Below are 57,671 nucleotides of genomic sequence, written 5' to 3' on the forward strand. Positions count from 1 at the left end.
GACGCCGACACGCGAGTACTCGGCAACTGACGCAGCGTGGCGGCGGTGAGACCCGCCTCGCTGGTGGTAGGACAATCGCCGATCGTGGCTTACTGTTGCCGGTATGGCCGATAGCGGACCTTTCGGACCTGGCCAGAATCCTCGCTTCCAGGAGGACCTGGTAGGCCTCGACCCGTACGACCCCGAAGCCCGGGCCTTCGCCGAGCATCTGGACCGCATCGAACGCTGCGGCCCGAACTTCACCGTGGAGGCCTGCCTCGACGGTGTCTCCGATTTCGCCGACTCCAGCAACCGTCTCGGCGGGCTACGCTGGTGGGTTTCGGCACTCGTCGTGGTCCTCATCGTGCTCGGCGTGATGGTCACCGCATGGGACATCATCGGCCGGGCCATCGCGTGGCTCGCGGGGTAACGTGGAACCGGTGAAAGGCATGAAACCCGTTGTCGGAGCCACGCCGCGCGTGGTCAAGTCCGAGCAGGAATGGCGGGAGCAGCTCAGCCCCGACGAGTACGCCGTCCTTCGCCAGGCGGGCACCGAGCGCCCCTTCACCGGTGAGTACACCGATGAGAAGACCACCGGGGTCTACCAGTGCCGAGCCTGTGGCGCCGAACTGTTCCGCAGCGAAACGAAATTCGACAGCCACTGCGGCTGGCCGTCGTTCTACGACCCGGCCGACACCGACGCCGTCCTCCTGCGCGAGGACACCACCATGGGGATGCGCCGGATCGAGGTGCTGTGCAAGTCGTGCCACAGCCACCTCGGGCACGTCTTCGAAGGCGAGGGCTACGCCACGCCGACGGATCAGCGGTACTGCATCAACTCGATCTCGCTGAAGCTCGTTCCCGAGTCGTAACCGACCGAAGCGAACCACCGCCCTCTTCGACGCGTTCACGAGGAACAAGAACAGCGTCGGGGAGGGCGGTGTCGTATGAACGAACCCTGGGGGATCTCCGGACCGGTTTTCGCGTGGCTGTACGGACTCTGTGCCGTGCTGCCGGTCGCGCTCGCCGCGGCGAACGAATGGTGGCTGCGCCGTGACACCGGCGCCAGGACGGTGCCCGGTCTCTACCACCTGGCCGCGCTGCCGGACGGCGTGGAGCGGGTCACCGACACCGCCGTCGCCGGTCTGATCGCAAGGCACTCCCTGCGGCCGGACGGACGCGGCGTCCTGCACCCGATCGAGCCGGCCCCCACCGATCCCGTCGAGCACGCGGTCGTTTCGCTCGTGCCCGGCAACGGGATCGGCCTGCGCGAACTACGTTCGAAGATGGCCCGGCACGAGGTCGTCCGGGCACTGCGCGCCGATCTCGAACAGCGTGGCCTGCTGGTCGCCGAGAAACACCGCCGGATGGGCTGGCAGTACGCGATCGGCTTGTCCGTGGCCGTCCTCGCCTTGGGGATCGTGCGGCTGGCGAACGCCGTACCGCTGAACCGGCCGGCCGGCGCCCTCGTGGTCCTGATCCTCGGGGTAGCCGGTTTGATCGGCCTGGCCGCGTGGCGGCAATGGCCGGACAAATCCGGCCGGGCGACCGCCGCGGGCACGCTGGCGCTCCGGTACGGCGACTGGGACCGCGGCCTGGGCCGCACCACGGCCGGACGAGTGGCCCTTCACGGGCTTCAGGCCTTCCCGGACCGGGTCGTCGCGGTGGCGCTGATCAGGACCGGCGGCACGAAGGCCAGGTTGTTCGCCGGTACGGCGAGCACCTGCGGCGGAGGCGGTGTGTACATCGCCGGTTCGTCGTGCGGCGGCGGAGGCTCCACGTGCGGGGGCGGAGGTTCTTCCTGCGGCGGCGGTGGCGGCGGAGGTGGTTGCGGCGGCTGAACCCGCGAATCACGGAACCACGCCCGGACGGAAAAGCGTCCGACTACGGTAAGTGCACCTGCTCGTGAAAGGCCCGTGCGATGGAAGACACCTGGGGCATCCCCGGACCCACGTTCCTGGCGATCTATGGCGCCCTGATCGTGTTCCCCGCGGTCGCCGGTTTCGCGTGGACGATCATGGCCAAACTGGGCGGCAAGGCGCCGCGCGCCGAACTGAGCGGCCCGCAGCCGACGGTGTACGAGTTCGCCTATCTCGCCGGCGGCCCGGACCGGGTGGTCGACACGGCCATCGCGACGCTGGTCGACCGCGGGACCTTGCGGGTCAGCAGTACGAAGCAGCTCCAGCTCACCGGTCCCGAACCCGCCGACCCGATCGAAAAGGCCGTCGCCAAGGGCGCCAAACCGGGCTACAACGCCACGACCCGCGGCATCCGTGACCGGCTGCGGCTGTCGGGGCCGATGCAGGCGCTCGCCAAGGACCTGGAGGCACGGGGGCTGGTCGTCGTCGACCAGACACCGCGGATCCGCCGGGTCGTGTACTTCCTGTACCTCGCCGTGCTCGTGCTCGGTGTCGTCCGCCTGATCGCCGGCATCGCCGGTGACCGGCCCGTCGGTTACCTCGTCCCGATGCTGATCGCGGCCGTGTTCGCGACGCTGATCTCCCGTGCGCTCAAGAACAAGCGGCCGGGTCCGCGCCCGACCAGCGAGGGCGCCCGCGTCCTCCACAAGGCCAGGTCCGCCCACGGACGGGAGCGCAAACGCGGCATCCCGAACGGTCCGGGATACGTCGGCGGTGCCGTCTTGGGCGGCGCCGCGGCGGCGGTCGCGTTCGGCGGCCTCGCCTCGTACCCCGACGAGGAGCTCAGCGCGGCCCTGATCCCGCCGCCGGTCTCCAGCGGTTTCGGCGGCGGCTCGTCCGGCGGCGGCTCTTCGTGCAGCAGCGGCGGAAGCTCGTGCAGCAGCGGAAGCAGCGGCGGCGGTGGTTGCGGTGGAGGCGGCTGTGGCGGCTGACGGGCCCGGCACGCTCGGGATCGGCATCGGCTGGCGGCACGAGCTCGACCTTTCGATCGCGCGGTTGCCGGGGGTCGACTGGGTCGAGGTCGTCGCCGAGAACCTGCACGCCGGGCATCTTCCGGAAACCCTGCTCGCGTTGCGCGACAAGGGAATGCCGGTCCTGCCGCACGCCGTCTCGCTGTCGCTGGGCGGAGCCGAGCCGCTGGACACCGCGCGCGTCGAGCATCTCGCGGAGATCACCCGCGAGCTCGGCGCACCGCTGGCCAGCGACCACGTCTGCTTCGTGCGCGCGGGCGGCCTCGACTCGGGTCATCTGATGCCGCTCCCCCGCACCCGGGAGGCGCTCGACGTCCTGGTGGACAACGTCAAGCTGGCGCAGTCCATCGTGGAGGTCCCGTTCGCGCTGGAGAACATCGCGGCGGTGCTGGAATGGCCGGACGCGGAGTTCACCGAGTCGGAGTTCCTGCGGGAGCTCACCGAGCGGACCGGCTGTCTGCTGATCGTCGACGTGGCCAACCTGTACGCCAACGCCCGCAACCTCGGCACCGATCCCGAGCGGTTCCTCGACGAGATCCCGTGGGAGCGCCTGGCGTACACCCATATGGCGGGCGGGGTCGAACGGGACGGCGTCTACCACGACACGCACGCCCATCCGGTGGTGCCGGAAGTGCTGGATCTGCTGCGCGAACTGCGGCGGCGCACCGAACCGCCCGGCGTCCTGCTGGAACGCGACGACGACTACCCGTCCGACGCCGAACTCGCGGCGGAGCTGGCCGCGCTGCGGGAAGCGGTCTCGCCGTGACGTCGCCCCGGGAGCGGCTCGCCGGGCAGCAGGCGGAGCTGCTCAAGGCGCTTCTCGCCGGAGGCGACGCCCCGGCGGGCTTCGACGCGGACAGGCTCCGCATCGAGGCCAACGTCTTGCGGAACAAGCAAAGCAGGCTGGCCGCCTACCTCCGCCCGGATCTCGCCGAGGCCCTTGGTGACCGGTTCGCGGTGCTGTTCCGCGAGTACGCGACGGCTCACCCGAAGACCGACGCGATCCGCGCGCGGGCCTACGCGGACGCTTTCGGCACGTGGCTCGTGGAGCGCGGCGAGGTCCCGAAACCCCGGGGCCGGTTCGCGAGCTGGCTCCGCCGCATTTAGTCCTCTGGATGCGGTTTCACCAGACCGGGCGGTCGCTCCCCGGTACGTGCGTCGCTTCCGTCCATTGTGGATTCGAGCCCGGCAGGGTGCCCGCCATCTTGACCCGGGTGACCCGGCCGAGCTGGCCGTCGACGTCTTCGAGCCACTCGCCGCCGTCGAACCCGGCAGGCCCGGCTTCCTTGCGTCCCAGAGAGTTCAGCCACTCCCCGGTCCCGGCGAGCGAGGTGCGGACATGCCGGCTGCCGCCTTCGGTGGCCGCCTGGCGGACGGCGGTCATGATCGCCGCCGCGGTGAGCCAGCCGGTCGCGTGGTCGAGCGCCTGCACCGGAAGCGGTCCGGGGCCGTCGAGCCCGGCGGTCTTGCCGCCCTCGTCGGCGATGCCCGACGCCATCTGCACCAGGCTGTCGAACCCGCGCCTGCGTGCCCACGGCCCTTCCCAGCCGTACGCGGACAGGTCCGCGACGACGATGCCCGGCCGCAGCTCGGCGATCGCTTCCGGCGAGAAACCCTTGGCGGTCAACGAACCCGGCCGGAAACCCTGCAGCACGACGTCGGCGCGGGCGATCAGCTTGCGCAGCCGCGAGCGGCCGGCTTCGGTCTCCAGGTCGACGTACGCCGAGAGCTTCCCCATGCCGGTGTCGACGGCCAGCGGCGGCACGGTCGGCAGCTGCGCCGAACCGATGTGCATGACGGTCGCCCCATGTGCGGCGAGCACTCGTCCCGCGACCGGCCCGGCGATGACGTGGGTCAGGTCCAGGATCCGCACCCCGCCCAGCGGCCGGTCGGATTCGAACAGCCGCACCGGCTCCGACGTCCCGAGCGGCCGGATGTCGGCCACCGGCAACGCGCTCGACGCCCGCCCTTGCTTGTGCGCCAGCCACTCGTCACGGGTGCGCAGCACGGCCGCGGCACCGCCCGCGCCGACCACGGCCGACTCGACCTCGTACTTCGACTTGGCCGCCACGACCTTCTCGAACGCCGCCCGGGTCGCGGGTACGCCGAGACCCCAGCACACGGCGGACACGTGACGCGGGTAGTTGCAGTGCAGCCGCACCCAGCCGTCGTTCGCGCGGTAGTCGCCGGACAGCGGCGCGCTGAACGGCACCGGCTCCCCGTCGACGCGGAGGTACTGCTCGCTGTGGAACGCCGCCGCGGCGTGCCGGGTGTCGACCGAGACCTTGCCCGGCTCGATCCCCCTCAGCCGCAACAGTTCCCCGGCCGCGAGCGTCGCCGCGGCGATGCTCGTCGTGGCCGCCTCCTCGACCCGGAAGGTCCCGGGCAGCACCGACTCGGGGCCGGTGATCTCGACGGCGTCTTCGGCGAGGGTGTCGCCGGTGAGCGTGGTCCAGACGCGGGTGTCCACGGAGGCCTTCACTAGGGCAGGAGCGCGATCAGCTCGGCGGGGGCCACCTTCGTCCCGGTGTAGAACGGGATCTCCTCGCGCACGTGGAGGCGTGCCTCGGTGCCGCGCAGATGACGCATCAGGTCGACGATGCGGTGCAGTTCGTCGGCCTCGAAGGCGAGGATCCACTCGTAGTCGCCCAGCGCGAACGACGCGACCGTGTTGGCGCGGACGTCCGGGTAGTCGCGGGCCTCCTTGCCGTGGTCGGCGAGCATCTTGCGGCGCTCGTCGTCCGGCAGCAGGTACCACTCGTACGAGCGCACGAACGGGTACACGCAGATGAACTTGCGGGCCTCTTCACCGGCGAGGAACGCCGGGATGTGGCTCTTGTTGAACTCCGCCGGGCGGTGCAACGCGACCTGGCTCCACACCGGCGCCGACGCGCGGCCGAGCGGGGTGTGCCGGAAGCCGCTGTACGCCGCCTGGACCTGCTCGATCTCCTCGGCGTGCCACCAGATCATGTAGTCGGCGTCGGCGCGCAGCCCGGAGAGGTCGTAGACACCGCGGACGACGACGCCCTTGGCCTCCAGCGCGTCGAGGTACTCGGTGGTCTCCGCGGTCGCCTTCGCCCGGCCTTCGCCGAGCTTGCCCTGCTCGGCCCGGAAGACCGACCAGGCGGTGTAGCGGATGGTGTCATTGAGCTCGTTGTAGTTCAGCCGCGCCATACCGCCATCTTGGCACTGCCGGTGCTCAGGAGCCTTCGTGGGGCGGTGTGATCCCGGCGATGCGGCGGGCGGCGGCGTCGGCGGTGGCGATGCAGGCCGGAAGCCCGACGCCGTGCAGTGTCGCGCCCGCCACGGCGAGCCCCGGGACGGCGGCGACGGCGCGTTCGATCCGCTCGACGCGGACGAGGTGCCCGGTGCCGTACTGCGGGAGTCCGCCACCCCATCGGGTCACCAGGGTGTCGATCGGCTCGGCGGTGACCCCGGTCAGCCGGGCGAGGTCTTCGCGGACCACGCGGACGAGTTCGTCGTCGTCGGCGTGCAGCGCGCCCGGTTCGCCGAAGCGCCCGACCGAGCCGCGCACCAGCACCGGGCCTTCGCCGTACTGAGCCCACTTGCGGGAGGAGAAGGTGAACGCCTTGGCGGCGAACGGCTTCCCGGCAGCGTCCCGCTCCCCGGCGCCGATCAGTACTCCGGACGACTCCGGCAGCGCGGTCCCCGGCGGGAGCGCGAGCGCGACCACCGCCATCGACGCGAGTTCGACCTTCGCGAACACCGACGAGGCCACTCCCGCGACACCGTCGAGCAGCCGCCGCGCCGAGGGCGCCGGGACGGCGAGAAGGACGGCGTCGGCGTCGAGGTCGTCGACCTTCCAGCCGGTGGCGGTGCGCTCGAGCGCCGTCACCGTGGTCCCGGTCCGGATCTCGGCGCGGGACAGCTCCGCGAGCCGGGCGATCAGCGTCCCGAGTCCGCCCAGCAGGGTGCCGAAGACCGGCGCCGCACTCGGCGAGGCGGGCAGGAGGGAGGCGGCGCCTTCGGTGAGCGAAGTCGCTCCGCGATCGATCGCGGAGGCGAGACCGGGCATGGTCGCGCGCAGGCCGAGCCCGTCCGCTCCCCCGGCGTACACCCCGCCGAGCAGCGGATCGACGAGCCGGTCGACCAGTTCGTCGCCGAACCGTTCGCGCAGCAGCGGGCCGAGCGGCACATCCTCCGCCGGCAGTTCCAGCGGAGGCAGCGACGCCTCGGCCTCGACCAGGGCGCGGCCCTTCTCCGACAGCACCCCCGCGACCGCGTCGGCCGACGCGGGAACACCCATGACCGTGCCCGGCGGCAGGCCGAGCACGGAACCGCCGGCGTGGATCTTCGCGCGGGCCTTGGTGGGATGGACGAGGCTTTCGCCCAGCCCGACCTCACGCACCAGCGCGAGCGCTTCGGGACGGCGGGCGAGGAAGGCCTCCGCGCCGACGTCGTAGCGCTCACCGGCGAGTTCGACCGTGCGGAGCTTCCCGCCGAGCGACCCGGTCGCCTCGAAGACGACGATCCGGGCGTCCTCGCCGAGCAGGGTCCGCAGCCGGTACGCCGCGGTCAGTCCCGAGATACCGCCACCGACGACGGCGATCGTGCTCATTACAGCTCGTGCACCAGTCCGACCACGCGCGTCAGTACGTCCGGGTCGACGCCGGGCAGCACGCCGTGGCCGAGGTTGAAGATGTGGCCGTCGGCCGCGCGGCCCTCGGCGAGGATGCGCCGCACCTCGGCCTCGATGACCGGCCAGGACCCGTGCAGCAGCGCCGGGTCGAGGTTGCCCTGGACCACGCCGCCGCCGAGCCGCCGGACGGCTTCGTCGAGCGGGATGCGCCAGTCGACGCCGACCACGTCGGCGCCCGCGTCGCGCATGGCCACCAGCAGCGCGCCGGTGCCGACGCCGAAGTGGATCCGGGGCACGCCGTAGCCCGCGACCGCGGACAGCACCTTCGCGGAATGCGGGAGGACGAACTCGCGGTAGTCGCGCTCGGAGAGCGCGCCCGCCCACGAGTCGAACAGCTGGATCGCGTCGGCCCCGGCGTCGAGCTGCGCGGAGAGGAAGGTGATCGCCATGTCCGCCAGGCGCCCCGCCAGCTCGTGCCACAGCCCGGGCTCGGAGTGCATGAGCGCCTTGGTGTGCTCGTGGTTCCGGCTCGGCCCGCCCTCGATGAGGTACGAGGCCAGCGTGAACGGCGCGCCGGCGAAACCGATCAGCGGCGTCTCGCCCAGCGACCCGACCAGCAGCCGGACACCCTCGGCGACCCGCTCCACCTGCTCCGGCTCCAGCACCGGCAGCGCGCGCACGCCCGCGGCGTCGCGGATCGGCTCGGCGACGACCGGCCCGGTGCCCGCGACGATGTCGATGTCGAGGCCCGCCGCCTTGAGCGGGACGACGATGTCACTGAAGAGGATGGCCGCGTCGACGCCGTGACGGCGGATCGGCTGGAGCGTGATCTCGGCGAGCATCTCGGGGTCGAAGCACGCCTCGAACATCGAGGTGCCTTCGCGCAGCGCCCGGTATTCGGGCAGTGACCGGCCCGCCTGGCGCATGAACCACACGGGGGTGTGAGCCGGGCGTTCGCCGCGCGCGGCGGCCAGGAACGGCGCACCGGGCAGGGCGCGACGGGCCGCCGGGACGGTCTGCGCGGGAGAAGCAACTGAAGGAGACATCACGGTTCATGGTGCCATGTGCGCTCGGAGGCCTTACTCTCGGCGCGCCTGCGCCCCGAACCGGACGATCGCGTCTTACAGTCGGTTGGTGACCGCGATGACGTCAGTACCCGATCTCTTCCGTGAAGCCGTCGCGGCGTTGCAATCGGTCCGGCCCCGTCCCGAAGTCCAGCTGGAGACGATGCGCCCGCCGCAGCGTCTGGCGCCGTGGTCCTACGCGGTGAGCTGCGAGGTGGAAGGGCCGGCGGACGTGCTGGCGTCGGGGCGGCTGGTGCTGCTGCACGACCCCGACGGCCAGGAGGGCTGGGACGGCGTCCTGCGGCTGGTCATGTACGTCCGCGCGGAACTCGACCGGGAACTGGCCACCGATCCCTTCCTGCCCGCCGTGGGCTGGTCGTGGCTGACCGACGCGCTGGAGACCTCCGGCGCGGAGTGGACGGCGCTGGGCGGCACGGTCACCGAGACGTCTTCGGCCCGGTTCGGCGACATCTCCGGGCCCACGCGCACCGACGATCTGGAGCTCCGGGCGTCCTGGACGCCGACCGACGCCGCGTTGCGGCCGCACGGGCAGGCGTTCTGCCAGGTGATGGCGAGCGTCGTGGGGCTGCCGCCAGTCGGCGTGACGCTGTTCGAACAGCGCCAGTCCTCCTGAGCCTCTTCTCCGCAAGTCCGTGAAGGCCTCCTTGAGGGACCCAGGGTCCCTCAAGGAGGCCTTCACGGACTCGGTCACGGGTCCCGACACGCCGGATTCCCATCAATCGAGACATAGCATTCGGGTTATATTGCGAGCGTCGGCCATCTAGCGCCGCTAGAAAAACTAGCGCGGTAGCAAAGGTCCCTTGCTCCCCTCGCGGAGCCGTGAAGGCCTCCTTCACTACCCTCAAAGTAGGCAAGGAGGCCTTCACGGACAGCCGCCATGCCCGCGAAGGGGGCCGAAGCGCCTTCGCTACCCCATTCGCGAACCCCTCATAGCGTCCGTACGCCGCCGAAGGTCGCTTCGCGGCCATCTGGACTAGACCAGCCCTCACCTGCGCGGAGCCGACCGTTCAGAGGTTTGGACCACCCCGTTCGTGCTAACCCGGCTGTCACCGTCCGCAACAAGATCAAACGGGCCCCCGAACCTGCCGGGACGCTTCCGGAGCGTTACCATCGCGGTCACCGAGCGGAGCGATCATGACTCTCCGCGAAGTTGATCAAGCCCGACGCCGGAGGCACTTTCCGGCCCCCGCCACCCCGCCCCGCGGAGGTCCCGGGCAGAGGCACCGGCAGGTGCACGGCTCATCTGCACAGTCGGTTGGGCCCCGGTAACCCCAGTGCATCGTGTTCTTTCGGCGATGTGTTAGCCACCGGCTGTGTACTAGCCCGATCGTGTTACTACGAACTCCCTGAGTGACCACTGGTTTGAGATAGATACCCATTCGATCCCCCCGCGAAGGCCTCAGGGCGGCTACAGTGCCATCGACGACACCACTTTCGGTCTAAAGCTGGCGCGGCTAAACGGCCGAAAGTCCCGGTGCCGGTCGGGGGGCACGACCGACTCCAGGGAGGTAGTGACGTGGCTACCGTCGGCATTTCTCAGGCCGTCCGATCCACGCCAGCCGGTTCATTGCCGGCGAGCATGGTTCCGCACCCGCGGGAAGAGCTTTTTTCCGTGTTGGTGGTCGATGACCACCCGCTGTTGAGGGAGGCAATCTCAGCAAGACTCGCACAGATGGGTGCGGGCACCGTCCACGAGGCCGCCACGGTGGCCGAGGCGAGGGCGCGAGCACAGGCCACCGGGCCTTGTGACCTGGCGATCCTCGATCTCGGACTGCCCGATGGCAGCGGCATCGAGCTGGTTACGGAACTCCGTAGCCACGGCTGGCCTCGAGTAGTGGTGCTCGCTTCATCAGACGACCCGTACGCGGTCAGGTCGGCGTTCCAGGCCGGCGCCCAGGCATACCTGCTCAAGTCGGCTTCGCCGGTCGTGGTGACCGACGGCGTCCGCAGGGTGCTCGAGGGCGGCGTCTACGCGGACCCGAGCGTCGCACCGGTCTTGGCCACCGGCACCCGGGTCGCCGGCACCGACAACACCCCGCGCGAGCTTTCGGCGCGCGAGGTCGAGGTGCTGCAGCTCGTGGCCGACGGCCAGAGCAACAAGGAGATCGGCGAGGAACTCAGCCTCTCCGCTCTCACGGTGAAGTCTCACCTCTCCCGCATCGGGCGCAAGCTCGGCACGGGTGACCGGGCTCAGATGGTGGCGCTGGCCATGCGTGCCGGCGTGATCCGCTGACAAAGGCGAACAGCCCTGCGGGGCGGGCGGACCAGGCGCGGCCCGCTCGTCCCGTAGGGTCTTCACCTATGGAAGGCGACCGACCCGGAGAACCGCAGACGGACCCGAAGACCGGCACCGACGACACCGGTGGACCGGTCCTGCTGCGTGAGCCCGCCGAGGGCACTCCACCGGTGATCGCCGACGCGACCGCCCTCGCCGAAGCCTGCGTGAAGATCGCGGGCGGCAGCGGGGCCATCGCCGTGGACACCGAACGCGCGTCCGGCTATCGATACTGGCCCAAGGCCTATCTCGTGCAGCTGCGCCGCGAAGGTGCCGGCTCCTTCCTCATCGACCCCATTCCGCTCGAAGGGCAGCTCGAACCCCTCGCGGAAGTGCTCAACAACGCCGAATGGGTGCTGCACGCGGCCTCTCAGGACCTGCCGTGCCTAGCCGAACTCGACCTGCGCCCGAAGAGCCTGTTCGACACCGAACTCGCCGGACGGCTCGCCGGGTACGAGCGCGTCGCTCTCGGTACCCTCGTCGAACTCCTCCTCGGCTACCAGCTGGAGAAGGGCCACAGCGCCGCCGACTGGTCGAAGCGCCCGCTTCCCGTCGACTGGCTGAACTACGCCGCCCTCGACGTCGAGCTGCTCATCGAGCTGCGCGAGAAACTCGAAGCCGATTTGGCCGCGCAGGGCAAGCTCGAATGGGCCCAGCAGGAGTTCGAGGCCGTCCGCACCGCGCCGCCGCCCGCACCGCGGGCCGAGCCGTGGCGCCGGACGTCCGGGGTGCACAAGATCCGCAGCGCCCGCGGCCTCGCCGCCGTCCGCGAACTGTGGCAGGCGCGCGACGAGCTCGCCCGCAAACGCGACCGCGCGCCGAGCCGGATCCTGCCCGACAGCGCGATCATCAACGCCGTCACCGCCGACCCGAAGACCGTCGAGCAGCTTCAGGCGCTGCCGGTGTTCAGCGGCCGGGTGCAGCGCAAGTACACCGCGAGCTGGCTGCGGCATCTGCAGGCCGCCCGCGCGCTCCCCGCCGACGAACTGCCCAGCCCCGCGCAGCAGACCGACGGGCCGCCGCCGGTGAACCGGTGGTCGGACAAGGATCCCGACGCCGCCGCCCGGCTTTCCGCCGCACGCGCGGCGTTGTCCGCCATCGCGGAGGACCGGCGGCTGCCGGTGGAGAACCTGCTGCTGCCGGAACTGGTGCGCCGCACCTGCTGGCGTCCGCCGTCGGACCTGAGCGAGGATTCCGTCGCCCAGGTCCTGCGCGAGGGCGGCGCCAGGCCGTGGCAGGTCGAGCTGACGGTCTCGGTGCTGAGCAAGGCGCTCCACTCCACCGCCGCCTGACCCGCTTTCAGCCCTCCAGCAGCGCTCGCGCGGAGCCGCGCAGAACGGCGTCCGGCTCCCCGAGCCCGACGAGCCTCAGCACGCTGTCGGCCCCTTCGACGGCGTGCGCCTCGACGTCCAGGTCCGGCTGGTCGCGCCGGACGATCGCGATGCTCTCGACGAGCCCGAATACGAGGTCGGTCCGGATCCCCTGGAGGGCGGCCGTGACGCCCGCCGCCGCGACGAGCGAGCCGTAGACGCGTTTGAGCTCCGCCCGTTCGGCCCGGAACCGCGCCAGCCGCGGCGAGGAGATCTCCGGCAGCAGGTACAGGGCGCCGAGGTTGTGCCGCGCGCTGCCGAGCAGATGGATGTCCGCGTAGGCCAGCGCCCACAGCCTCGTGCCGACCGGCGCGAATTTGGCCGACAGCCCGCCCGCGACGTCCAGCGACGGCCGGACGGTGTCCTCCAGCAGCGCGGCGAGAATGTCCTCTTTGGACGGAAAGTGGTAGTAGAGCGACGCCTGGCGCAGCCCGGCGCGTTCGGCGATGGCCCGCGTGGTCGTCGCCGCGTAGCCGGCGCCGGTGAACAGCTCCCCCGCCGCGTCCAAGACGGCGAGCCGCGCCTCGCGCTTGCTGGCGGCGGCGCCGCTGGCTCTCGGTCTGCCCACCCCGGTCGTTTTCGTCATCTATCCGATCCTGCCATTTCTCCGCGAAGATCTTTGTTACGTCCGGCGGTCGGCCCAGGTTACCGAATCCGGTATCTGTTAACACCGCGCTTACCCGGCGGAGATCGGAAGGATCCCGCACGCGCTTAATTTCGGTCAGCCGATCGAAATCCGGCCCTTGAGACAGGAGCCTCCGCAATGCCTTCCGAAGACCTTTCCGCCTTCGGGTACCGCCAAGAACTTCGCCGGACACTGGGCGGTTTCTCCGCCTTCGCCGCCGGCTTCTCCTTCGTTTCCATCCTGACCACGGTGTTCCAGCTGTTCGCCTTCGGTTATTCCTTCGGCGACACGCTCTTCTTCTGGACATGGCCGCTGGTGATCGCCGGGCAATTGCTCGTCGCGCTCAACTTCGCCGAACTCGCGGCCCGATTCCCGCTGGCCGGATCGGTTTACCAGTGGGCGAAACACCTCTCCCCCGGATTCGCGGGGTGGCTCGCCGGCTGGATGATGCTGGTGGGCTGCGTCGTGGCGCTCGCGGGGGCCGCGATCGCGCTGCAGGTCGTCCTCCCGTCGGTCTGGAGCGGGTTCCAGCTCGTCGGCGGGGATCCGGCGATCACCTCCCCGACCGGCGCGAGCAACGCGGTGCTGCTCGGCACCCTGCTGATCGTCCTCACCACCGCGATCAACGCGGGCGGCGTGCGGCTGATGGCGCGGATCAACGACGTCGGGGTCGCGGCCGAACTCGTCGGCGTCCTCGTGCTGATCGCCGGTCTCGCGCTGTTCGCCGTCCGCGGCCCGCAGGTCGTGCTCCAGCCCGCGGGCGAAAGCCCCGGCGCCGGCGGCGTCCTCGCATCGGCGTTGATGGCCGCGTACGTGCTGTACGGCTTCGATACCGCCGCCTCCGTCGCCGAGGAGACGAAGGACGCGCGCCGCACCGCACCGCGTGCCGTGCTCCGCGCCCTCCTGATCTCGGGGATCGGCGGGCTCGCCGTCGTCCTCACCGCGCTGATGGCGGCACCGAGCCTGACCGACGGGCAGCTCGCCGGGAAGGGCCTGCCGTATGTGATCACGGCGGTCTTCGGCGACACCCTCGGCCGGGTCTTCCTCGCCGACGTCGCGATCGCGGTCGTCGTGTGCACCCTGACCATCCAGACCGGCACGGTCCGGCTGATCTACTCGATGGCCCGCGACGGCGCGCTTCCCGGCGCCAAACGCCTTTCCGCGGTGAATCCCCGCACCGGCACGCCGATCGCGCCCGCCGTGCTTTCCGGGGCGCTCGCCATCGGGCTGCTGCTGCTGAATCTGGGGAATCCGACGATCTTCAGCACCATCACCGGCACTTCGGTGGTCGTGGTCTATCTGGCCTATCTGCTGGTGACCGGACCGCTGCTGATCCGGCGCCGTCAAGGCCGGTTCACCGCCGAACCCGGCCATTTCTCCCTGGGGCGATGGGCTATTCCGGTCAACATCGCGGCAGTAGGGTACGGCGCGATGATGATCGTCAACATCGCCTGGCCACGAGCCGAGATCTACGACCTGGCGGGCACCGGTTCCGTCTGGGTCCTGTTGTTCCCGATCGAGTTCGTCGGCGCCGCGCTGCTCACCGGCTACCTCTGCTGGCGCCGCCGCTCCGCGCTCACCACGGTTCCCGTCCCCGCGACCTGAAGGAAGGTTCCATGAGCACGACATCGACCACGTACGGCGCTCGCGACCACGCGCGCGCCCAGGCGGGCACGGTGACCGAAGCGATGCCGGCCATCCCGGCGTCCACCTGGCCGGACCCGCCGCCCGGGATCGACCCGGCGAAGCTGGTCTGGGCCGAGACCGTCGCCGGCGGCGGATACACCCACAAGGTCCTCGCGAGGGGCACCGAACTCCGGCTCACCGACGTCGAAGGCGACGCCTGCGCGCATGTGCTGCTGTACAACGCCGACCAGCCCTGGGAACGGCTGAACGTCGCGGACACGGTGAAGGTCCAGTGGAACGCCTATCTCGGCGAGGCGATCGCGCTGCTTTCGGATCAGGCGCGGGTGCTCGCGACCGTCGTCACCGACGAGAGCGGCAAGCACGACGCCCTCTGCGGAACGTCCACTGTGGACGGCATGAAGCTGTTCACCCTGGCGGCCGCCAAACACGGCCTCACCCCGCGCGATCTCCCGCCGAGCCTGTCCTTCTTCCAGGGTGTCCACGTGGAGACCGACGGCGGGCTGACCTTCACCGGTTCGGCGGGCCCCGGCAAATCCGTGGTCCTGCGCACCGAACTCCCGGTGATCATGCTGATCGCCAACGTGCCGCACCCGCTGGACCCGCGCCCGGACTCCCCGATCACCCCGCTGCGCGTCCTCGCCCAGCGCTCCGCGCCGTCCACACCGGACAGTCCTGAATGGACCGCGTCACCCGAAGCGCAGCGCGCCTTCGAGAACACCGCCGACTACCTCACCGCTAGGGGCCTGGCATGACGACGATCATCTCCGACACCGAGGTCGCCGCGCGGGCGCCGTACTCCACCGTGCTGCGGAAGGGCGAGACGCTCGCGATCATCGATCTCGGCGGCAACCAGGCCGTCGACTTCCTCTGCTACGACGCCGCCGACACGGCGAAGAGATACAGCGCGGCCGCCACGATCGCCGCGCAGCGCAACATCTTCCTCACCACCGGCAGCGTGCTGCGCACCGGTGAGGGCGCGCCGCTGCTGACCGTCGTCGAGGACACCTGCGGGCGGCACGACACGATCGGCGGTGCCTGCAGCAAGGAATCGAACAGCCTCCGCTACGGCCAGCACACGCGGTACCAGCACGCCTGCGTCGAGAACTTCCTGGCCGAGGGCGCGAAATGGGGTCTCGGCAAACGGGACCTGGTCAGCAACGTCAACTGGTACATGAACGTGCCGGTGGAACAGGACGGCACGCTCGGCATCGTCGACGGCATCTCCGCGCCCGGCCTCGAAGTCAAGGTGCGCGCCGAGACCGACGTGCTCGTACTGGTGTCGAACTGCCCGCAGATCAACAATCCGTGCAACGGCTTCGACCCGACGCCGGTCCGGATGATCGTCACCGGCGGTGGCGCGTGAAACTGCTCGTCGCCAACCGGGGGGAAATCGCCGTCCGGATCATCCGGACGGCAAGGGAGATGGGCATTCCGACGGTCACCGTCTATTCCGACGCCGACCGGACGGCCGCGCACGTACGGCTTTCCGACGAAGCCGTCCGGCTCGGCCCGGCGCCGGCGAGGGAGAGTTATCTCCTCGGCGACGCCATCATCGAAGCCGCGCTGAAGACCGGCGCGGACACGATCCACCCCGGCTACGGCTTCCTGTCCGAGGACGCCGCCTTCGCCAGGGCGGTGGAGGCGGCCGGGCTCCGGTTCGCCGGTCCCACGGCGGACCACCTCGAAGTCTTCGGCAGCAAGCACACCGCACGGGAGAAGGCCGTCGAAGCCGGGGTCCCGCTGCTGCCGGGCACCGGGCTGCTGGCCACCCTGGCCGACGCCGAAGCGGCGGCGGACGAGATCGGCTACCCCGTGATGCTCAAGGCCACCGGCGGTGGCGGCGGGATCGGCATGCGGGCCTGCGCGTCGGCCGGGGAACTCCGCGACGCCTGGGAGGCGGTGCAGAGCATCGCGTCCAAGAGCTTCTCGACCTCGGGGGTGTTCCTCGAACGGCTCGTGACCCGCGCGCGGCACGTCGAGGTCCAGGTGTTCGGCGACGGTACGGGTGAGGTGCTGGCGCTGGGGACGCGGGACTGCACCCTGCAGCGGCGCAATCAGAAGGTGCTCGAAGAGTGCCCCGCGCCGGGACTTACCGAAGCGGTGCGGGAGAAACTGACCTCGGCGGCCGTCGGCCTCTGCGCTTCGGTGCGCTACCGCTCTGCCGGGACGGTCGAGTTCATCTACGACCCGGCGCGCGAGGAGGCCGCGTTCCTCGAAGTCAACACGAGGCTCCAGGTGGAACATCCGGTCACCGAGGCGGTGTACGGCATCGACCTGGTCTCGTGGATGCTCCGGCTCGCCGACGGCGACACCGGGATGTTCGCCACCACGCCGTCGCCGCGCGGGCACGCGATCGAAGCCCGCGTCTACGCGGAGGATCCGGCCGCCGGGCACCGGCCGAGTGCGGGCCTGCTGACCCGCGCCGATTTCCCGGCCGGGGTCCGGGTCGACACCTGGGTCGAGGCCGGGTCGAAGGTGACGACGCATTACGACCCGTTGCTCGCCAAGGTGATCACCGTCGGCGCGGACCGGGCCGGGGCGCTGGCCGCGTTGGGCGAGGCGCTCGGCGAGAGCCGGGTGGACGGCGTCCGGACGAACCTCGGCCAGTTGCGCGCGGTCGCCGCGGATCGACGACTCGGCGAGGTCACGCACGACACCGCGACACTCGACACGATCACCGACCCCGAACCGCGGATCGAGGTGCTGCGGGGCGGCACGATGACCACCGTCCAGGACTGGCCGGGACGGCTGGGGTTCTGGCACGTGGGTGTCCCGCCGAACGGGCCGATGGACGAGCTGTCCCTGCGGCTGGGCAACCGCGCTCTCGGCAACCCCGAAGGCGCGGCGGGCCTGGAGTGCACTGTGGACGGTGTCTCACTGCGGTTCACCGAGGTCACAATCGTTTGCGTTACCGGTTCTCCGTCGCCGGTGACCGTCAATGGGGAACCTGTTCCACAATGGGCGCCGGTCGAGATCCCCGCGGGCGGCGTGCTCGACGTGGGCACCGGGACCGCCGGGCTCCGCGCGTACGTCCTGGTACGCGGCGGGATCGACGTGCCGGACTTCCTCGGCAGCGCGGCGACGTTCACGCTCGGCGGTTTCGGCGGGCACGGCGGGCGCGCGCTGGCGACCGGCGACGTCCTCTACCCCGGGCCGCTGCCGGAGAACGCCGTCACCGGTCCCGTCCCCGAGGCCGAACGGCCGGTTTTCGCCACGCACTGGGAGATCGGCGCGGCCGAGGGACCGCACGCGGCGCCGGAGTTCTTCACCCCGGACGACATCGAGACGTTCTACGCCACCGATTGGGAAGTGCATTTCAACTCCGCGCGGACGGGTGTCCGGCTCGTCGGGCCCCGGCCGCGCTGGGCACGGGAGGACGGCGGCGAGGCGGGCCTGCACCCGTCGAACATCCACGACACGCCGTACGCGATCGGCGCCGTCGACTACACCGGCGATCTGCCGATCCTGCTGGGCCCGGACGGGCCGAGCCTCGGCGGGTTCGTCTGCCCGGCGACCGTGGTGACCGGGCAGCGGTGGAAACTCGGCCAGCTGCGGCCGGGCGACACCGTGCGGTTCGTGCCGATCACCACCGAGCACGCGGGCTCTTTGCGTGTCTCGCCGGGCACGGCGGTCAAGGCGAGCCGGAAGCCGATCGACGACGGCGGCGTCCTCGGCCGTCTGTCCACATCGGACGAGAATCCCGAGGTCACCTACCGGCGCAGCGGCGACGACAACCTGCTGATCGAGTACGGGCCGATGAAACTCGACCTGGCGCTGCGGATGCGGGTCCACGCCCTGGCCGACCGGCTGGCCACGGAAGGCCTCGACGGGGTCGTGGACCTGACTCCGGGCATCCGCTCGCTACAGGTGCACGTCGACCCGGACGTGCTGCCGGTGCCGAAACTGCTCGGCCTCGTGCAGGAGGTGGAGCACGACCTGCCCCGTACCGCGGATCTCGTGGTGCCGAGCCGGACCGTGAGGCTGCCGTTGTCCTGGGACGATCCGGCGACGCGCGAGGCGATCGAGCGGTACATGGCGGGCGTGCGCGACGACGCACCGTGGTGCCCGTGGAACATCGAGTTCATCCGCCGGGTGAACGGTCTGTCCAGTGTGGACGACGTCTACCGCACGGTGTTCGACGCGGAGTACCTCGTGCTGGGCCTCGGTGACGTCTATCTCGGCGCGCCGGTGGCCACTCCCCTGGACCCGCGGCACCGGCTGGTGACCACGAAGTACAACCCGGCCCGCACGTGGACCGCGGAGAACTCGGTCGGGATCGGCGGCTCGTACCTGTGCATCTACGGGATGGAAGGCCCCGGTGGATACCAGTTCGTCGGCCGGACGGTGCAGGTGTGGAGCGGCTGGCGGCAGCGCGGATCGTTCGAGCCGGGTTCACCGTGGCTGCTGCGGTTCTTCGACCGGATCTCCTGGTATCCGGTGACCGCTGAGGAACTCCTCGACCTGCGGGCCCAGAGCTCGGCCGGGGAGCTGGAACTCGACATCACCGACGGCGAGTTCGCGCTGGCCGACCATGAACGGTTCCTGGCCGACAACGCGGCCGACATCGCCGCGTTCCGGGCGAAGCAGAGCGCGGCGTTCGAGGCGGAGCGGCAGGCGTGGGCGGCGGCGGGCGAGTTCGACCCGCGGCCGGAACCCGTCGGCGCCAAGGTCCCGACCACGAAGATCGAGGCCCCGCCCGGTGGGCACGTCGTCGAGGCGCCGTTCGCGGCGACCGTGTGGCGGGTGGACGTCGAGCCCGGCAAGAAGGTCGACGCGGCCGAGACGCTGGTGATCCTCGAAGCGATGAAGACCGAGGCGCGGATCCCCGCGCCCGCCGGCGGCGAGGTCATCGAGGTCCTCGTCTCGCCCGGTGATCAGGTCGCCCCCGGCACCCCGCTGGTGGTTCTGGGAAGGAGCGCGGGATGAGCGTGCGGGAGCGGGTGCGCGCCGCGTACCACCGGATCGCCCGGGTCGACCGGCCCGAGATCTGGATCGGCCTGCGTCCCGAGGAGGACGTGCTCGCCGACGCGGAGAAGCTCGAAGCCCGTCGCGCGGCGGGGGAATCCCTGCCGCTGTACGGGAAACTCGCCGCGGTCAAGGGCAACATCGACGTCGCCGGGCTGCCGACGACGGCCGCGTGCCCCGAGTACGCCTACTCGCCCGCCGAGGACGCGCCGGTGGTGGCGCGGCTGCGCGCGGCCGGGGCGCTGATCCTGGGCACCACCAATCTGGACCAGTTCGCGACCGGGCTGGTCGGGACGCGCAGCCCGCACGGGGCGGTGCGGAACGCGATCGATCCGGCGTACGTCTCGGGCGGGTCGAGTTCGGGGTCGGCGGTCGCGGTGGCGCTCGGGATCGCGGATCTGGCGCTGGGCACGGACACCGCGGGATCCGGCCGGGTCCCGGCGGCGTTCAACGGGATCGTCGGGCTGAAGCCGACGCGGGGGCTGCTGCCGACGACGGGTGTCGTGCCCGCGTGCGCGAGCATCGATTGCGTGACCGTGTTCGCGCGGACGGTCGACGAGGCGACGGCGGCGTTCGCCTGCTTGAGCGAGCCCCGGGATCTTCCGGTGCTGAACCGTCCTTTCCGGATCGGCGTACCTTCCGAGCTGGGCCCGTTGCAGGACGGCTGGGCCGAAGCGTTCGCCGCGGCGGCTCGCTCGTATCGGGAGGCGGGCGCCGAGCTGGTGCCTGTCGACATATCGCCGTTCCTGGCCGCGGCGCGCCTGCTGTACGAAGGCGCCTTCGTGGCCGAGCGGTACTCGGCGGTCGGCGAGTTCATCGACGCGCATCCGGACGCCGTCGATCCGGCCGTGCGGCAAATCATCGGCGCGGCGAAGGACATCCCGGCGCATCGGTTGTTCAGCGACCTGGCGAGGCTCGACGGTCTTTCGGCCGAGGCGTCGGCGGTGTTGTCCACTGTGGACTGTCTTCTGCTGCCCACGACGACGGAACACCCGACGATCGCCGACGTCGAGGCCGACCCGCTGGGCGTGAACGCGCGGCTGGGCCGGTTCACGAACTCGACGAACCTGCTGAACCTGTCGTCGCTCGCCGTGCCCGCCGGGACCGTCGGCGGGCTGCCGTTCGGGGTGATGCTGGTCGGGCCCGCGTACGCCGACCGGATCCTCGCCGACGTCGCCCGCTCGGTGCCGCGGCGCACGCGGATCGCGGTCGTCGGCGCGCATCTGCGCGGGCAGCCGCTGAACCACGAGCTGACCTCGCGGGGCGGCCGGTTCGTTTCCGCGGGACCGACGGCGGCCGAGTACCGGTTCTACGCGCTGGACACCGTGCCGCCGAAACCCGGTCTCGTGCGGGTCGCCTCGGGCGGCGAGCCGATCGAGGCGGAGGTGTGGGATCTGCCGCTGAGCGGCTTCGGCGAGTTCGTGGCGGGCGTTCCCGCGCCGCTGGCCATCGGGAAGGTGCGGCTGGCCGACGGGAGTGAGGTGCCGGGGTTCGTGTGCGAGCCCGGCGCGGTGGAGGGTGCCCAGGACATCACGGGGTACGGCGGGTGGCTCGGGTACTTGAGCCGTTGAGTCGCGTCTCGTGAGTGGCGTTTCGGGTTAGAACCCGAAACGCCACTCACGACCACCTGTACCGAACGGCGGCCTGTCGTGCTTGATCGGACGGCACGTGTGATCAGACGGACGACACACGTGATCAGATGGACGACACCCCCCGTGGCGAAGCATCCGCCGCGAGCCGTCCGTCCACACACGCGTGTCGTCCATCTGATCACGTGTGTCGTCCAGCCAGTCACGCGAGAACACCGGTAGGGATCCACGACCCCCGGACCAGGCGTTTTCCGATTTGGTTGGCTTCACGGGGCGTTCTGGGAAGAAGCTCACAAACCGTGGCGGCCCGTCGTGGGCTGGGTAGCTTCGGGGTGGTGCCGACCACATCCACCTCCAGCCGCAGGACCGTGATCAGCGTGTTCGCCGCGCTGGGCCTCGTCGTGGCCGCGATGGTGACGCTCGGCGCCACCGGCCTGGCCGTCAAACCGGTGAACGGGCAGGCGCTCGCGGTCCTCGAAGAGGTCCCCGGTCCCGAGAGCGGCCCGACCTGCGCCGTCGACAAGCGTTATGTCGACGAGGACACCTTCGGCATGCGCCCGGACGTGATCGAAGCGTGGAACGCCATGCGCGCCAAGGCCAAAGCCCAGAACGTCACGCTCTGCGTGAACGACGGCAAACGCAGCCGGAGCCAGCAGCAGCGCGAGTTCGACAAGGCCGTCGAGCGGTTCGGCTCCGTGGAGCAGGCCAAGAAATGGGCGCTTCAGCCCGAGACGTCCATGCACGTCAAGGGAATCGCCGTCGACATCCAGCCGCTGAACTCGGCCTCGTGGGTGGACAAGAACGGCGGCCCGCTCGGCTGGTGCCGTCGCTACGACAACGAAAAGTGGCACTTCGAGTACGACCCGGCCTACAAGACCGCCGGCTGCCCCGCCCTGCTCCCCAGCGCCACCGGCAACTGACCCGGAACTACGCCAGCTTTTCGACAACGTACCTCGCGGCCTCGGCGAGTAGCGCTTCGTCGTACGGAGCGTCCTTCGCCGCCTTGCTGGACATGACCGCCAGGACGATCGGGGCCTTACCCGGCGGCCATAGGACGGCGATGTCGTTCAGCGTGCCGTACTCGCCTGTGCCGGTCTTGCCGGCGACGGTCCAGCCGGGCGGCAGGCCCGCCCGGATCCGGCCGGCGCCGGTGACGGTGCGCTGGAGCAGGTCGCGCAGGAAGTCGCGTTTGTCGGCGGTCAGCGTGTCCCCCAGCACGATCTCCCGGTAGTCGGCCGCGAACGCCCGCGGTGTGGTGGTGTCGCGAAGGTCGCCCGGCGTGGCCTCGGTGATGGCCGGTTCGATCCGGTCCATCCGCGTGACCGTGTCGCCGAGACCGCGCGTGAACGCCGTCAGCGCGGCGGGGCCGCCGAGATCCCGCAGCAGGAGGTTGCCCGCCGTGCCGTCGCTGAACCGGACGGCGGCGTCGCACAGCTGGCGGATCGTCATGCCCGTGGCCACGTGCCGCTCGGTGACCGGGGCGTGCTTCATCAGGTCGGCCCGCGAGTAGCTGACCCGGGTTTCCAGATGCGACAACGGATTGCGCTGCAGCACCGCGGCCGCCGCGACCCCCTTGAACGTCGAGCAGAACGCGAACCGCTCGTCCGCGCGGTGCTCGACGGTGCCGCCGCCTCCGGTGTCGAGCGCGTACACGCCGAGCCGGGCGTCGAACTTCTTCTCCAGCTCCAGCAACCGGTCGTGGAACTGGCGGGTGGTGGACGGCGGGGGCGGCGAGGGATCCGGCGACGGCACGGGCGGGTTCGCCCGCGTGCAGGCGGCCAGTGACGCGAGGACCGCCATCCCCAGTAGCGCACGACGGGTGACGGCCGGCCCCGGCGAGTTCATCGTGATCCCTCCCCCTGATCACTTCGAACATAGCAATTTCCCCACCTCCCCCGGATCGGCCAAGCGGCCGAGGCGGGTGACCCCGGGAGTGTGCCTTCCCCCACTCGACCGGGCCACCATCCTGGTTACCGACCGGTAACCGGGGCTAGGGTGCGGTCAGGACAACCTCTACTTCAGGAGCATTCGTGGCCGCAGGAGCAACACCGCTCGCGCCGAACGCGCGGTCGGTACGCAATGTCGCCTTCGTCGAAGGGGTGCGGACGCCCTTCGGCAAGGCAGGCGAAAAGGGTATGTACGCCGGCACCCGTGCCGACGATCTCGTCGTCAACGCCATCCGTGAACTGCTGCGGCGGCACCCCGAGCTGCCGCCCGAGCGCGTCGACGAGGTGGCGATCGCCGCCACCACCCAGATCGGCGACCAGGGCCTGACCATCGGCCGCACCGCCGCGCTGCTGGCGGGCCTGCCGAAGTCGGTGCCCGGTTTCGCGCTCGACCGGATGTGCGCCGGCGCGATGACCGCGGTCACCACCACCGCGAGCGGGATCGGCTTCGGTGCCTACGACATCGCCATCGCCGGCGGCGTCGAGCACATGGGCCGCCACCCGATGGGCGAGGGCGTGGACCCGAACCCGCGCATCATCGCCGACAAGCTCGTCGACCCGACGGCGCTCGTGATGGGCCAGACCGCGGAGAACCTGCACGACCGGTTCCCGGCGATCACCAAGCAGCGCACCGACGCGTACGCCGCGCGCAGCCAGGAGAAGTACGCCGAGGCCGTGAAGACCGGCAAGATCGGCCCCGAGCTGGTCCCGGTCGCCACGCGCTCGAAGGAACTCGGCTGGGGTCTCGCGACCGAGGACGAGCCGCCGCGCCCCGGCACCACCGTCGAGCAGCTCGCCGGGCTGAAGACGCCGTTCCGCCCGCACGGCCGGATCACCGCGGGCAACGCGGCCGGGCTCAACGACGGCGCCACCGCGGCGCTGCTCGCCGACGAGGACACCGCCCGCGAACTCGGCCTGCCGATCGGCATGCGCCTGGTGGGCTACTCCTTCGCCGGTGTCGAGCCGGAGGTCATGGGCATCGGCCCGGTGCCCGCCACCGAGAAGCTGTTCGCGCGCACCGGCCTGTCGATCGACGACATCGGCCTGTTCGAGATCAACGAGGCGTTCGCGATCCAGGTGCTCGCGTTCCTCGACCACTTCGGCATCGCCGACGACGACCCCCGCGTCAACCAGTGGGGTGGCGCGATCGCCTGCGGTCACCCGCTCGCGTCCTCCGGGGTGCGGCTGATGACGCAGCTTTCGCGTCAGTTCGCCGAGCGCCCCGACGTGCGCTACGGCTTGACCACCATGTGCATCGGCATCGGCATGGGCGGCACGGTCATCTGGGAGAACCCGGCTTTCGAGGGGGCCAAGTAACATGACTTTCACCGCTGAGCAGGCGAAAGCCGCCTTCCCCGACGAGGTCGTCACGAACGCGGTGACCCGGCTGGTGAAGGTGCCCGGGCTCGACAAGCCCGTCGCGCTGATCACCCTGGACAACGGCCACGACCACACCCGGCCGAACACCTTCGGCCCGCAGGGCCTGGTGAGCCTCAACGCCGCGATCGACGCCGCCTTCGCCGCGGAACCCGCCGCGATCGCGGTCACCGGCAAGCCGTTCATCTTCGCCGTCGGCGCCGACCTTTCCGGCGTCGAAGCGGTCGCGGATCCGGCGCTGGCGCGGGAGATCGCGCAGACCGGGCACGACGTGTTCCGGCGCCTCACGGAGACCGAGATCCCGACCTTCGGGTTCATCAACGGCGCGGTGATGGGCGGCGGGCTCGAACTCGCCCTCTCCTGCCACTACCGCACGCTTTCGGAGAACACCGCCGCGATCGCGTTCCCCGAGGTCTTCCTCGGCCTGTTCCCGGGCTGGGGCGGCACGCAGCTGCTGCCGAACCTCATCGGCCCGGACGCCGCGGTCACCGTGATCATCGAGAACGCGCTGGCCCAGAACAAGATGCTGAAGGTCGCGCAGGCGGCGGAGCTCGGCATCGTCGACGAGGTCTTCGGCTCGGCCGACTACCTCGAGCAGTCCCTGCTGTGGCTGGCGAAGGTCGTCAACGGCGAGATCACCCCCGCCCGCCGCGAGATCGACCGCGGCGCGGGCTGGGACGCCGCGATCGCGCGCGCCAAGGCCATTGTGGACGGTCGCACGAAGGGCGCGTCCCCCGGCGCGACCAAGGCCGTCGAGTTGCTGGAGCTGGCCCGCGAGAACGATCTGGACCGCGGCTACGCGGCCGAGACCGACGGGCTCGCCGAACTGCTCATGGACGACACCCTGCGCGCCGGGCTGTACTCGTTCAACCTGGTCAACAAGCGGGCCAAGCGGCCGGCGGGCGCGCCGGACAAGTCGCTGGCGCGCAAGGTGAACAAGGTCGGCATCGTCGGCGCGGGGCTGATGGCCAGTCAGATGGCGCTGCTGTTCGTGCGCCGTCTCAAGGTGCCGGTGGTGCTCACCGACGTCGACCAGGAACGCGTCGACAAGGGTGTGTCCTATGTGCACGGTGAGATCGACAAGCTGCTGGCCAAGAAGCGGGTCTCGCCGGACGGCGCGAACCGGCTGAAGGCGCTCGTCACCGGCTCGCTCGACAAGTCGGCGTTCGCCGACGCCGACTTCGTGATCGAGGCGGTGTTCGAGGAGCTGGGCGTCAAGCAGAAGGTCTTCGCCGACCTGGAGCAGTACGTCTCCCCCGAGGCGATCCTGGCGACGAACACCTCGTCGCTGTCGATCACCGCGATGGCGTCGCAGCTGAAGCATCCGGAACGCGTGGTCGGGTTCCACTTCTTCAACCCGGTCGCGGTGATGCCGCTGCTGGAGATCGTCCGCGCGGAGAAGACCGACGACGCCGCGCTGGCGACGGCGTTCGCGCTCGGCAAGCAGCTCAAGAAGTCGAGCGTGCTGGTCAAGGACGCGTCCGCGTTCGTGGTCAACCGGCTGCTGCTGCGTTTCCTCGGCGAGGTGCTGGTGACCGTCGACGAGGGCACGCCGTTCGATGTCGCCGACAAGGCGCTCGAGCCGCTGGGCCTGCCGATGACGCCGATGACGCTGATGCAGCTCGTCGGCCCGGCGATCGCCCTGCATGTCGGGGAGACCCTGCACGAGGCGTTCCCGGACCGGTTCACCGTCAGCGAGAACCTGGACCGCTTCGTGAAGGCGGGCAAGAAGGGCGTCTGGCAGTGGGACGACAAGGGCAACGCCACCGTCGATCCCGAGGTGGCCGAGCTCTGGCAGCAGGGCGACTCGCCGTCGACGTCCGAGCAGGTGCGTGACCGCGCGCTGGCCGCGATCGCCGAGGAGATCCGGATCATGCTCGACGAGGGCGTGGTCGCCGAGGCGCAGGACATCGACCTGTGCCTGATCCTCGGCGCGGGCTGGCCGTTCTGGCTGGGCGGCATCACGCCGTACCTCGACCGGGCGGGCGTGTCCGAGAAGGTCAACGGCAAGCCGTTCCTGGCCCCGGGTGTGGCGAGCGTGCCGCTCTCCTGAGCCTCCGCGAAAGGCCACCGTCGGCGATCCCTTGATCGCAGGCGGTGGCCTTTCGCGTTTTTCGTGGAATCGATGGCGAGCGGCTACGTTTTCGTGAAATCCTGGGGTCCTGCAAGGGAACGTTCGTCTCCCCGGCCATCCCCCGGGGAGACGGGCCGTCAGCGTTCCCCGGAGGGCGGACAGGGCGGCGGCGTGGCCGTCATCTGGGCGGCGATCCGAGCGGGATCGAGCACGTCGACCTTCTGCGCCTCGGGGAACCGCTGCCGCAGCTCGTCCGCCCACGCTTCGACGTCGATTCCGGCCACGGGCACCATACGAGCGCTTCAAGAAGCTCTTCGCGAAGCGGCGGAACTGCTGGAGCTGGCGACGCCGGACACGCTTCCCGCGGCGGTGCACCCGAGGACCAGGACCGCGACCGCGGCGACCACCCAGAGCAACCGCCGCGACGCCTTCGGTGTCCGTTCCGGTTCTTCCACAGGGACGATCATCACACGGCGCCGTCCCTTCGCCATCCGGACATCGTCCGTTCAACGAGGCTCTTTAGCGTCCGGCCGGTGAACAGCGAAAAACCCGGCGTCGACCGCCGCGGATTCCTCAAGCGCGCGGGCCTCGTCTCCGCGGCGGCCGCCGGCGCCCCACTCGCCGCCGCGGCACCGGCGGACGCCCTCGACCTGAACCTCGACCTCGATCTCGGCCTTGTCTTCGGCCGTGACCGCTATCGGTGGCTGGCGGGCGATCACCACATCCACACGCAGTACTCCTACGACGCGATGTACACAGTGGACGGAATCGCCACCGACGCGCGCCGTCACGGCGCGGACTGGGCGGTGATCACCGATCACGGCCACGCCGCGCACGAGAAGTCGTCGGTGGAGCGCACGAACGCCGCGATCCGGGCGGCGCAGCGCGAACATCCCGATCTCCTGCTGTGGCAGGGCATGGAGTGGAACGTGCCGGGTGCCGAGCACGCGACGCTGTTCTTCCAGGCCGGCGCGGACCAGGCCGCGAAACTGCGGGAGTTCGAGCGCGCCTTCGACTGGCGGCTCACCGGCACCGAACCGGGCACGCCGGACAACGAGGCGCTGGCCGTCAAGGCGATCCGCTGGCTCGCCGCCGAAGAGCGGGCACGCCGGATCCACGCGCCGGTGGTGGTGATCAATCATCCGCTGCGCAACGGCCGGATCGCGCCGCACGAGATCCGCGCGCTGCGCGACGCCGCGCCCGGCATCGTCATCGGCATGGAAGGCGCGCCGGGAGCGCAGGCCGACGGCTTCCCCAAACCGCTCGGGAGCGGTGGTGGCGCGCGCGGCGGGTACGGCAACTCGCCCGGCTCGAACTCGTGGCCGGGTTTCCCGGAGTCGGCCTACCGCACCTACGGCGGCTTCGACTGGAGCACCGCGACCGTCGGCGGGCTCTGGGATTCGCTGCTGGCCGAAGGAAAGCCGTGGTGGATCACCAGCAACTCCGACTCGCACTACAACCGCGGCGACACCCACGTGCGGCCCAGCGTCCCCGACGGTTACTACGACGAGCACGGCGGCTACCCGGACCCGATCGACACCGGCGTCCCGCAGACCCTGCCGCCGTACGCGGACTTCGCTCCCGCCGAGTTCAGCCGGACGATGGTCGGCGTGACCCGCCGAAGCCACGAAGGTGTGCTGGAAGGGTTGCGCGCGGGCCGCGTCTGGGTGGTGCACGGCGGGCTGGCGCAGGAACTCGAGTTCGGCGCGTACAGCGGCTGGAGCTCGGCGACGATGGGCGGCAGGCTGCGGGTCCGGCGCGGGTCCGACGTCACGGTGGTCGTCTCGGCGAAGCTCGCGGCCCGGCCGAACGGCGGCGGCGCGATCCCGAGGCTCGCGCGGCTCGACCTCGTGTCCGGACCGGTGACCGGCCCGGCCGCCGACCGCGACACGCAGACCGCCCCGAGCACGCGGGTGGTGCGGTCCTTCGAGCCGCGGTGGGCGCCCGGGCGGCGGGTCACCTTCCGGCACACGTTCCGCGACGTGCGCGAGCCGTTCTTCGTGCGGACACGCGGCACGGACGGCAAGAAGCACGTGCCCGGCGGGATCGAGCCGAGCGCCGACGTGATCGGGCAGTCGAACCCGTTCGAAGACCTGTGGCTGTACGGGAACCCGATCTTCGTCGACGTGCGGTAGGCGACCGGGGCCGGGTCTAGGCGCCCAGTGTGTCCGGATCCGGTCCCAGCCGCTTCCCCTGCTCCAGCGTCGCGATCGCGGCGGTGTCGTGCGCGTCGAGCGCGAAGTCGAAGACGTCGATGTTCGCCTTGATCCGTTCGGGCGTGACGGACTTCGGGATCACCAGATGGTCCATCTCGACGTGCCAGCGCAGCACGACCTGGGCAGGCGTCTTGCCGTGTTTCTCGGCGATCGTGGTGATCTTCTCGTCGGCGAGCAGGTCTCCGCCGCGCGCCAGCGGGCCCCACGCCTCGGTGACGATCTCGTGCTTCTCGTGGAAGTCCCGCAGCAACGGCTGCTGCAGCCACGGGTGGCATTCGATCTGGTTCACCGCCGGGACGATCCCGGTCTCCTCGATCAGCCGTTCCAGATGCGGGATCTGGAAGTTCGAGACGCCGATCGCCTTCGCCCGGCCGTCGGAGGCGATCTTTTCCAGCGCCCGCCACGTTTCCACGTACTTGTCCTGCGCGGGCAGCGGCCAGTGGATCAGGTACAGGTCGACGTAGTCGAGCCCCAACTCGCTCAGGCTCGTGTCGAAGGCGCGCAACGCCGGGTCGTAGCCGTGCTCGGTGTTCCAGAGTTTCGTGGTGACGAACAGTTCCTCACGCGGCAGCCCGCTGGTGCGGACGGCCTCGCCGACGCCGCGTTCGTTCACGTACAGGGTCGCCGTGTCGATGGCGCGGTAGCCCGCCTCGATGGCGGTGCGGATCGCGCCCACGACCTCGTCGTCGCCGATCTTGTACACCCCGAACCCGAGTTGCGGGAGGGATGTTCCGTTGTTCAGCCGAATACTGGGAACCATGCCCGAAACCGTAACCCCAGCCGGGGGTCAGGGCAGAGCGGGCAGGTGGACGGTCACCGAAAGACCGCCGCCCACAACGGGTTCCGCGGACACGGTGCCACCGTGCGCCTGCACCGCGGCCCGCACGATCGAGAGCCCCAGCCCGGCCCCGGTGCGGGCCGTCCTGGCGACGCCGGCGCGGCGGAACGGCTCGAACAGTTCGGGGACCGCCGCCGGGTCGAGCAGCCCGCCCGAAGAACGCACCCGCAGCACCGACCACTGTGGACCGGCCTGCGTGACGACGTCCAGCCAGCCGCCGTCGACGTTGTGCCGCACGGCGTTCTCCAGCAGGTTGCCCGCGATCCGTTCCAGCAGCGCGGGATCGCCGAACGTCGGCGCGCCGGGGGTCGCGAATTCGGTGCGGATGCCGCGCTTTTCGGCTTCGACGCGCACCGCGCGCCACGCGCTCGCGACGATCACCGCCAGATCGACCGGTTCCCTGGCCACCAGCCCCGCGCCGTCCGTGCGCGCGAGCAGCAGCAGCGAACCGACCAGCCGCTCGGCCCGTTCGGTCGCGTCGCGGACGACACCCGCCATCCGGCGTAACTCGGCTTCGTCCGCGTGCTCGTCGGCCAGGGTGACGTCGAGTTCGGTGCGGATGACCGCGAGCGGCGTCCGCAGTTCGTGGCTGGCGTTCGCGACGAAATGCCGCTGCGCGTCGAACGCGGCCTGCAACCGGTCGAGCATGTCGTCGAAGGTCTCGGCCAGTTCGGCGAGTTCGTCCTTCGTGCGGACCTCGCCGATCCGCTCCCCCATCGACTCGATCGAGAGACGGCGCGCGGTGCCGGTGATCTCGCGCAGCGGCTGCAGGACCCGCGCGGTGAACGTCCACGCGAGGATCCCCGCCGCCAGCACGACGAAACAGAACGCGACCGCGCCGAACAGCAGCACCCGGTTCCGGGCGTAGACCCGCAGATGCTCGGTGACGGCGGACGCGTCGACCTCGACGCCGTCGACGCGCACCGTGGTGCCCGGCGGCAGCTGCGGCACGGCGGAGACCGCGTCGCCGACCAGATTCCAGGTCAGCCAGAGCAACAGGAGGCTGACCAGTGCCACCAGCCCGGTCGCGAGCAGCGTGACCCGCGCGCGCAGGCTGCGGGCGCCGGACAGGTTCACCCGCGTGCGGTCCCCTGCTCCGGCACCCGGTAGCCGGAGCCGACGACGGTTTCGATGATGCCCGGCTCACCGAGCTTCTTCCGCAAGGTCATCACGGTGACCCGGACGGTGGTGGTGAACGGGTCGGCGTTCTCGTCCCACACGCGTTCGAGCAGTTCCTCGCTGCTGACCACCGAACCGGCGGCCGACAGCAGCACCTCCAGCACGCCGAACTCCTTGCGGGTCAGCTCGACCGGACCGCTCGCGCGGCGGACGGTCCGCCTCGCCGGATCCAGTTCGACGTCGCCGGAAGTCAGCAGCGGCGGCGCGGCCGGGGTCGCGCGGCGGCCCAGCGCCCGCACGCGCGCGACGAGTTCGGGGAAGGCGAACGGCTTGGCGAGATAATCGTCGGCGCCGAGGGAAAGCCCGTCGACGCGGTCCGAAACGGAACTGCTCGCGGTGAGCATCAGCACGCGGGTCAGCTCGCCGGACGCGACGATCTCGCGGCACAGGTCGTCACCGGACATGCCGGGGAGATCGCGGTCGAGCAGCACGACGTCGTACCGGGTGACGGCGGCCTTCTCGTGCCCGTCGTCACCGGTGAGCGCGATGTCCACCGCCATACCCTCGCGCCGCAGGCCGCGTGCGATCGCGTCGGCGAGGGGTTCTTCGTCTTCGACTACCAGAATTCGCACGACCCTACGTTGCCACACATTCCTGAGAGTGACCTTATTGGAGTCGTGAGGCGTTTTCGGCGCCTACTGGCTCCTGGCCGCTGTTCCCGGGGCCGGTCTGTGAAGGCCCCCTTCACGGACTGCAAGGAGCACCGATACCGAGACGGTGGCTTCGCGTGATTGGGCGGACGGCACGTGTGATCCGGCGGACGACACGCTCGCGGCGAAGCTTTCGTCGTGAGTCGTCCGTCCAGACACGCGTGTCGTCCCGCCAATCACGCGCGTCGTCCATCCGCGCACCACGGTAGGTACCCAAGGCACCCTTCGCCCTAGCCGCCGCTACCACTCATGAGGACCAGCGCAGGGCGAACCACAGCCGCATCCGCGTCTCCGGATCCGCCAGATCCACCCCCAGCGCCCGTTCGATCTGCCCGATCCGGTGCCGGACGCTGTTGCGGTGCACGCCGAGTTCGGCGGCCGTGCGGTCCCAGCCGCCGTGGTGCGCGAGCCAGGTCCGCAGCGTGCCGACCAGTTCGCGGTCACCCTTCCGGTCGAGGTCGCGCAACGGCGCCAGCATCTGCGCGGCGAACCCGGCCGCGGCGCCCGGATCGATCAGCGCGTCCAGTCCCGAAGGGCTTTCCGCCACCACCGGCCGTCCCAGCGCGGTGGCCCGCGTCAGCAGTAGCTCGATCTCGCCCGCCGCTTCGGGAAGCCGCCCGGGTGGGACGGGCGAACCCACGACCGCGAGCCAGCCGTCGGCGCGGAGCCGGTCGAGGTCACCGGCCTCCGGCGCCTCACGGACGATCGCGTCGAAGCGCGGCCCCGGCCGCAGCCGCACGAGCGGGGTGTCGAGCCGGGCGCGCAGCCAGTCGTAGCGGACGGCGACCTCGTTCGGCCCCTTGCGGTACGCGATCCCGGCGACCAGACGGCGTTCGTCACCGCCGATCACCTCGGTCTCCCCCAGCAACAACCCCGTCGCGGTGGCGCCCAGCCCGGCCGCGTCCGAACCCGCGCGGCCCGCCAGCCCGAGCAGCGCCGCCCCGACCGACAGGATCGACCGGTCCGCGCCGTCGAACCGCGCGACCCGGCCGACCACGACCAGATGCGACGCCGTCGCCTGCGGGTACACCGGCTGCGCGACGACGTGCGTGCCGTCGGCCAGTTCCGTGGTCGCGCTGCGGATCCCCCGGCCCGCCCGCAGCGTGGCGACCAGTTCCCGGACCTCGGCGGGCAGCGGTGACGGCGCCCCGTGGTCCGCGGCCAGGACGTCGCCGGCACCGACCAGCGCCACCCACGCCCCGAGCCGTCCGGCGAGCGCGCTCGCCAGTTCGCCGAGCCCGTCGCCCGCCGCCCTGGTCAGCGCCTCCCGCGCGGCCGCGATCCGCCGCTGTTCCCGCTGCCCCGCCTCGGCGAGCGCGACCGACACGGCCCGGCTGATCGCGAGGAACGGCGTCCGCGGCTGGACGACCAGCAGCGGGAGACCGTGACGGGCACACGCCGTCCGCAGGGGCGGCGGCAACGTCTCGTAGGCGCCAGGGGTGAGGCCGAACCCCAGCGCGGAGATCCCGCTGCCGGCCAGCCGCCGGACGTAGCGATCGATCTCGGCCGGTTCCACCGGCAGGTTCACCCCGGCGGTGAGCAGCAGCTCCGCCCCGAGCAGGTACGGCACGGGATCCAGCAGCTCGCTGACGTGGGCCCAGCGCACCGGGGCGTCGAGCGCGCCCGGCCGCAGGGTCTCCACGACCGGGTCGAGTGCCAGTTCCGGGTTGCCGACCACGGCCCGTAACGGGACATTCACATCCGAGTCGAACGGATCGCGGCTTTGGGTCATTCCATCCTCATCCACACCGAAGTTCGGATGGATCATCCCATGTCGTTCAAGGTGCGAACGAACCTACGGTGACCCGAACGAAGCGAACAGCCCCAAGTCAAGGAGGACACCGTGGCCGGTGACTACGCGGTGATCGCGCTCTACATAGCGGGCATGATCGGGGTCGGCTGGTTCGGGCTGCGGCTCGCCAAGACCAAATCGGACTACCTCGTCGCGGGCCGCCGTCTCGGCTGGTTCATGTACTCGGGCACGATGTCCGCGGTCGTCCTCGGCGGCGCTTCGACCGTCGGCGGCGTGAAACTCGGCTACACCTACGGCATCTCCGGCGCCTGGCTCGTGATCGCGATCGGCGTCGGCATCCTGGTCCTGCACACGCTGTTCGCGCGGCGGCTGGTGAAACTGCGCGTCTACACCGTCGGCGAGATGCTCGACCTGCGCTACGGCGGTTCCACGAGCACCATCTCCGGCGTGGTCATGTGGGGCTACACGCTGATGCTGACCGTCACCTCGACGCTGGCGTTCGCCACCATCTTCAAGGTCCTCTTCAACGTGCCGAGCTGGGCCGGTATCGCCATCGGCGGTTCGATCGTGGTGCTCTACTCGGTGCTCGGCGGCATGTGGTCGATCACGCTGACCGACATCGTCCAGTTCGTCATCAAGACCATCGGCATCCTGCTGATCCTGCTGCCGGTCTCGATCGTGTCGGCGGGCGGTTTCGACGGCATGGCCGCGCGGCTGGACGAGAGCTACTTCGAACTGACCGCCATCGGCGGCGACACGATCTTCACCTACTTCCTCATCTACAGCTTCGGCCTGCTGATCGGCCAGGACATCTGGCAGCGCGTGTTCACCGCGCGGACGCCGGGCATCGCGACCGGCGGCGGCGTCATCTCCGGCGTCTACTGCCTCGTCTACGGTCTCGCCGGCGCGCTGATCGGCACCGCGGCCAAGACGCTGTACCCGAACCTCGCCAGCGCGCAGGACGCGTTCGCGACCATCGTCGAGCAGCAGTTGCCAGCCGGGATCCGCGGGCTGGTGCTCGCGGCGGCGCTCTCGGCGATGATGTCGACCGCGAGCGGCGCGCTCATCGCCTGCTCCACGGTCAGCACCTCGGATCTGCTTTCCAAGCTGGGCCTCAAAAAGGCCGTCAACGAGGTGACAAGGAACAGGATCACGACGCTGGTCCTCGGCATCGCCGCGATCGGCATCGCGATGGTCGTGGACGACGTCGTCAACGCGCTGACCATCGCCTACGACATCCTCGTCGGCGGTCTGCTGGTCGCGATCATCGGCGGGCTGGCCTGGAAACGCGGCACCCGGCAGGGCGCGCTCGCGTCGATGGTGGTCGGCACCGTCGTGGTCATCACGTTCATGTTCGTCGACGGCGTCGAGGCCAACAGCCCGATCTACTGGGGCCTCGGCTCCAGCCTCGCGGTGTACCTGCTGGTCAGCTTCCTCACCCCGCGGACCTCCGACGAAATCCTCACCGTGTGGACCCGCCGCCTGAACGGCAGCGCGGCCGCCGAAGAAGAAGAGGCGAAACTCGCCGCTTCGCAGTCCTGAAACACCTGAGAAGGAGACACAGTGCCTGAGCAGAACCCGATCGGACCCGTCGACTCTTCGAAGGTGCCCCGGTTCGCCGGTTTCGCGACCTTCGCGAGGCTTCCGCGGATCGATCAGGTCGAGCGTGCCGACGTCGCCGTCGTCGGGGTGCCGTTCGACGCCGGGGTGTCCTACCGCCCCGGCGCGCGCTTCGGCCCCTCCGCGCTCCGTGAGGCCAGCCGGCTCCTTCGCCCGTACCACCCGGAACTCGACGTTTCCCCGTTCGCCGAAACGCAGGTGGTCGACGCCGGCGACATCGCGCTCAACCCGTTCAACATCGGCGAGGCGATCGAAACGCTGCAGAGCGAGGCCGAAGCGCTCACCGCGGACGGGACGCGCCTGGTGACCGTCGGCGGCGACCACACGATCGCGCTGCCGCTGCTGCGGGCGGCGGCGAAGAAGCACGGGCCGGTGGCGCTGCTGCACTTCGACGCGCACCTCGACACCTGGGACACCTACTTCGGCGAGCCGTACACCCACGGCACCCCGTTCCGGCGGGCGTCCGAGGAAGGCATCCTCGACACCGAAGCGCTGTCCCACGTCGGCACGCGCGGCCCGCTGTACGGCAAGCGGGATCTGGAAGAGGACCGCCGCCTCGGATTCGGCATCGTCACCTCCGGCGACGTCATGCGCCGCGGGGTCGCCGAGACCGTCGACGCGCTGCGCCAGCGCATCGGCGGCCGCCCGCTCTACATCTCGGTCGACATCGACGTGCTCGACCCGGCGCACGCGCCCGGCACCGGCACGCCCGAGGCGGGCGGGATGACCAGCCGCGAACTGCTGGAGATCCTGCGCGGGCTGCGGGACTGCAACCTCGTCGGAGCCGATGTGGTGGAGCTGGCCCCGGCTTACGATCATGCCGAGATCACCGCCATCGCGGCTTCCCACGTCGCCTACGACCTGGTGAGCCTGCTCAGTTTGGGGAAGAGCGCATGACACAACGCATCGGCGGCGACGTCGTCGTCGAAACCCTCCACGCGCTCGGCGCGGACACCGTGTTCGGCCTGCCGGGCCAGCACGCGCTCGGTCTGTTCGAAGCGTTGCGGCGCACGGACGACCTGCGCGTCGTCAGCTCGCGGGTGGAGAACAATCTGGCGTTCGCGGCCGACGGGCACGCCCGCGCCCGGCTCGCGGCCGATCCCGAAGGCCCGGTCCCGGTGACGCCGATGATCGTGTCGACCGGCCCTGGCGCGCTGCTGACTTTGGCCTCGTTGCAGGAATCGCGGGCGGCGTCGGTCCCGGTGCTCGGGATTTCCAGCCAGGTCCCGGTCGCCGGGCTCGGCGGCGGACGCCACGGTTACCTGCACGAACTGCCGGATCAGCAGGCCAGTTTCCGCGACGTGGTGAAGTCGGTGCACGTGGTGCGCACCGTCAGCCAGATCCCGACGGCATTCCGCGAGGCGTGGGAGTCGGCGGCGACCGCGCCGTACGGCCCGGTATGGGTCGAGATCCCGCAGGACATCCTGCTGGCGCCGGCGGACCTGCCGCGGATCACGTCCGCGACGGCCCGGCCCGCTCCGCTCGCGCCGTTGCCGGAGCTCGTCACGGAGGCCGCGAATCTCCTTGGCGCGGCCGAGAATCCGGTGATCCTCGCCGGTGGTGGCGCGCTGCGCTCGGGCGCGCACGCGGAACTGAAGGCACTCGCGGAGGCACTGCGCGCGCCGGTGCTGTCGACGTTCGGCGGCAAGGGCGCCTTCGGCTGGGATCACGAGCTGTCCGGGCAGTCGTGGCTGGAGGACTGGCACAGCACCGAGTTCCTCTCGGCCGCGGATGTGCTGCTGGTGCTGGGTTCCGGGCTCGGCGAGCTGTCCAGCAACTATCGCGAGTTCGCCCCGCGCGGCCGGGTGATCCAGGTCGAGGCCGATCTCGGGAAGCTGGAGTCGAACTACCCGGCGCTGGGCATCCACGCCGACGTCCGCCTTGTCCTGCAAGGACTCCTGGAGCAGGTCCCGTTCCGGCAGTCCGACGGCGCCGCCGAAAAGGCGGTGGCGGATCTGCTGGCGAAGGTGCGCGAACGCCTCGACGGCCAGCCCCTCGAAGCCGAGCGCAAGCTCGTCGACGACATCCGCGCGGCGATCCCCGAAGGCACCCAGACCTTCTGGGACATGACGATCGCGGCCTACTGGGCCTGGTCGGCGTGGAATCCCGAGGGCGCGCCGATCCACACCGCGCAGGGCGCGGGCGGGCTCGGCTACGGCCTGCCCGGCGCGCTCGGCGGCGCCGCGGCGACCGGCGGCCCGGCGCTCGCGGTGTCCGGCGACGGCGGCGCGATGTACGGCATCGCGGAGCTGGCCACGGCGGTCCAGCACGGGCTGGACGTCACGTGGCTCATCGTCGACGACGGCGGCTACGGCATCCTGCGCGAATACCTGACCGGCGCCTTCGGGCAGTCCACCGCCACCGAACTCGCCCGCCCCGATTTCGCCGCGCTGGCACAGTCCTTCGGCGTCCCTGCCACGGTGTCCTCTTTGGACACCGTCGGGAAGGACCTGGCGGACGCGCTGGCCACGCCCGGGCCGTCGGTGGTCGTCCTGCCCGCCCTGCTCAAGATGTTCGAGCCGACCCACCTGGAGAAGAAATGACTCAGGTCCTGAATTTCGTCGACGGCGCCGAGGTACCGGCGTCGGGCTCGCGGACACTCGACCTGGTGAACCCCGCCACCGGTGAGGTCTTCGGCACGAGTGTCCTGTCTGAACAGTCCGATGTGGACGCCGCGCTGGCCGCGGCCGAACGGGCTTTCAAGGTGTGGCGCAAGAGCACGCCCGCCCAGCGTCAGCTCGCGCTGCTGAAGATCGCCGACGCGCTGGAGTCCCGCGCGGAGGAGTTCGCCGAGCTCGAAATCCGGGAGACCGGCAAGATCCGCGCCGTCGTGCTGGACGAGGAGATCCCGGAGTGCGTCAGCGCACTGCGGTTCTTCGCCGGTGCGGCACGGCAGCTCGAAGGCACCGCGTCCGGCGAGTACCTGCCGGGGCACACGTCGGCGATCCGCCGGGAGCCGGTCGGCGTCTGCGCGCAGATCGCGCCGTGGAACTACCCGCTGATGATGGGTGTCTGGAAGATCGCCCCGGCCTTGGCGGCGGGCAACACCGTCGTGCTCAAGCCCGCGGAGACCACGCCGTCGACGGCCGTCCTGCTGGCGAAGGTCGCGGCGCAATTTTTGCCGCAGGGCGCTTTCAACGTGCTGTGCGGCGACCGCGACACCGGCCGCGCGCTGGTGAAGCATCCGATCACCGAGCTGGTGTCGATCACCGGATCGACCCGCGCCGGTATCGACGTCGCCACCGTCGCGGCGGCCGACCTCAAGCGCACACACCTCGAACTCGGCGGCAACGCACCGCTGCTGGTCTTCGGCGACGTGAACCTCGCGGAGGCGGCCGAGGGCATCGTCGGCGCGGCGTTCTACAACGCCGGGCAGGACTGCACGGCGGGCAGCCGGGTGCTGGTGGACGCGGCGATCCACGACGAGTTCGTCGCGGAGCTGACCAAGGCCGCCGCCGCGCAGACGCCGGGTGAGGACTTCGGCCCGCTCAACAGCGAGGCGCAGTTCGGGCGGGTCCGCGGCCTCGTCGAGCGCCTGCCGTCGCACACCCGCGTGGAGACCGGCGGCACGCCCGCGGGCGACCGCGGTTTCTTCTTCTCCCCCACGGTGATCTCCGGCCTGAAGCAGGACGACGAGATCGTGCAGGAGGAGATCTTCGGCCCGGTGATCACCGTCCAGTCCTTTACGGACGAGGACGAGGCGGTGCGCCTGGCCAACGGCGTCCCCTACGGGCTGGCGTCATCGATCTGGACCAACGACCTGTCACGCGCGACCCGCGTTTCGGGCGAACTCGACTTCGGCTGCGTCTGGGTCAACACCCACGGGCCGCTGGTCTCGGAAATGCCCCATGGCGGCTTCGGGCACTCGGGCCACGGGAAGGATCTCTCGTCCTACTCCTTCGCCGAGTACACCCGCGTGAAGCACGTCATGACCCGCTTCGCCTGACCGCGTTTCGTCCTCTGGATGCGGTCCTTGCGCGTGCAAGGACCGCATTCAGAGGACGAAACGCATAGCTGGAGGTCCCCATGGGTGACAAGGTCACCGAAGTCGAGCAGCACGGCATCGCGCCGATCCCGCCGGAAGAACAGACCTCGCGTCCGCGCGACCTGTTCCGGATGGCGTTCGGCGGCGCGAACACCTTCGCCACCATCATCCTCGGGACCCTCCCGATCGCCTTCGGGCTGAGCTTCTGGGCGGCGGTCGCGGCCACCGTCGCGGGCGTGGTCGTCGGCGCGCTGGTGCTCTCGCCGATGTCGTTGTTCGGCCCGCTCACCCGCACCAACAACGCGGTCTCCTCCGGCGCGCACTTCGGCGTCGTCGGCCGTTGTGTCGGCTCCTTCCTCTCCCTGCTGACGGCGATCACCTTCTTCGCCATCTCGGTCTGGGTGAGCGGCGACGCCGTCGCCGGTGCGGCACAACGGCTTTTCGGTTTCGACGGCGGCGAAGTGCTCCGCGGCGTCGCGTACGGCGTCATCGCGATCGCCACGCTGGTGGTGTGCATCTACGGCTACCGGTTCATGCTGCTGGTGAACCGGGTCGCCGTGGTGCTGGGCACGGCGATCATGCTGCTCGGCATCGTGGCCTACGGCGGCACGTTCGACCCCGGGTTCGCCGGCACCGGCACCTACGCGCTCGGCGACTTCTGGCCGACGTGGATCCTGGCCGCGCTCACCACGATGGCGAACCCGATCTCCTTCGGCGCCTTCCTCGGCGACTGGACGCGCTACATCCCCGCGCGGCACAGCCGCCGTTCCCTGCTGGCCGCGCCGTTCCTGGCGCAGGTGGCGACGTTGCTGCCGTTCGGGTTCGGCATCGCCACCGCGACCCTGGTCGCCGATCCGGCCGACTACATCACCGGCCTGACCGCGATCTCCCCGCTCTGGTACGCGATCCCGCTGATCGCGGTCGCGCTGATCGGCGGGCTGTCCACCGGCACGACGTCGCTCTACGGGACCGGGCTGGACTTCAGCTCGATCTTCGTGAAGCTGAGCCGGGTGCAGGCGACGCTGCTGATCGGCTCGCTCAGCGTCGTGTTCATCTTCGTCGGCAATTTCGTGCTGGACATGGTGTCCAGCATCAACGCCTTCGCCACGCTGATCGTGCTGTGCACGTCGCCGTGGATGGTGATCATGATGATCGGTTTCGTGCTGCGGCGCGGGTTCTACGACCCGGACGACCTCCAGGTGTTCAACCAGGGCCGCAAGGGCGGGCGCTACTGGTTCACCCGCGGGGTGAACTGGCGCGCGATGGCCGCCTGGATCCCGGCGACGACGCTGGGCCTGCTGACGGCCAACACCCCGATGATCGCCGGGCCGTTCAAGGACATCGCGGGCGGCGTCGACATCAGCATGGTGGTGACGCTGTGCACGGCGGCGATCGCGTATCCCGTGCTGGTGAAGCTCTTCCCCGAGCCGCGGGAGGTCTACTCGTACGCGGAACCCGTCGCCGAACCGGCCGTCGCCGCTTAGGCGAAGCGGCGCAGCGCCCCGAGGAACAACGCGTCGAAGGCGCGGTCCGGGAGCACCCGGCGCACGAACAGGATCGGCTTCGCCCCGAAACCGGCGGCGTAGCGGGTCTTCGGGCGCCGGGCCCGGACGGCCTTCAGGATGACATCGGCGATCACCTTGGGGTGGGAGCCGCGCGCGGCCTGGTCGAAGAACTTCGCCAGCGCCTTGGCCTGCGGCGCGTACGCGGTGTCGCCGGAGGTCTTCATCAGGTTCTCGATGGCGATGCCGCCCCATTCGGTCTTGATGGCACCGGGTTCGACCACCACGACGTCGATGCCGAACGGCTTCAGTTCCAGCCGCAGTGAGTCGCTGAGTCCTTCGACCGCGAACTTCGTCGAGTGGTACCAGCCGCCGAGCGGTTCGTAGATCTTGCCGCCGATCGACGAGATGTTCACGATCTTGCCGGAACCCTGGGCACGCATATGCGGCGTGGTCAGCTGGACGAGCCGCGCGAGGCCGAACAGGTTCACCTCGAACTGGTACTTCCCCTCCGAGAGCGGCACGTCCTCGAAGGCGCCGTACGAGCCATAGCCCGCGTTGTTGACCAGGACGTCGATGCGGCCCGACTCCTCGATGATCCGCTCGATGCCCGCGACCATCGACGCGTCGTCGGTGACGTCCATCGCGAGGACCTTGACCCCGCGCTCGGCGAGCCCCGCCATCCGCTCGACGCGCCTCGCGGCACCGTAGACCGTGTAGCCCGCGTCCTTCAGCGCGAGCGCCGTGGCTTCGCCGATTCCCGCGGAAGCTCCCGTGACCAGTGCGACCTTCATACCCTTGCTCCTAACTAACCAGTTGGTTGCCAATTCAGCCTGCCACGGGGTACGGCTAGCTGTCAACCAACCAGTTAGTTAGACTGGCTCACATGGTCAGGGACAAGGAAGCGACCAAGCGGAAACTGCTGGACGCGGCGACGACGGAGTTCGCGACGTACGGCATCGCCGGCGCCAGGGTGGATCGCATCGCGAAGAACGCGGGCGCGAACAAGGCGCTGATCTACGCCTACTTCTGCAGCAAGGAAGAGCTTTTCGAGAAGGTCGTGGAGGAGCAGGTGGACCTCGCCATCCGGACCCTCACGATCACCCCCGAAGACCTGCCCGGTTACGCGGGAAGGCTGTTCGACCGCTACCTCGAACACCCCCATCTCCTGCGGCTCATGGGCTGGCTGCGCCTGGAGAACGGCTTCGACGCGACACCCGAGGCCGAGGTCCGGGCGCACGCGGACAAGGTCGCCGCGATCCGGGAGGCGCAACGGGCGGGCACCGTGCCGGACCACTTCGACGCCGAGGAACTGCTGAGCCTCGTCGTGCACCTGTCGATCCTCGGGTTCTCCTCTCCGATCGCGACGCGTGACCTCGTCGTGCGCGCGGTCGGCCGGATCGTGGGCACCTGAGCCGCTTTTCGCGCGACCGCTGGGCGTGCGGCGCCGAACTCCCGGATGTCATGAAAGGGCCGTTCAGGACATTTTTCGTCCTGAACGGCCCTTTCATGACACCTGAGGAGTACGTAGCGCGCCATGAAAGGTCCTTTCCTTGCAAAATTTGCAAGGAAAGGACCTTTCATGGCACTTAGGAGATAGCCGGATCGCCCGCCCGGGCTCGATCAGCGGGTCGTGAGTGGCGACTCGTGTTCTAACCCGAATCGGCACTCACGACCGTCGACGCCAAGCTCAGCGGCGCGTGTCCTCCGGCGCCGGAGTCCGGCTCGACAGGTTCGCCGCCCATTCGGTCACCCGCCGCGCCACATCCTGCGCGGTGAGCCCGACGCGGGCCAGCACCTCCTCGCGCGAACCGTGGTCGTGGAACACCTGCGGCACCGCGAGATCCCGCAGCGGCACGTCGCATTCGGCGTCGCGGAACAGCGCCGCCAGCGCGGAGCCGAAGCCGCCGTGCCGCCCGCTGTCCTCGACGGTCACGACGAGCTTGTGCTGCTCGGCCAGCGCCACCAGCTCGGCGGGGGCCGGGACGACCCAGCGCGGGTCGACCACGGTCACGCCGATGCCCTGGTCGGCCAGCCGGTCCGCGGCGGCGAGCCCGAGCATCGCGAACGCGCCCACCGCGACGAGCAGGACGTCGGCGTCGCCGGCGGGCTTGCGCAGCACGTCCACCGTGCCGACGCGTTCCACGGCGGGCACCGAATCGATCACGCCGCCCTTGGAGAACCGCAGCGCCGTCGGCCCGTCCTCGACCGCGACGGCCTCCCGCAGTTCCTCGCGCAGGGTTCCGGCGTCACGCGGAGCGGCGACCCGCATCCCGGGCACCATGCCCAGCAGCGAGAGGTCCCACATGCCGTGGTGGCTGGGGCCGTCCGGGCCGGTGATGCCCGCGCGGTCCAGTACCAGCGTCACCGGCTGGCGGTGCAGCGCGACGTCCATCAGGACCTGGTCGAACGCCCGGTTCAGGAAGGTCGAGTAGACGGCGACCACGGGGTGCTTGCCGCCCATCGCGAGCCCGGCGGCCGAGGTCACCGCGTGCTGTTCGGCGATGCCGACGTCGTACCAGCGGTCCGGGTACGCCTCGGCGAACTTGTGCAGCCCGGTCGAGCGCAGCATGGCCGCGGTGATCGCGACGACGTCCTCGCGGTCGGCGCCGATCTTGACCATCTCGTCGGCGAAGACCCCGGTCCAGCTCGGGCCCTTGACCGGCGGCAGGCCGGTTTCCGGGTCGATCGGGTCGGTCTGGTGCATCTGGTCGGCCTGGTTGGTGACCGCGGGCTCGTAGCCGTGCCCCTTCTCGGTGACCACGTGCACGATGACCGCGCCGCCGAAGTCGCGGGCGCTCTGGAACGCCTTCTCCAGCGCGGCGAGGTCGTGCCCGTCGACCGGGCCGAGGTACTTGAGGCCGAGGTCGGAGAACATCATCTGCGGGCTCAGCGCGTCCTTGAGACCCGCCTTCGCCGCGTGCAGCGCCGCGTAGATCGGCTTGCCGACGACGGGCGTGTGCCGCAGCAGTTCCTTGCCGCGGTCCAGCACGCGCTCGTAGCCCGGCTTGAGCCGCAGCGACGCGAGGTGGTCCGCGACGCCGCCGATGGTCGGCGAGTACGAGCGGCCGTTGTCGTTGATGACGATGACGACCGGGCGGCGCGGGTTCGCGGCGATGTTGTTGAGCGCCTCCCAGCACATGCCGCCGGTCAGCGCGCCGTCGCCGACGACGGCGATCGCGTGCCTGCCGCCGCCTTCGAGTTCGAACGCCTTCGCCAGACCGTCCACATAGGACAGAGCGGTCGAGGCGTGGCTGTTCTCGACGAGGTCGTGCTCGCTCTCGCAGCGCGCCGGGTAGCCGGTGAGGCCGCCGAGCTGGCGCAGCTTGCCGAAGCCGTCGTGACGGCCGGTGACGATCTTGTGCACGTACGCCTGGTGACCGACGTCCCACACGATCGCGTCGTCCGGCGAGTCGAAGACGCGGTGCAGCGCCATGGTCAGCTCGACCACACCCAGGTTCGGGCCGAGGTGACCACCGGCGAGCCGCACCTTCTCGACGAGGAAGTCCCGGATCTCCGCGGCCAGCTCGCCGAGCTGGTCCTGGTTCATCCGCTTCAAGTCGGCCGGTCCGTGCACGGACTCGAGCAACGTCACTCTCCCACCTCGCCTGGTTCCTCTTCCGCCGTTCCGACCAGTCTACGGAGGTCGCCTGAGAGTCTTCCGTCCGCCGCGTCACGGGTCACATGTCAGAAAATCACCACTCGACACCCGAGGGTGTGAACATGGTCTCTTTTGCCAAGTAGCGGTCACGTCGGGTGGCCGCGATAATCGCTGATCGACGGTTGAGCAGGAGCCGGTTCGGAGGGCTTGATGGCGGACTTTTTCATCGGTGGCGAGTGGGTCGACGCGGTCGGCGGTGGTCGCCGGGAAATCCGCTGCCCCGCCGACGGGTCGCTGGTCGCGGAGGTCGCCGAGGGCACCCGTGAGGACACCGAAGCGGCCATCGCCGCCGCGCGGAAGGCGTTCGACACCGGCCCGTGGCCGCAGACGCCCGCCCCGCAGCGCGGTGACCTGCTGCTGAAGGCCGCCGACCTGCTCGACCGCGACGCCGCCGCCTTCGCCCGCGCCGAATCGCTCGACACCGGGAAACGGCTGGTCGAGAGCGAATACGACATGGCCGACATCGCCGCGTGCCTGCGCTACTTCGGCAAGCTCGCCGCGAACGACGCCGGCCGCGTGGTCGACACCGGCAACCCGGACGCGTTCAGCCGCATCGTGCACGAGCCGGTCGGCGTCTGCGGGCTGATCACGCCGTGGAACTACCCGCTCCTGCAGACCATCTGGAAGGTCGCCCCCGCGCTCGCGGCGGGCAACACGTTCGTCCTCAAGCCCAGCGAACTGACTCCGCACACCTCGATCATGCTGATGAAGCTGCTGACCGAGGCCGGCCTCCCCGGCGGCGTCGCGAACCTCGTGCTCGGCGCCGGCGCCCAGGCCGGAGCACCGCTCTCGGAGCATCCGGACGTCGACCTCGTGTCGTTCACCGGCGGCCTCGCGACCGGCAAGATCATCGCCGCCTCCGCCGCGGCCACCGTCAAGAAGGTCGCGCTGGAACTGGGCGGCAAGAACCCGAACGTCGTGTTCGCCGACTCGGATTTCGACACCGCCGTCGACTACGCGCTGACCGCGGTGTTCCTGCACTCCGGGCAGGTCTGCTCGGCGGGCGCGCGGCTGATCGTCCAGGAGGAGTGGCACGAGAAGTTCGTCGACGAACTCGTCCGCCGCGCCGAACTGATCCGACTGGGTGGACCTTTCGACCCGAAGGCTGAAACCGGCCCGCTGATCTCGGCCGCCCATTTGGAAAAGATCGAACGCTACGTCGCCGCGGCGCTCGAAGAGGGCGCCGTCCTGCGCACCGGCGGCAAACGCCCCGACGATCGCGAGCTCGCGAAGGGGCACTACTACCTGCCGACCATCCTCGACAACGTGAAGCAGGGCAGCAGCGCCGTCGTCGACGAGTCGTTCGGCCCGGTGCTCACCGTCGAGACGTTCACCGACGAGGACGACGCCGTCCGCATCGCCAACGACACCCACTACGGCCTCGCCGGCGCGGTGTTCACCTCGGACGCCTCCCGCGCGCAGCGGGTCGCGAACCGGCTGCGGCACGGCACGATCTGGATCAACGACTTCCACCCGTACCTGCCGCAGGCGGAATGGGGCGGCTACAAGCAGTCCGGCTTCGGGCGCGAACTCGGCCCGACCGGGCTCGCCGAGTACACGGAGGCGAAGCACATCTACCAGAACCTCCGGCCCGCTCCACAGCGCTGGTTCTCCGGGGAGCCCGCGTCCAACTGAAGAGGGGAACATTGCCGATGAGCACTCCTTCCGACGACGGCTTGGCCGGTTTCGGCTACAAACAGGAACTCGAAAGAACGCTCGGCAATTTCCACACCTTCGCCGCCGGGATCAGCTACATCTCGATCCTGACGGGCACCTTCCAGCTGTTCTACTTCGGCTTCAGCTTCGGCGGGCCGGCGTACTGGTGGTCTTGGCCGATGGTGTTCGTCGGCCAGCTGATGGTGGCGCTGTCGTTCGCCGAACTGGCGGCGCACTATCCGGTGGCCGGGTCGATCTACAACTGGTCGAAACGCCTCGGCAGCCCGCACGTCGCCTGGATGGCCGGGTGGATGATGCTCACCGCCTCGATCGTCAGCATCGCCGCCGTCGCGCTGGCGTACCAGATCACGCTCCCCCAGATCTCGTCGTTCTTCTCCTTCTCGGGCGACAGCGCGGTGAACGCGGTCATCCTGGGTACGGCGCTGATCGTGTTCACGACGCTGGTGAACGCCTGGGGCGTCAAGCTGATGGCGCGGATCAACAGCGCCGGGGTGTTCATCGAACTGATCGCCGCGGTGCTGCTGATCATCGCGCTCGCGGTGAACATCACGCGGGGCCCCGAGGTCGTCATGCAGACGAACAACACCGGCGCCGACCAGCCGTGGGGCTATTTCGGGGCGTTCCTGGTCGCGTCGCTCGCGTCGACCTACGTCATGTACGGCTTCGACACCGCCAGCTCGCTCGGCGAGGAATCACACGACCCGCGCAGGAACGCGCCCAAGGCGATCCTGCGCGCGCTGATCGCGTCGTTCGTCATCGGCGGGCTGATCCTGCTGCTGGCGCTGATGGCGGTCGGCGACATCAACAACCCGGAGATCGCCACCGGCGGGCTGCAGTTCATCGTGCTGGACGTCCTCGGCAGCACGATCGGCACGATCTTCCTGCTCGCGGTCGTCGTGGCCATCACGGTGTGCAACCTGGCCGTGCAGTCGGCGTCGATCCGGATGATGTTCGCGATGGGCCGCGACAACAATCTGCCCGCCGGGAAACATCTGGCGAGGGTGTCGCCGAAGACCAAGACGCCGGTGATCCCCGCGATCGTGTCCGGCGTCATCGCGGTGCTGATCCTGGTGGTCAACGTCGGCCAGCCGCAGATTTTCACGGTGATCACCAGTATCGGCATCATCATGATCTACCTGGCGTACCTGCTGGTCACCGTCCCGATGCTGGTCAAGCGGCTGCGCGGGCAGTGGCCGCCGCCGAAAGGGAAAGGCACCCAGTACTTCTCCCTCGGCAAACTGGGGCTGCCGGTCAACATTCTCGGCGTGCTGTGGGGCGGCGCGATCGTGGTGAATCTGGCCTGGCCCCGGCGCGAGGTTTACAACGCGACCGAGCCGTATCACTGGTACCTCGAATGGGGGGCCGTGCTGTTCGTCGGCGCGGTGGCGGTCGTCGGTTTCGCGTATTACTGGTTCGTCCTGCGGCACAAGAGCGGCGTCCTGGCCGATCACGCCGCGGAAGCACATCCCGAGGAGGCAGCACAGTGACCGGAGAGTTCGACTACATCGTCGTCGGCGGCGGGACGGCGGGTTCGGTGGTCGCGGCGAGACTCTCGGAAGACCCGGACGTCACCGTCGCGCTCCTCGAAGCCGGACCGTCCGATGTGGACGATCCGGCGGTGCTGGAACTGACGAAATGGATGGCCCTGCTGGAATCCGGCTACGACTGGGACTACCTGGTGGAGCCGCAGGAATCCGGCAACTCCTTCCTGCGCCACGCCCGCGCGCGGGTCCTCGGTGGCTGCTCGTCGCACAACTCGTGCATCGCGTTCTGGGCACCGGCGGAAGACCTCGACGAATGGTCGTCGCTCGGCCTGCCAGGCTGGGCCGCCAAGGACATCTTCCCGCTGTACAAGCGTCTTGAGACCAACGACGGCCCCGGCGACCACCACGGCCGCTCGGGTCCGGTGACCATCCGCTCCGTGCCGCCGAACGACCCGACCGGTGTCGCGCTGTTGCAGGCGTGCGAGCAGGCGGGGATCCCGAGGACGGAGTTCAACTCGGGCAAGACCGTGACGCACGGGGCGAACTGGTTCCAGATCAACGCGCGCGAGGACGGCACACGGTCGTCGGCCTCGGTGTCGTACCTGCACCCGATCATCGGCAAGCGGCCGAATCTGGAGATCATCACCGGTGCCCGCGTCCGGCGGCTGCTGTTCGACGGCAAACGCTGCACCGGCGCGGAATACCTGGCCGACGACCTGATCCACGGCGTCCCGTTGCGCGCGCGGCGCGAGGTGATTCTCTCGTCGGGCGCGATCGACACGCCGAAGCTTCTGATGCTGTCGGGAATCGGCCCGGCCGAGCATCTGCGCGAGGTCGGCGTCGACGTGCTGGTGGACTCCCCCGGCGTCGGCGAGAACCTGCAGGATCACCCCGAAGGCGTCATCCAGTGGGACGCGCTTCAGCCGATGACGACCGAATCCACGCAGTGGTGGGAGATCGGCATCTTCACCACCACGGAGGAAGGGCTCGACCGGCCGGACCTGATGTTCCACTACGGCTCGGTGCCGTTCGACATGAACACGCTCCGGCAGGGCTATCCCACCACGGAGAACGGCTTCTGCCTGACCCCGAACGTCACCCGGTCGCGGTCTACCGGGACCGTGCGGCTGCGCAGCCGCGACTACCGGGACAAGCCGAAGGTGGACCCGCGGTACTTCACCGACGAGCACGACATGCGCGTGATGACCTACGGGATCAAGCTGGCGCGCAAGATCGCCGAGCAGCCCGCGCTGGACGAATGGGCGGGCACGGAACTGGCGCCCGGCAAGGACGTCAAGACCGACGACGAGATCGCGGACTACCTGCGCAAGACCCACAACACGGTCTATCACCCCTCGTGCACGGCGAAGATGGGCGGCGACGGCGACCCGATGGCCGTGCTGGACGCCCGGCTGCGCGTGCGCGGCGTCGAAGGCCTGCGGGTCGCCGACGGTTCGGCGATGCCGTTCCTGGTCGCGGTGAACCCCTGCATCACGACGATGGCGATCGGTGAGAAGTGCGCGGACATGCTGAAGGAGGACGCGCGCTCCTAGGATTCGCTCGTCCGGCCCCCTGGTTTCGGCCAGGGGGCCTTCTTCTTGCCCGGAAAACCGGTGGAGCGGCCGCCGCCGGGCCATTACCGTGCTGCCGGACCACGTCGCCGAGCCGAAGGCCTGCCGTTGTACACCCTGTGAGACCTCCCGAGCGCTGATTTCGTCGCGCGTCGCGCCTTGCGCGCCGCGCTTCCTTTTGCTGCGGACTTCTCACTGAACGGGTGTACTTCCCATGCTCGAAAACTGGGTGGTCGTTCCCACCTGCCTTCCTGTCGTCCTCCGCCGTTGTCATGCCTGCGGGTCCGGGCGTTTCCGGGCGAACGGCAAATTCCGGGTCAACGCCAACCACAAACTCATCGACGTCTGGCTCCTCGTGTTGTGTACGGGATGCGGGGACACCGCGAAACTCACCATCCTGGAACGGGTGAACGTGCGCTCCGTCCGGCCCGACCTGCTGGAGCGGCTGCACGAGAACGACCTCGGCCTCGCCGCCGAACTGCTCCAGGATCCGGCCGTGCTCCGCCGTAACCACGTCTCCCTTGACTGGAAGGGCGCCTGGCGGCTCGATACCGGTTCCTTGCGCGATGGGGACTTTCGCGATGTCTCGGTTCGTTTCGAAGCTCGGATTCCGCTTCGGCCCGTGCGGCTGATCGCCGAAGGGTGCGGTCTTTCGCGGGGTGAGGTCGAGAGGCTGATCGAGGAGGGGAAGGTGGTATCGGCGGTGCGGTTGCGGGGGAAGGTTTCCGGGGACTTCTCTTTTACGTTGAAGCGCTGATTTTGGGTGTCGTGAGTGGTTAGGACGGTTCTAACCGTCCTAACCACTCACGAGCCCCGGCCTGTTGCGCCAGCTCGCGAAGGCGTTTTCTCGCGCCTACAGCAAGGATGACGGCCTTCGCCACCTTCAGTGTTCCGAAGAGGCTTTCCCAACACGCTGACCTCGCTTCCGCCTCCTCACCACTCACGAGCGTCACGATGCCCGCGACCCGAATCACCCATCAGTGGTAAATGTGCACCTTCCACCACCGGCTCATCCACCACGGTGACTGGCAGGTCCGGATGGCTCCGGAGGGAAGACCGGAATTCGTGCCTCCCCAATACCTCGACCCACTACAGGTGCCACGGCGCAATACCCTCCACCGCGTCGTGACCTGACCCCTGTTTCCGAGGAGCCCGCCGACCGCACCGGCGACGGGCTCCTCGGCATGCCCATGTTCGCTGCCACCTACTGATCGCGTGTCGCGAAAGCGACTATCGCGACACCCACTCAGAGCACAGGCCCCACCAAGCCACCCCGGCGGCGTAGTGAAGGCCTCCTTCCCTACCTTCAGAGTAGGAAAGGAGGCCTTCACTACCCCCTGGGCCGAGCGGGAAGAAATGCAGGTACATTCCAACCCGAAGCGCCCACGCAGACTCCTCAAAGGTAAATGGCCGCCGGAGTTCCCCGATTACCCGTCATCTGGTCCAGCGCCCACGCCCGCCCGAAATCGGCCAGCGCGGGACCCGACCAATAAGCGGGAATGCTGATTCCCTTCCACAAGGGCATCTTCGGCCCGCTCAGAGTTCCGTGGCTGACCTGCACCTGGACCGCGCCTTCCACCCAGGTGAAGACGAAATGCGCATACATGAACATCCACGCCTGCCTGCCCAGCAGATCACGCGCGAGCAGCGGCCCCTCGGAGGGATACGGCGCCGTGTAGATGACTTGCTTCCGGCCACTGCGATAACTGATCTCCTGTGCCGTGACACCAGGAGGAAGAATTGGGGGCTCCACTCGGTCAGTCCTCCACAATGGTGATCGTGCCGTGCCCGTCGCAGCCAGAACAACCTTTTCCATCACAGTCGCCACAGACAGAGGTAAGATAGTTCATGATGCGAGCAAGTTAACGAGCACGACAACACCCGGACAAGCCGAACGAAGCCATTCCATTCCGACGGATTACAAATCCCGAATCATTGCAGCAACGCAACGCATTCGACGTGGTGCGTCATCGGGAAAGCGTCGAAAGCGCGCAGATCCACCAGCCCGTATCCGTGCTCCTTGAACAGCGCGATGTCGCGCGCCAAGGCGGCCGGGTCGCACGCCACGTAGACGATCCGGTCGGGAGATCCCTCCACAATGGACTCCACGACCGCCTTGCCCGCGCCCTTGCGCGGCGGGTCGAGGACGACGACGTCCACCGGTTTGGGGGCGTCGGCCAGCAGGTGCTCGACGCGGCCGGAGCGCCAGCGGACCTGCGGGAGGTCGGCGAGGTTCTCCTCACCGTCGGCGACGGCACGCCTGCCGGATTCGACGGCCAGGACCCGTCCGCGCGGGCCGACCTGCGAAGCGAGCACGGACGCGAAGAGGCCGACGCCGGCGTACAGGTCCCAGGCCACGCCGTCGCGCGGCGCCTCGGCCCATTCCGCGACGACGGCGGCGAGCGCGTCCGCGGCGGCCGGGTGGACCTGCCAGAAGCCGTGGGCGTCCAGGCGCCAGTCTCGGCCGGCGGCGTGCTGCACGGCGATACCACCGGCCAGCTGCCGCGAGCGGGTCTTCCCGTGGACCGTCGAAAGGTCGCGAAGGTGCACTTGCCCCTCGCCGTCCTTGGTGACCTCGATTTCGCTGCCGGGCCGCCAGTTGCGCGACACGACGTCGTCGAGCGCGCCGGGGACGGTGATCGGGCAGTCGTCGATCGCGATCACGCGATGACTGTGGTGCGCCCGGAAGCCCGCCTTGCCGTCCTTGCCCGCGACGAGCCGCACCCGGCTGCGCCAGTCCAGCGGGCCACCGTCGAGCGCTTCGACGACGACGTCGCGCTCGATCCCGGCGAGCCGCTTCAGCTGCTCCATGACCACGGCGGCCTTGAGTTCACGCTGATGCCCGGGCGTGGCGTGCTGCCAGTCGCAGCCGCCGCACGCCCCCGGCGCCGCGAGCGGGCACGGCGGCTCGACGCGTTCGGGCGATGCCTGCAGGATCTCGATCGCGTCGGCGCGGCAGAACGAGCCGCCCTTGTCCTCGGTGATCGAGGCCAGGACCCGCTCGCCGGGCAGCGCGTGCCGGACGAACACGACCCGGCCCTCCGTCCGCGCGACGCAGTGCCCGCCGTGCGCGACCGCGCCGACCTCCAGCTCGATCGTCCGTCCGAGCCAGGTGCCGGTCGACGCGTCCACACTCATTCTGCCTTGTCCTTAGTTTTCTCGGGTTGCTTGACCACCGGGGTGAATCCCCGGCGCACGTCACCGGCCGCCGGGCGAGCCTTCCGGTCGCGTTTGATCGCCTTTTCCGACGATTCGAGCTGCCACGGCACGCTGGTCACCATGACGCCGGGCTGGAACAGGAGACGTCCCTTCAGCCGCAGCGCGCTCTGGTTGTGCAGCACCTGCTCCCACCAGTGCCCGACCACGTACTCGGGGATGAACACGGTCACCACGTTGCGCGGATTGTCGCCGCGGACGCGCTTCACGTAGTCCAGCACCGGTTTCGTGATCTCGCGATACGGCGATTCGATCACCTTCAGCGGCACCTTGAAATTGTGGTCGTCCCATTCCTGGACGAGTTTGCGGGTCTCGACGTCGTCGACGTTCACCGTCACGGCTTCGAGGACGTCCGGCCGCACCGCCTTGGCGTAGGAGACCGCGCGCAGGGTCGGCAGGTGCAGTTTCGAAATCAGCACGATCGCGTGGTTGCGCGAAGGCAATACGGCCGGTTTCCGGTCCATTTCGCGCAATTCCTCGGCGACCCGGTCGTAATGCTTCCGGATCGCGGTCATCAGCACGTAGATCGCCACCATCGCCGCGATCGCGATCCAGGCGCCGAGGAGGAACTTCGTCACCAGCACGATGATCAGCACGGTGCCGGTCATGGTGAGGCCGATCGCGTTGACCGTCTGCGAACGCCGCATCCGCCGCCGCACCGCCGGATCGGTCTCCCTGGCCAGCAGCCGGTTCCAGTGCCGGATCATGCCCGCCTGGCTCACCGTGAACGAGACGAACACGCCCACGATGTAGAGCTGGATGAGCTTGGTGACCTCGGCGTCGAACGCGATGATCAGCACCAGCGCGAACGCCGCGAGGAACAGGATGCCGTTGGAGAAGGCCAGCCGGTCGCCGCGGGTGTGCAGTTGCCGCGGCAGGTAACGGTCCTGCGCGAGGATCGAGCCGAGCACCGGGAAACCGTTGAACGCGGTGTTCGCGGCCAGCAGCAGGATGATGCCGGTGGCGAAGGAGATGTAGTAGAACGCGGGGGTGAAGTCGGCGAACACCGCCTGCGCGATCTGCGCGACGATCGTCTTCTGCTCGTAGCCCGCCGGAGTGCCGGTGAGCTGCGTTTCCGGGTGCTCGGCGAATTTGACGTCGGTGATGATCGCCAGCGTGATGATGCCGACCAGCATCGTCACCGCGAGCACGCCCATCATCAGCAGGGTGGTCGCGGCGTTCTTCGATTTCGGCTTCTGGAACGCCGGGACACCGTTGCTGATCGCCTCGACCCCGGTCAGCGCCGCCGCACCGGAGGAGAACGTGCGCAACAACAGGAAGAAGAACGCGAAACCGGTCAAAGAGGCTTCTTCGTGCAACTGGAAGTCCGCGCTTTCGGCGCGCATGTCGGCGCCGGAGGCCGCCTCGATCAGGCCCCAGATCACCATGCCGAGGATGCCGATGATGAAACCGTAGGTCGGGATGGCGAACGCTTTGCCCGATTCGCGAACTCCGCGCAGATTCAGCGCGGTCAGCACGACCACGATGACGACCGCGGCGATCACCTTGTGCTGCGCCACCCACGGAATGGCGGACCCGATGTTCGCCACCCCGGACGACGTCGACACCGCGACGGTGAGCACGTAGTCGACCAGCAGCGCGCTGGCCACGGTGAGGCCGAATTTGCCGCCCAGGTTGGTGTTCGCGACTTCGTAGTCGCCGCCACCACTGGGATAGGCGTGCACGTTCTGCCGATAGGACGCCACCACGACCAGCATGACGAGCGCGACGGCGACGCCGATCCACGGCGCGAACGCGTACGCCGACAAACCGGCGACGCTGAGGGTGAGAAAGATTTCCTCAGGCGCGTAGGCGACGCTCGACAACGCGTCGGACGCGAAAATCGGCAGCGCGATGCGCTTCGGCAGCAGCGTATGCGAGAGGCGGTCACTCCGGAATGGACGTCCGAGGACGAGCCGCTTCAATACGGTCGGGAACTTCGACACCGCAGAAGCGTAACGGGCGGTGCTCACGGTAGGTTCGGCGCTGGTATGTCTGGGTACCTGCGGACGGGTGAACGTCCGACGACTAAGGAGGCAGGGCGTGCACGTGGTGATCATGGGATGCGGCCGGGTAGGCGCATCCCTGGCCGCGGCGCTGGAGCGACTGGGGCACGAAGTCGCCATCATCGACAAGACCCAGCAGGCGTTCCGGCGGCTCGGCAGTGATTTCCACGGTCAGCAGGTGGTCGGCGTCGGCTTCGACCGGCAGGTGCTGATCGAGGCCGGGATCGAACGCGCGGGGGCTTTCGCGGCGGTGTCCAGCGGTGACAACTCCAACATCATCTCGGCGCGGGTGGCCAGGGAGAACTTCGGCATCGACAAGGTCGTCGCCAGGATCTACGACCACAAGCGCGCGGCGGTCTACGAACGGCTCGGCATCCCGACCGTGGCGACCGTGCCCTGGACGACCGACCGGTTCCTGCGCACCCTGCTCCCCGACGGCGTCGCCTCGGAGTGGCGCGACCCGTCGGGCAGTGTGGCGCTGCTGCAGCTGCCGCTCAACGAGGGCTGGGTCGGGCACAGCGTGCGTGACCTGCAGGACACCACCGGCGCGCGGGTCGCGTTCATCATGCGGTTCGGCACCGCCGTCCTGCCCGACACCAAGGCCGTGATCCAGGCGGACGACGTCGTGTACGTCGCCGCGAAATCAGGCACTGTCAGCGACGTGACCAGCGTCGCCGCTCGCGAACCGGAAGAGGAGAACTGATGCGGGTCGCGATTGCCGGGGCCGGCGCGGTCGGCCGGTCGATCGCCGCGGAGCTGATCGACGGGCGCCACCAGGTGATGCTCATCGAACGCGAGGCCGACCAGTTCGAGCCGCACACCGTCGAGCAGGCGGACTGGGTGCTGGGCGACGCGTGCGAGGTCTCGATCCTCGAGGAGTCCGGGATCGAGGAGTGCGACGTCGTGATCGCCGCGACGGGTGACGACAAGGCGAACCTCGTGGTGTCGCTGCTCGCGAAGACCGAGTTCGCGGTGCGCCGGGTGGTGGCGCGGGTCAACAACCCGGCCAACGAATGGCTGTTCAACGACGCCTGGGGCGTCGACGTCGCCGTCTCGACCCCGCGGATGCTCGCGGCGATGGTCGAGGAGGCGGTGAGCGTCGGTGATCTGGTGCGGCTGATGACGTTCCGGCAGAGCCAGGCGAACCTCGTCGAACTCACCCTCCCGGAGGAGACGCCGCTCGCGGGCAAGGCGGTCAGCGAGATCAACCTGCCGCGTGACGCGGCGCTGGTGACGATCCTGCGCGGCGACCGGGTGATCGTGCCGCAGCCGGAAGACCCGCTGGAGCCGGGCGACGAGCTGCTGTTCGTGGCGACGTCGGACGTCGAGCCGGAGATCCGGACCGCGCTGGGTTACTAATTGTCGACGGCGGGCGCCTGCGCGTACTTCGCGCGCAGGCGGGCCTCGATCTCTTCGTCGGTCTCTTCGCGCGGGGCCGCCTCGGCCTGCGCCTTGAGGTGCTTGTCCGACCGCCGCACCGCCCAGACGACGGTGAGCAGGCCGAGCGCGTACAGCGGGTAACCCATCGCGATCTTCGCGAAGGCCAGCCAGCCGGTGTAGTCCTCGTCGTAGAGCCAGCGCTGCACGACGAACCGGGCACCGAAGATCAGCGCCATGGCGGCGGTCGCGATCGAATACGAGATCAGCGACTTCTTGTCCTTGCGCCAGGCGTGCCCGCTGCCGTTGAGCGCGTTCCACACCACGCCGGCGAGCGGCCAGCGGATGACGATCGACAGCACGAAGACGCCGCAGTAGACCAGGCTGGTCCAGATGCCGAACAGGAAGAAGCCCTTGGCCGAACCGGTCCGGTAGGCGATGAACGCCGCGATCGCGACGCCGAAGAACCCGGAGATCGCCGGTTGCAGCGGCTCCTTGCGGACGATGCGCAGCACGGTGATCGCCACCGCGCTGCCCACCGCGGCCCAGATCCCCACCGTGAGCCCGAAGATCGCGTTCGCGATCACGAACACGATGACCGGCAGCGAGGAATAGAACAGCCCGGACAGCCCACCCATCTGTTCCAGCAAGGTGGGCTGGGGCTTCTTGTCTTCGGTCTTCTCTTCGCCGCCGACGGGTTCAGTCACGATGCGGGATCAACTCACAGGGCTCTGAAGTTCGTAATAGGGGTTGTAAAGCACCTTCTGACCATCACGTTCGGCCATCCGGCCGCGCACCTTGATGGTTCGCCCGGGTTCGATCCCGGGGATCCGGCGGCGTCCGAGCCAGATTAGCGTCACACCCTGTGTGCCGTCGAACAGCTCGGCCTGCAGTGTCGCCGCCTCGTTGGTCGGGCAGAGCTCCACACTGCGGAGTCTCCCGAGCACCGTCACCTCTTGACCCGACCGGCAGTCGCAGGCGCGCTGCGCTCCGCCGGCCTCGGATTTTTCGGACAGATCGTCGGCGTCGAGATCCTCGACGTCGCTGGTCAGCTTGCGGACCAGCCGGCTGAAGTAGCCGCCGTCTTTGGCGGGCATAACGGTGCTCCTGTGCTCCGGGGCCCCCGACTTGAACGGCCCGTGCGTAATCCAGCGTAACTGTGCTCCGACCAGGAGAACGGGTTTAGGGGAATATCGCAACGTGACCTCCGCTATTCCGCCTACGACGGCAGTAGTACTCCCCGGCACCGGGTCCGACGAAGTGTTCGTGCGCGCCGTGTTCGACGGTCCGCTGCGGGCGCTCGGCATCCGGCTGATCGCCCCGCCGCCCCCTCCTGGCGAGAGGCTCGCGAAGGGCTATCTCGCGGAGCTGGACAGGCTCGCCGGCGAGCACGGTCCGCTGCTCGTGGGCGGCATCTCGTTCGGCGCGCATCTCTCGGCGGAGTGGGCGGCGCGGAATCCGGGCCACTGCACCGGCCTGCTGGCCGCGCTCCCGGCCTGGAACGGCCCGGCCGGACGAGCACCCGCGTCGCTCGCCGCGCGGCTGTCAGCGGATCTGGTGGCCGAAAACGGGGTCGGCGGCGCGCTGGCGAAATCCTCCGACGGCGTCCCGGAGTGGCTCGCGGCGGAGCTCGGCCGCGCGTGGCGGCGGCACGGCGCCGGGCTGGCGGCGAGCCTGCGGACGGCCGCGGCCCATCCCGCCCCGTCGCTCGAAGACCTGAAGGGCCTCGACGTGCCCGCGGGGATCGGCGCGTGCGTGGACGATCCGATCCATCCCGCGGAGGTCGCCCGCGCCTGGGCGGACGCCCTGCCGCGCGCCGAGGTCGGCGAGTCGACGCTCACCGCCCTCGGCGCGGACCGGGAGTCACTGGGCCGGGCGACCGTGCTGGCCTGGCTGAGGGCTCGTTAACCCTGCTGCTCGGCGATGTGCTGCGCGACGGCGTCGGGCAGCGTGATGGTCAGCGGGGTGCGGACCGGCATCGGCGCGTCACCGCGGTCGACGATGGTGTGCCGCACGATCTCCCGCAGCACGGCCGGCGCCTGCGCCGCCTGCGACTGCGGCCCGGCGATGACGCCGCGGAGCATCCAGCGCGGGCCGTCGACCCCGACGAACCGCAGCGCGACGTCGCCGACGATCGCGGACAGCTCCAGCCCCCACTCCCCCATGCCGACCGAGACCTTGGCGCCGTCGGCCCGCAGCTGCTCGGTGAGCTCGGTGCTGACGTCCTTCCACAGGCCGCCGGACCGGGGCGCCGCGTAGCCGCTGACGGTGATCTGGCCCTGTTCGGTGACGACGTGCACCGCGCGGACGCCGCCGCTCTCCGGGTCCATCTCGACCTGGACCTGGGAACCGTCGGGCACCGGCACCTTCACCGAGCCGAGGTCGATCCTCGGGATGCCGTCCTCGGGCGCGTCGGCGAGGTCGAAGGGGCCGTCGGAGGTCTCCGACAGCTGCGACTCGATCTCTTCGTCCGCTTCGTCGACGGCGGGACGCTCGTCGACCTCGGGCGCGGCG

General features: G+C 69.7%; 52 protein-coding genes and 1 pseudogene (2 of these 53 running past the window's edge). 33 read left to right on the forward strand and 20 right to left on the reverse strand.

What is annotated here, in order from left to right; all coding sequences use genetic code 11:
* From DMC61_RS07225 to DMC61_RS07255, 7 genes are all read left to right on the forward strand, one after another.
* On the forward strand, window positions 1–30 hold the 3' end of the coding sequence (locus tag DMC61_RS07225; protein WP_233594734.1) for a serine/threonine-protein kinase. The gene continues 1,572 nt to the left of window position 1, outside the view; only the last 30 of its 1,602 coding nucleotides appear in the window; its start codon lies off the left edge, out of view; its stop codon occupies window positions 28–30.
* 73 nt (window positions 31–103) lie between these two features.
* On the forward strand, window positions 104–409 hold the full coding sequence (locus DMC61_RS07230) for a hypothetical protein (RefSeq protein ID WP_016333002.1): 306 nt from the start codon (window positions 104–106) through the stop codon (window positions 407–409).
* A gap of 19 nt (window positions 410–428) precedes the next feature.
* A complete protein-coding gene (gene msrB / locus DMC61_RS07235) occupies window positions 429–851 on the forward strand; it encodes a peptide-methionine (R)-S-oxide reductase MsrB (protein WP_016333001.1) in 423 nt (140 codons plus the stop codon).
* A gap of 75 nt (window positions 852–926) precedes the next feature.
* Window positions 927–1,820: a TIGR04222 domain-containing membrane protein gene (locus DMC61_RS07240; RefSeq protein ID WP_125687786.1), complete on the forward strand. Its 894-nt coding sequence runs from the start codon at window positions 927–929 to the stop codon at window positions 1,818–1,820.
* A gap of 80 nt (window positions 1,821–1,900) precedes the next feature.
* The gene (locus DMC61_RS07245; RefSeq protein WP_125687788.1) at window positions 1,901–2,830 is read left to right on the forward strand and encodes a TIGR04222 domain-containing membrane protein; all 930 of its coding nucleotides are present in this window, start codon (window positions 1,901–1,903) and stop codon (window positions 2,828–2,830) included.
* Complete coding sequence (locus DMC61_RS07250; protein ID WP_125687790.1) at window positions 2,820–3,635, forward strand: DUF692 domain-containing protein; 816 nt, start codon at window positions 2,820–2,822, stop codon at window positions 3,633–3,635. The genes DMC61_RS07245 and DMC61_RS07250 overlap by 11 nt, the downstream gene beginning before the upstream one ends.
* On the forward strand, window positions 3,632–3,976 hold the full coding sequence (locus DMC61_RS07255; RefSeq protein WP_125687792.1) for a hypothetical protein: 345 nt from the start codon (window positions 3,632–3,634) through the stop codon (window positions 3,974–3,976). The genes DMC61_RS07250 and DMC61_RS07255 overlap by 4 nt, the downstream gene beginning before the upstream one ends.
* A gap of 16 nt (window positions 3,977–3,992) precedes the next feature.
* Here DMC61_RS07255 and DMC61_RS07260 read toward each other — a convergent pair whose 3' ends face one another.
* Genes DMC61_RS07260 through hemE form a run of 4 tightly spaced genes read right to left on the reverse strand, consistent with a single transcriptional unit; the run spans window position 3,993 to window position 8,515 of the window.
* Window positions 3,993–5,339: a CoA transferase gene (locus DMC61_RS07260; RefSeq protein WP_125687794.1), complete on the reverse strand. Its 1,347-nt coding sequence runs from the start codon at window positions 5,337–5,339 to the stop codon at window positions 3,993–3,995.
* Between the two features lie 11 nt (window positions 5,340–5,350).
* Entirely contained in the window at window positions 5,351–6,043 is a 693-nt protein-coding gene (gene hemQ / locus DMC61_RS07265) for a hydrogen peroxide-dependent heme synthase (protein WP_125687796.1), read from the reverse strand.
* 25 nt (window positions 6,044–6,068) lie between these two features.
* Window positions 6,069–7,448 (reverse strand): protoporphyrinogen oxidase, encoded by a 1,380-nt coding sequence (gene hemG, locus DMC61_RS07270; RefSeq protein ID WP_125687798.1) that lies wholly within the window; start codon window positions 7,446–7,448, stop codon window positions 6,069–6,071.
* Entirely contained in the window at window positions 7,448–8,515 is a 1,068-nt protein-coding gene (hemE, locus tag DMC61_RS07275) for a uroporphyrinogen decarboxylase (protein WP_125687800.1), read from the reverse strand. Before hemE ends, hemG begins: the two co-directional genes overlap by 1 nt.
* Window positions 8,516–8,603: 88 nt before the next feature.
* Between hemE and DMC61_RS07280 the strand changes: the two genes are divergently transcribed.
* From DMC61_RS07280 to DMC61_RS07290, 3 genes are all read left to right on the forward strand, one after another.
* Window positions 8,604–9,167: a DUF3000 domain-containing protein gene (locus tag DMC61_RS07280; RefSeq protein ID WP_199749923.1), complete on the forward strand. Its 564-nt coding sequence runs from the start codon at window positions 8,604–8,606 to the stop codon at window positions 9,165–9,167.
* A 903-nt stretch (window positions 9,168–10,070) separates the two neighbouring features.
* The gene (locus DMC61_RS07285) at window positions 10,071–10,787 is read left to right on the forward strand and encodes a response regulator transcription factor (RefSeq protein WP_034318331.1); all 717 of its coding nucleotides are present in this window, start codon (window positions 10,071–10,073) and stop codon (window positions 10,785–10,787) included.
* 68 nt (window positions 10,788–10,855) lie between these two features.
* Window positions 10,856–12,121 carry a ribonuclease D gene (locus tag DMC61_RS07290; protein ID WP_125687802.1) on the forward strand — a complete coding sequence of 422 codons (1,266 nt, stop codon included), beginning with the start codon at window positions 10,856–10,858 and terminating at the stop codon, window positions 12,119–12,121.
* A gap of 7 nt (window positions 12,122–12,128) precedes the next feature.
* Here the strand turns inward: DMC61_RS07290 and DMC61_RS07295 are convergent, their stop codons facing one another.
* Window positions 12,129–12,785: a TetR/AcrR family transcriptional regulator gene (locus DMC61_RS07295; protein WP_016332992.1), complete on the reverse strand. Its 657-nt coding sequence runs from the start codon at window positions 12,783–12,785 to the stop codon at window positions 12,129–12,131.
* Between the two features lie 177 nt (window positions 12,786–12,962).
* On the opposite strand from DMC61_RS07295, the gene DMC61_RS07300 reads away from it, so the two are divergent.
* The 6 genes from DMC61_RS07300 to DMC61_RS07325 all read left to right on the forward strand — a co-directional run bounded on the left by DMC61_RS07300 (window position 12,963) and on the right by DMC61_RS07325 (window position 21,945).
* Entirely contained in the window at window positions 12,963–14,429 is a 1,467-nt protein-coding gene (locus DMC61_RS07300; RefSeq protein ID WP_016332991.1) for an amino acid permease, read from the forward strand.
* Window positions 14,430–14,440: 11 nt separating this feature from the next.
* Window positions 14,441–15,223 carry a DUF1989 domain-containing protein gene (locus DMC61_RS07305; RefSeq protein ID WP_125687804.1) on the forward strand — a complete coding sequence of 261 codons (783 nt, stop codon included), beginning with the start codon at window positions 14,441–14,443 and terminating at the stop codon, window positions 15,221–15,223.
* A complete protein-coding gene (locus tag DMC61_RS07310; RefSeq protein WP_125687806.1) occupies window positions 15,220–15,834 on the forward strand; it encodes an urea amidolyase associated protein UAAP2 in 615 nt (204 codons plus the stop codon). Before DMC61_RS07305 ends, DMC61_RS07310 begins: the two co-directional genes overlap by 4 nt.
* Window positions 15,831–19,397 (forward strand): urea carboxylase, encoded by a 3,567-nt coding sequence (gene uca, locus DMC61_RS07315; RefSeq protein ID WP_125687808.1) that lies wholly within the window; start codon window positions 15,831–15,833, stop codon window positions 19,395–19,397. The genes DMC61_RS07310 and uca overlap by 4 nt, the downstream gene beginning before the upstream one ends.
* Entirely contained in the window at window positions 19,394–21,007 is a 1,614-nt protein-coding gene (atzF, locus tag DMC61_RS07320) for an allophanate hydrolase (protein WP_125687810.1), read from the forward strand. The genes uca and atzF overlap by 4 nt, the downstream gene beginning before the upstream one ends.
* A gap of 350 nt (window positions 21,008–21,357) precedes the next feature.
* A complete protein-coding gene (locus DMC61_RS07325; protein ID WP_063274487.1) occupies window positions 21,358–21,945 on the forward strand; it encodes a D-alanyl-D-alanine carboxypeptidase family protein in 588 nt (195 codons plus the stop codon).
* Window positions 21,946–21,952: 7 nt separating this feature from the next.
* On the opposite strand, the gene bla is transcribed toward DMC61_RS07325, so the two are convergent.
* A complete protein-coding gene (gene bla / locus DMC61_RS07330) occupies window positions 21,953–22,870 on the reverse strand; it encodes a class A beta-lactamase (RefSeq protein ID WP_125687812.1) in 918 nt (305 codons plus the stop codon).
* A 185-nt stretch (window positions 22,871–23,055) separates the two neighbouring features.
* Here bla and DMC61_RS07335 point away from each other — a divergent pair, with 185 nt between their 5' ends.
* Window positions 23,056–24,288, forward strand: coding sequence for a thiolase family protein (locus DMC61_RS07335; RefSeq protein WP_063274489.1), 1,233 nt, complete (start codon window positions 23,056–23,058; stop codon window positions 24,286–24,288).
* 1 nt (window position 24,289) lies between these two features.
* Window positions 24,290–26,401, forward strand: coding sequence for a 3-hydroxyacyl-CoA dehydrogenase NAD-binding domain-containing protein (locus DMC61_RS07340; RefSeq protein ID WP_125687815.1), 2,112 nt, complete (start codon window positions 24,290–24,292; stop codon window positions 26,399–26,401).
* A gap of 158 nt (window positions 26,402–26,559) precedes the next feature.
* Here the strand turns inward: DMC61_RS07340 and DMC61_RS41120 are convergent, their stop codons facing one another.
* Together DMC61_RS41120 and DMC61_RS07345 are read right to left on the reverse strand one after the other, a co-directional pair.
* Entirely contained in the window at window positions 26,560–26,706 is a 147-nt protein-coding gene (locus DMC61_RS41120) for a hypothetical protein (RefSeq protein ID WP_158634079.1), read from the reverse strand.
* Window positions 26,707–26,724: 18 nt separating this feature from the next.
* The gene (locus tag DMC61_RS07345) at window positions 26,725–26,913 is read right to left on the reverse strand and encodes a hypothetical protein (protein WP_125687817.1); all 189 of its coding nucleotides are present in this window, start codon (window positions 26,911–26,913) and stop codon (window positions 26,725–26,727) included.
* 42 nt (window positions 26,914–26,955) lie between these two features.
* On the opposite strand from DMC61_RS07345, the gene DMC61_RS07350 reads away from it, so the two are divergent.
* The gene (locus tag DMC61_RS07350; protein WP_125687819.1) at window positions 26,956–28,557 is read left to right on the forward strand and encodes a PHP domain-containing protein; all 1,602 of its coding nucleotides are present in this window, start codon (window positions 26,956–26,958) and stop codon (window positions 28,555–28,557) included.
* A gap of 16 nt (window positions 28,558–28,573) precedes the next feature.
* Here DMC61_RS07350 and DMC61_RS07355 read toward each other — a convergent pair whose 3' ends face one another.
* The 4 genes from DMC61_RS07355 to DMC61_RS41365 form a co-directional block, all read right to left on the reverse strand.
* A complete protein-coding gene (locus DMC61_RS07355) occupies window positions 28,574–29,398 on the reverse strand; it encodes an aldo/keto reductase (protein ID WP_125687821.1) in 825 nt (274 codons plus the stop codon).
* A gap of 27 nt (window positions 29,399–29,425) precedes the next feature.
* Complete coding sequence (locus DMC61_RS07360) at window positions 29,426–30,553, reverse strand: cell wall metabolism sensor histidine kinase WalK (protein WP_125687823.1); 1,128 nt, start codon at window positions 30,551–30,553, stop codon at window positions 29,426–29,428.
* Window positions 30,550–31,227: a response regulator transcription factor gene (locus DMC61_RS07365; RefSeq protein WP_007033550.1), complete on the reverse strand. Its 678-nt coding sequence runs from the start codon at window positions 31,225–31,227 to the stop codon at window positions 30,550–30,552. Before DMC61_RS07365 ends, DMC61_RS07360 begins: the two co-directional genes overlap by 4 nt.
* A gap of 325 nt (window positions 31,228–31,552) precedes the next feature.
* A complete protein-coding gene (locus DMC61_RS41365) occupies window positions 31,553–33,037 on the reverse strand; it encodes a PucR family transcriptional regulator (RefSeq protein WP_199749924.1) in 1,485 nt (494 codons plus the stop codon).
* 111 nt (window positions 33,038–33,148) lie between these two features.
* Between DMC61_RS41365 and DMC61_RS07380 the strand changes: the two genes are divergently transcribed.
* The 5 genes from DMC61_RS07380 to DMC61_RS07400 all read left to right on the forward strand — a co-directional run bounded on the left by DMC61_RS07380 (window position 33,149) and on the right by DMC61_RS07400 (window position 40,147).
* Window positions 33,149–34,600, forward strand: coding sequence for a sodium:solute symporter (locus DMC61_RS07380; RefSeq protein ID WP_125687827.1), 1,452 nt, complete (start codon window positions 33,149–33,151; stop codon window positions 34,598–34,600).
* A gap of 21 nt (window positions 34,601–34,621) precedes the next feature.
* Window positions 34,622–35,575 (forward strand): agmatinase, encoded by a 954-nt coding sequence (speB, locus tag DMC61_RS07385; protein ID WP_016332976.1) that lies wholly within the window; start codon window positions 34,622–34,624, stop codon window positions 35,573–35,575.
* Window positions 35,572–37,221: a thiamine pyrophosphate-binding protein gene (locus DMC61_RS07390; protein WP_125687829.1), complete on the forward strand. Its 1,650-nt coding sequence runs from the start codon at window positions 35,572–35,574 to the stop codon at window positions 37,219–37,221. Before speB ends, DMC61_RS07390 begins: the two co-directional genes overlap by 4 nt.
* Window positions 37,218–38,624: an aminobutyraldehyde dehydrogenase gene (locus DMC61_RS07395; protein ID WP_125687831.1), complete on the forward strand. Its 1,407-nt coding sequence runs from the start codon at window positions 37,218–37,220 to the stop codon at window positions 38,622–38,624. Before DMC61_RS07390 ends, DMC61_RS07395 begins: the two co-directional genes overlap by 4 nt.
* 80 nt (window positions 38,625–38,704) lie before the next feature.
* Entirely contained in the window at window positions 38,705–40,147 is a 1,443-nt protein-coding gene (locus DMC61_RS07400) for a cytosine permease (protein ID WP_125687833.1), read from the forward strand.
* Here the strand turns inward: DMC61_RS07400 and DMC61_RS07405 are convergent.
* A complete protein-coding gene (locus DMC61_RS07405) occupies window positions 40,144–40,959 on the reverse strand; it encodes an oxidoreductase (protein ID WP_125687835.1) in 816 nt (271 codons plus the stop codon). The two genes, DMC61_RS07400 and DMC61_RS07405, sit on opposite strands and share 4 nt — an antisense overlap.
* A 92-nt stretch (window positions 40,960–41,051) precedes the next feature.
* Here DMC61_RS07405 and DMC61_RS07410 point away from each other — a divergent pair, with 92 nt between their 5' ends.
* A complete protein-coding gene (locus DMC61_RS07410) occupies window positions 41,052–41,579 on the forward strand; it encodes a TetR family transcriptional regulator (protein ID WP_125687837.1) in 528 nt (175 codons plus the stop codon).
* A 276-nt stretch (window positions 41,580–41,855) separates the two neighbouring features.
* Here DMC61_RS07410 and dxs read toward each other — a convergent pair whose 3' ends face one another.
* Complete coding sequence (gene dxs, locus DMC61_RS07415; protein WP_125687839.1) at window positions 41,856–43,760, reverse strand: 1-deoxy-D-xylulose-5-phosphate synthase; 1,905 nt, start codon at window positions 43,758–43,760, stop codon at window positions 41,856–41,858.
* Between the two features lie 216 nt (window positions 43,761–43,976).
* Here dxs and DMC61_RS07420 point away from each other — a divergent pair, with 216 nt between their 5' ends.
* The 5 genes and pseudogenes from DMC61_RS07420 to DMC61_RS41565 all read left to right on the forward strand — a co-directional run.
* Entirely contained in the window at window positions 43,977–45,461 is a 1,485-nt protein-coding gene (locus DMC61_RS07420; protein WP_125687841.1) for an aldehyde dehydrogenase family protein, read from the forward strand.
* Window positions 45,462–45,478: 17 nt separating this feature from the next.
* The gene (locus DMC61_RS07425) at window positions 45,479–46,990 is read left to right on the forward strand and encodes an APC family permease (RefSeq protein ID WP_125687843.1); all 1,512 of its coding nucleotides are present in this window, start codon (window positions 45,479–45,481) and stop codon (window positions 46,988–46,990) included.
* Window positions 46,987–48,540 (forward strand): GMC family oxidoreductase, encoded by a 1,554-nt coding sequence (locus DMC61_RS07430; protein WP_125687844.1) that lies wholly within the window; start codon window positions 46,987–46,989, stop codon window positions 48,538–48,540. Before DMC61_RS07425 ends, DMC61_RS07430 begins: the two co-directional genes overlap by 4 nt.
* A gap of 232 nt (window positions 48,541–48,772) precedes the next feature.
* The gene (locus DMC61_RS07435; RefSeq protein WP_125687846.1) at window positions 48,773–49,315 is read left to right on the forward strand and encodes a DUF1062 domain-containing protein; all 543 of its coding nucleotides are present in this window, start codon (window positions 48,773–48,775) and stop codon (window positions 49,313–49,315) included.
* 230 nt (window positions 49,316–49,545) lie between these two features.
* A pseudogene (locus DMC61_RS41565) lies at window positions 49,546–49,692 on the forward strand (HNH endonuclease); the annotation flags it as partial.
* Window positions 49,693–49,954: 262 nt separating this feature from the next.
* Here the strand turns inward: DMC61_RS41565 and DMC61_RS07445 are convergent.
* The 3 genes from DMC61_RS07445 to DMC61_RS07455 form a co-directional block, all read right to left on the reverse strand.
* A complete protein-coding gene (locus DMC61_RS07445) occupies window positions 49,955–50,311 on the reverse strand; it encodes a hypothetical protein (RefSeq protein ID WP_125687848.1) in 357 nt (118 codons plus the stop codon).
* Between the two features lie 179 nt (window positions 50,312–50,490).
* Window positions 50,491–51,696, reverse strand: a complete 1,206-nt coding sequence (locus DMC61_RS07450; RefSeq protein WP_125687850.1) for a class I SAM-dependent RNA methyltransferase — start codon at window positions 51,694–51,696, stop codon at window positions 50,491–50,493.
* Window positions 51,693–53,720: an APC family permease gene (locus DMC61_RS07455; protein WP_125687853.1), complete on the reverse strand. Its 2,028-nt coding sequence runs from the start codon at window positions 53,718–53,720 to the stop codon at window positions 51,693–51,695. Before DMC61_RS07455 ends, DMC61_RS07450 begins: the two co-directional genes overlap by 4 nt.
* Before the next feature lie 97 nt (window positions 53,721–53,817).
* Between DMC61_RS07455 and DMC61_RS07460 the strand changes: the two genes are divergently transcribed.
* Both DMC61_RS07460 and DMC61_RS07465 read left to right on the forward strand, forming a co-directional pair.
* The gene (locus DMC61_RS07460) at window positions 53,818–54,483 is read left to right on the forward strand and encodes a TrkA family potassium uptake protein (RefSeq protein WP_016332962.1); all 666 of its coding nucleotides are present in this window, start codon (window positions 53,818–53,820) and stop codon (window positions 54,481–54,483) included.
* The gene (locus tag DMC61_RS07465) at window positions 54,483–55,139 is read left to right on the forward strand and encodes a TrkA family potassium uptake protein (protein WP_016332961.1); all 657 of its coding nucleotides are present in this window, start codon (window positions 54,483–54,485) and stop codon (window positions 55,137–55,139) included. Before DMC61_RS07460 ends, DMC61_RS07465 begins: the two co-directional genes overlap by 1 nt.
* On the opposite strand, the gene DMC61_RS07470 is transcribed toward DMC61_RS07465, so the two are convergent.
* A complete protein-coding gene (locus tag DMC61_RS07470) occupies window positions 55,136–55,864 on the reverse strand; it encodes a DUF3159 domain-containing protein (RefSeq protein WP_125687855.1) in 729 nt (242 codons plus the stop codon). The two genes, DMC61_RS07465 and DMC61_RS07470, sit on opposite strands and share 4 nt — an antisense overlap.
* A 9-nt stretch (window positions 55,865–55,873) precedes the next feature.
* Window positions 55,874–56,254 carry an OB-fold nucleic acid binding domain-containing protein gene (locus tag DMC61_RS07475; RefSeq protein ID WP_005164535.1) on the reverse strand — a complete coding sequence of 127 codons (381 nt, stop codon included), beginning with the start codon at window positions 56,252–56,254 and terminating at the stop codon, window positions 55,874–55,876.
* A gap of 103 nt (window positions 56,255–56,357) precedes the next feature.
* On the opposite strand from DMC61_RS07475, the gene DMC61_RS07480 reads away from it, so the two are divergent.
* Window positions 56,358–57,065: an alpha/beta fold hydrolase gene (locus DMC61_RS07480; protein WP_199749925.1), complete on the forward strand. Its 708-nt coding sequence runs from the start codon at window positions 56,358–56,360 to the stop codon at window positions 57,063–57,065.
* Here the strand turns inward: DMC61_RS07480 and DMC61_RS07485 are convergent.
* Window positions 57,062–57,671: the 3' portion of a DUF3710 domain-containing protein gene (locus tag DMC61_RS07485; protein WP_125687857.1), read on the reverse strand. 44 nt of this gene lie beyond the right edge of the window; only the last 610 of its 654 coding nucleotides appear in the window; its start codon lies off the right edge, out of view; the stop codon is at window positions 57,062–57,064. The genes DMC61_RS07480 and DMC61_RS07485 overlap by 4 nt on opposite strands.

This window comes from Amycolatopsis sp. WAC 04169 (genome assembly GCF_003947535.1).
Taxonomy (GTDB): domain Bacteria; phylum Actinomycetota; class Actinomycetes; order Mycobacteriales; family Pseudonocardiaceae; genus Amycolatopsis; species Amycolatopsis keratiniphila.

Excerpts from the sequence above, each read along its gene's own strand:
- DMC61_RS07345 (WP_125687817.1), bottom strand. The coding sequence starts at position 26,913 with ATGGCGAAGGGACGGCGCCGTGTGATGATCGTCCCTGTGGAAGAACCG.
- DMC61_RS07475 (WP_005164535.1), bottom strand. The coding sequence starts at position 56,254 with ATGCCCGCCAAAGACGGCGGCTACTTCAGCCGGCTGGTCCGCAAGCTG.
- DMC61_RS07390 (WP_125687829.1), top strand. The coding sequence starts at position 35,572 with ATGACACAACGCATCGGCGGCGACGTCGTCGTCGAAACCCTCCACGCG.
- DMC61_RS07230 (WP_016333002.1), top strand. The coding sequence starts at position 104 with ATGGCCGATAGCGGACCTTTCGGACCTGGCCAGAATCCTCGCTTCCAG.
- DMC61_RS07435 (WP_125687846.1), top strand. The coding sequence starts at position 48,773 with ATGCTCGAAAACTGGGTGGTCGTTCCCACCTGCCTTCCTGTCGTCCTC.
- hemQ (WP_125687796.1), bottom strand. The coding sequence starts at position 6,043 with ATGGCGCGGCTGAACTACAACGAGCTCAATGACACCATCCGCTACACC.
- DMC61_RS07420 (WP_125687841.1), top strand. The coding sequence starts at position 43,977 with ATGGCGGACTTTTTCATCGGTGGCGAGTGGGTCGACGCGGTCGGCGGT.
- DMC61_RS07355 (WP_125687821.1), bottom strand. The coding sequence starts at position 29,398 with ATGGTTCCCAGTATTCGGCTGAACAACGGAACATCCCTCCCGCAACTC.
- DMC61_RS07395 (WP_125687831.1), top strand. The coding sequence starts at position 37,218 with ATGACTCAGGTCCTGAATTTCGTCGACGGCGCCGAGGTACCGGCGTCG.
- msrB (WP_016333001.1), top strand. The coding sequence starts at position 429 with ATGAAACCCGTTGTCGGAGCCACGCCGCGCGTGGTCAAGTCCGAGCAG.
- atzF (WP_125687810.1), top strand. The coding sequence starts at position 19,394 with ATGAGCGTGCGGGAGCGGGTGCGCGCCGCGTACCACCGGATCGCCCGG.
- DMC61_RS07340 (WP_125687815.1), top strand. The coding sequence starts at position 24,290 with ATGACTTTCACCGCTGAGCAGGCGAAAGCCGCCTTCCCCGACGAGGTC.
- DMC61_RS07465 (WP_016332961.1), top strand. The coding sequence starts at position 54,483 with ATGCGGGTCGCGATTGCCGGGGCCGGCGCGGTCGGCCGGTCGATCGCC.
- DMC61_RS07450 (WP_125687850.1), bottom strand. The coding sequence starts at position 51,696 with ATGAGTGTGGACGCGTCGACCGGCACCTGGCTCGGACGGACGATCGAG.
- DMC61_RS07405 (WP_125687835.1), bottom strand. The coding sequence starts at position 40,959 with ATGAAGGTCGCACTGGTCACGGGAGCTTCCGCGGGAATCGGCGAAGCC.
- hemE (WP_125687800.1), bottom strand. The coding sequence starts at position 8,515 with ATGTCTCCTTCAGTTGCTTCTCCCGCGCAGACCGTCCCGGCGGCCCGT.
- DMC61_RS41365 (WP_199749924.1), bottom strand. The coding sequence starts at position 33,037 with ATGACCCAAAGCCGCGATCCGTTCGACTCGGATGTGAATGTCCCGTTA.
- bla (WP_125687812.1), bottom strand. The coding sequence starts at position 22,870 with ATGAACTCGCCGGGGCCGGCCGTCACCCGTCGTGCGCTACTGGGGATG.
- DMC61_RS07400 (WP_125687833.1), top strand. The coding sequence starts at position 38,705 with ATGGGTGACAAGGTCACCGAAGTCGAGCAGCACGGCATCGCGCCGATC.
- DMC61_RS07410 (WP_125687837.1), top strand. The coding sequence starts at position 41,052 with ATGGTCAGGGACAAGGAAGCGACCAAGCGGAAACTGCTGGACGCGGCG.
- DMC61_RS07295 (WP_016332992.1), bottom strand. The coding sequence starts at position 12,785 with ATGACGAAAACGACCGGGGTGGGCAGACCGAGAGCCAGCGGCGCCGCC.
- DMC61_RS07310 (WP_125687806.1), top strand. The coding sequence starts at position 15,220 with ATGACGACGATCATCTCCGACACCGAGGTCGCCGCGCGGGCGCCGTAC.
- DMC61_RS07240 (WP_125687786.1), top strand. The coding sequence starts at position 927 with ATGAACGAACCCTGGGGGATCTCCGGACCGGTTTTCGCGTGGCTGTAC.
- DMC61_RS07245 (WP_125687788.1), top strand. The coding sequence starts at position 1,901 with ATGGAAGACACCTGGGGCATCCCCGGACCCACGTTCCTGGCGATCTAT.
- DMC61_RS07305 (WP_125687804.1), top strand. The coding sequence starts at position 14,441 with ATGAGCACGACATCGACCACGTACGGCGCTCGCGACCACGCGCGCGCC.
- DMC61_RS07290 (WP_125687802.1), top strand. The coding sequence starts at position 10,856 with ATGGAAGGCGACCGACCCGGAGAACCGCAGACGGACCCGAAGACCGGC.
- DMC61_RS07300 (WP_016332991.1), top strand. The coding sequence starts at position 12,963 with ATGCCTTCCGAAGACCTTTCCGCCTTCGGGTACCGCCAAGAACTTCGC.
- DMC61_RS07425 (WP_125687843.1), top strand. The coding sequence starts at position 45,479 with ATGAGCACTCCTTCCGACGACGGCTTGGCCGGTTTCGGCTACAAACAG.
- hemG (WP_125687798.1), bottom strand. The coding sequence starts at position 7,448 with ATGAGCACGATCGCCGTCGTCGGTGGCGGTATCTCGGGACTGACCGCG.